This is a genomic window from Nocardioides luteus, from assembly GCF_000960475.2.
Lineage (GTDB): Bacteria > Actinomycetota > Actinomycetes > Propionibacteriales > Nocardioidaceae > Nocardioides > Nocardioides luteus_A.
In genome coordinates this window covers 1-41647 of record NZ_JZDQ02000049.1, presented here as the reverse complement: position 1 = coordinate 41647, position 41647 = coordinate 1, and the positions used below count along the sequence as shown (strand labels likewise).

41 protein-coding genes, 1 tRNA gene and 1 pseudogene are annotated in these 41647 nt (G+C 69.7%); 29 read left to right on the top strand and 14 right to left on the bottom strand.

What is annotated here, in order from left to right; genetic code table 11:
* Positions 1–30: 30 nt before the first annotated feature.
* Positions 31–279, bottom strand: coding sequence for a hypothetical protein (locus tag UG56_RS25265; RefSeq protein ID WP_071327326.1), 249 nt, complete (start codon positions 277–279; stop codon positions 31–33).
* Between the two features lie 89 nt (positions 280–368).
* A complete protein-coding gene (gene nucS / locus UG56_RS25260) occupies positions 369–1043 on the bottom strand; it encodes an endonuclease NucS (RefSeq protein ID WP_071327327.1) in 675 nt (224 codons plus the stop codon).
* Positions 1044–1131: 88 nt separating this feature from the next.
* Between nucS and UG56_RS25255 the strand changes: the two genes are divergently transcribed.
* Positions 1132–2298, top strand: a complete 1167-nt coding sequence (locus tag UG56_RS25255; RefSeq protein ID WP_045547390.1) for a 3-hydroxyacyl-CoA dehydrogenase family protein — start codon at positions 1132–1134, stop codon at positions 2296–2298.
* Positions 2299–2421: 123 nt separating this feature from the next.
* Here the strand turns inward: UG56_RS25255 and UG56_RS25250 are convergent, their stop codons facing one another.
* Positions 2422–2928, bottom strand: coding sequence for a polyketide cyclase (locus UG56_RS25250; protein ID WP_084101603.1), 507 nt, complete (start codon positions 2926–2928; stop codon positions 2422–2424).
* 60 nt (positions 2929–2988) lie between these two features.
* Between UG56_RS25250 and UG56_RS25245 the strand changes: the two genes are divergently transcribed.
* The 4 genes from UG56_RS25245 to UG56_RS25230 are packed head-to-tail and all read left to right on the top strand — an operon-like array spanning position 2989 to position 8138.
* Entirely contained in the window at positions 2989–4767 is a 1779-nt protein-coding gene (locus UG56_RS25245) for a 3-hydroxyacyl-CoA dehydrogenase family protein (protein ID WP_045547413.1), read from the top strand.
* A gap of 57 nt (positions 4768–4824) precedes the next feature.
* Positions 4825–5613, top strand: coding sequence for a hypothetical protein (locus tag UG56_RS25240; RefSeq protein WP_045547392.1), 789 nt, complete (start codon positions 4825–4827; stop codon positions 5611–5613).
* 17 nt (positions 5614–5630) lie between these two features.
* Complete coding sequence (locus UG56_RS25235) at positions 5631–6419, top strand: alpha/beta fold hydrolase (protein ID WP_045547393.1); 789 nt, start codon at positions 5631–5633, stop codon at positions 6417–6419.
* Positions 6420–6446: 27 nt separating this feature from the next.
* Positions 6447–8138, top strand: a complete 1692-nt coding sequence (locus tag UG56_RS25230; protein ID WP_045547394.1) for an FAD-dependent oxidoreductase — start codon at positions 6447–6449, stop codon at positions 8136–8138.
* Position 8139: 1 nt separating this feature from the next.
* Here the strand turns inward: UG56_RS25230 and UG56_RS25225 are convergent, their stop codons facing one another.
* The gene (locus UG56_RS25225) at positions 8140–8769 is read right to left on the bottom strand and encodes a TetR/AcrR family transcriptional regulator (RefSeq protein ID WP_045547414.1); all 630 of its coding nucleotides are present in this window, start codon (positions 8767–8769) and stop codon (positions 8140–8142) included.
* A gap of 43 nt (positions 8770–8812) precedes the next feature.
* Here UG56_RS25225 and UG56_RS25220 point away from each other — a divergent pair, with 43 nt between their 5' ends.
* Positions 8813–10198, top strand: a complete 1386-nt coding sequence (locus tag UG56_RS25220; RefSeq protein ID WP_084101601.1) for a serine hydrolase domain-containing protein — start codon at positions 8813–8815, stop codon at positions 10196–10198.
* On the opposite strand, the gene UG56_RS25215 is transcribed toward UG56_RS25220, so the two are convergent.
* The gene (locus UG56_RS25215; RefSeq protein WP_045547396.1) at positions 10185–10847 is read right to left on the bottom strand and encodes a response regulator; all 663 of its coding nucleotides are present in this window, start codon (positions 10845–10847) and stop codon (positions 10185–10187) included. The two genes, UG56_RS25220 and UG56_RS25215, sit on opposite strands and share 14 nt — an antisense overlap.
* Positions 10844–11791 carry a sensor histidine kinase gene (locus UG56_RS25210; RefSeq protein ID WP_052693225.1) on the bottom strand — a complete coding sequence of 316 codons (948 nt, stop codon included), beginning with the start codon at positions 11789–11791 and terminating at the stop codon, positions 10844–10846. The genes UG56_RS25215 and UG56_RS25210 overlap by 4 nt, the downstream gene beginning before the upstream one ends.
* Positions 11792–11972: 181 nt before the next feature.
* On the opposite strand from UG56_RS25210, the gene UG56_RS25205 reads away from it, so the two are divergent.
* Positions 11973–13262 (top strand): SLC13 family permease, encoded by a 1290-nt coding sequence (locus UG56_RS25205; RefSeq protein ID WP_045547397.1) that lies wholly within the window; start codon positions 11973–11975, stop codon positions 13260–13262.
* Here the strand turns inward: UG56_RS25205 and UG56_RS25200 are convergent.
* Positions 13241–13795 carry a CGNR zinc finger domain-containing protein gene (locus UG56_RS25200; protein WP_045547398.1) on the bottom strand — a complete coding sequence of 185 codons (555 nt, stop codon included), beginning with the start codon at positions 13793–13795 and terminating at the stop codon, positions 13241–13243. The two genes, UG56_RS25205 and UG56_RS25200, sit on opposite strands and share 22 nt — an antisense overlap.
* Before the next feature lie 38 nt (positions 13796–13833).
* Between UG56_RS25200 and UG56_RS25195 the strand changes: the two genes are divergently transcribed.
* On the top strand, positions 13834–14796 hold the full coding sequence (locus UG56_RS25195) for an EamA family transporter (RefSeq protein ID WP_045547399.1): 963 nt from the start codon (positions 13834–13836) through the stop codon (positions 14794–14796).
* A 53-nt stretch (positions 14797–14849) separates the two neighbouring features.
* Here UG56_RS25195 and UG56_RS25190 read toward each other — a convergent pair whose 3' ends face one another.
* The 4 genes from UG56_RS25190 to mce form a co-directional block, all read right to left on the bottom strand.
* Entirely contained in the window at positions 14850–16058 is a 1209-nt protein-coding gene (locus UG56_RS25190) for an AI-2E family transporter (RefSeq protein ID WP_045547400.1), read from the bottom strand.
* On the bottom strand, positions 16055–17179 hold the full coding sequence (locus UG56_RS28560) for a hypothetical protein (RefSeq protein ID WP_052693227.1): 1125 nt from the start codon (positions 17177–17179) through the stop codon (positions 16055–16057). Before UG56_RS28560 ends, UG56_RS25190 begins: the two co-directional genes overlap by 4 nt.
* 363 nt (positions 17180–17542) lie before the next feature.
* Positions 17543–18883 (bottom strand): crotonyl-CoA carboxylase/reductase, encoded by a 1341-nt coding sequence (ccrA, locus tag UG56_RS25180; RefSeq protein ID WP_045547401.1) that lies wholly within the window; start codon positions 18881–18883, stop codon positions 17543–17545.
* 130 nt (positions 18884–19013) lie between these two features.
* A complete protein-coding gene (gene mce / locus UG56_RS25175; RefSeq protein WP_045547402.1) occupies positions 19014–19463 on the bottom strand; it encodes a methylmalonyl-CoA epimerase in 450 nt (149 codons plus the stop codon).
* A gap of 144 nt (positions 19464–19607) precedes the next feature.
* Here mce and UG56_RS25170 point away from each other — a divergent pair, with 144 nt between their 5' ends.
* From UG56_RS25170 to UG56_RS25155, 4 genes are all read left to right on the top strand, one after another.
* Positions 19608–20795 carry an acetyl-CoA C-acetyltransferase gene (locus UG56_RS25170; protein ID WP_045547403.1) on the top strand — a complete coding sequence of 396 codons (1188 nt, stop codon included), beginning with the start codon at positions 19608–19610 and terminating at the stop codon, positions 20793–20795.
* Positions 20796–20807: 12 nt separating this feature from the next.
* Positions 20808–21752, top strand: a complete 945-nt coding sequence (gene meaB / locus UG56_RS25165; protein ID WP_218145288.1) for a methylmalonyl Co-A mutase-associated GTPase MeaB — start codon at positions 20808–20810, stop codon at positions 21750–21752.
* Positions 21753–21827: 75 nt separating this feature from the next.
* The gene (locus UG56_RS25160; RefSeq protein ID WP_045547405.1) at positions 21828–22334 is read left to right on the top strand and encodes a PH domain-containing protein; all 507 of its coding nucleotides are present in this window, start codon (positions 21828–21830) and stop codon (positions 22332–22334) included.
* Positions 22335–22517: 183 nt separating this feature from the next.
* Positions 22518–23477, top strand: coding sequence for a co-chaperone YbbN (locus tag UG56_RS25155; RefSeq protein ID WP_045547406.1), 960 nt, complete (start codon positions 22518–22520; stop codon positions 23475–23477).
* On the opposite strand, the gene UG56_RS25150 is transcribed toward UG56_RS25155, so the two are convergent.
* Entirely contained in the window at positions 23450–24361 is a 912-nt protein-coding gene (locus UG56_RS25150) for a LysR family transcriptional regulator (protein ID WP_045547407.1), read from the bottom strand. The two genes, UG56_RS25155 and UG56_RS25150, sit on opposite strands and share 28 nt — an antisense overlap.
* A gap of 46 nt (positions 24362–24407) precedes the next feature.
* On the opposite strand from UG56_RS25150, the pseudogene UG56_RS25145 reads away from it, so the two are divergent.
* A pseudogene (locus UG56_RS25145) lies at positions 24408–25271 on the top strand (EamA family transporter); the annotation flags it as partial.
* A gap of 24 nt (positions 25272–25295) precedes the next feature.
* On the opposite strand, the gene UG56_RS25140 reads toward UG56_RS25145, so the two are convergent.
* Entirely contained in the window at positions 25296–26039 is a 744-nt protein-coding gene (locus UG56_RS25140; RefSeq protein WP_071327325.1) for an NUDIX domain-containing protein, read from the bottom strand.
* Positions 26040–26143: 104 nt separating this feature from the next.
* Here UG56_RS25140 and UG56_RS25135 point away from each other — a divergent pair, with 104 nt between their 5' ends.
* The 3 genes from UG56_RS25135 to UG56_RS25125 are packed head-to-tail and all read left to right on the top strand — an operon-like array spanning position 26144 to position 28808.
* The gene (locus UG56_RS25135) at positions 26144–26728 is read left to right on the top strand and encodes a carboxymuconolactone decarboxylase family protein (RefSeq protein WP_045547409.1); all 585 of its coding nucleotides are present in this window, start codon (positions 26144–26146) and stop codon (positions 26726–26728) included.
* The gene (locus UG56_RS25130) at positions 26725–27621 is read left to right on the top strand and encodes an RNA polymerase sigma-70 factor (RefSeq protein WP_071327324.1); all 897 of its coding nucleotides are present in this window, start codon (positions 26725–26727) and stop codon (positions 27619–27621) included. The genes UG56_RS25135 and UG56_RS25130 overlap by 4 nt, the downstream gene beginning before the upstream one ends.
* Positions 27622–27626: 5 nt before the next feature.
* Positions 27627–28808 (top strand): MFS transporter, encoded by a 1182-nt coding sequence (locus tag UG56_RS25125; RefSeq protein ID WP_052693560.1) that lies wholly within the window; start codon positions 27627–27629, stop codon positions 28806–28808.
* Positions 28809–28940: 132 nt separating this feature from the next.
* Here the strand turns inward: UG56_RS25125 and UG56_RS25120 are convergent, their stop codons facing one another.
* A complete protein-coding gene (locus UG56_RS25120) occupies positions 28941–32360 on the bottom strand; it encodes a M36 family metallopeptidase (RefSeq protein WP_045548929.1) in 3420 nt (1139 codons plus the stop codon).
* A 111-nt stretch (positions 32361–32471) separates the two neighbouring features.
* Here UG56_RS25120 and UG56_RS25115 point away from each other — a divergent pair, with 111 nt between their 5' ends.
* The 13 genes from UG56_RS25115 to UG56_RS25060 all read left to right on the top strand — a co-directional run bounded on the left by UG56_RS25115 (position 32472) and on the right by UG56_RS25060 (position 41645).
* On the top strand, positions 32472–33263 hold the full coding sequence (locus tag UG56_RS25115) for an enoyl-CoA hydratase/isomerase family protein (protein ID WP_045548928.1): 792 nt from the start codon (positions 32472–32474) through the stop codon (positions 33261–33263).
* Between the two features lie 5 nt (positions 33264–33268).
* Positions 33269–33604 (top strand): hypothetical protein, encoded by a 336-nt coding sequence (locus UG56_RS25110; protein WP_045548927.1) that lies wholly within the window; start codon positions 33269–33271, stop codon positions 33602–33604.
* 111 nt (positions 33605–33715) lie between these two features.
* Positions 33716–34507, top strand: a complete 792-nt coding sequence (locus tag UG56_RS25105; RefSeq protein ID WP_045548926.1) for an electron transfer flavoprotein subunit beta/FixA family protein — start codon at positions 33716–33718, stop codon at positions 34505–34507.
* A gap of 23 nt (positions 34508–34530) precedes the next feature.
* On the top strand, positions 34531–35484 hold the full coding sequence (locus tag UG56_RS25100; protein ID WP_045548925.1) for an electron transfer flavoprotein subunit alpha/FixB family protein: 954 nt from the start codon (positions 34531–34533) through the stop codon (positions 35482–35484).
* Positions 35485–35690: 206 nt separating this feature from the next.
* Complete coding sequence (locus UG56_RS25095) at positions 35691–36908, top strand: phospholipase D-like domain-containing protein (protein WP_045548924.1); 1218 nt, start codon at positions 35691–35693, stop codon at positions 36906–36908.
* A 17-nt stretch (positions 36909–36925) separates the two neighbouring features.
* A complete protein-coding gene (locus tag UG56_RS25090; RefSeq protein WP_045548923.1) occupies positions 36926–37831 on the top strand; it encodes a phosphotransferase family protein in 906 nt (301 codons plus the stop codon).
* A gap of 52 nt (positions 37832–37883) precedes the next feature.
* Positions 37884–38288 carry a hypothetical protein gene (locus UG56_RS25085; RefSeq protein WP_143055193.1) on the top strand — a complete coding sequence of 135 codons (405 nt, stop codon included), beginning with the start codon at positions 37884–37886 and terminating at the stop codon, positions 38286–38288.
* Positions 38289–38357: 69 nt separating this feature from the next.
* Complete coding sequence (locus tag UG56_RS25080; RefSeq protein ID WP_045548921.1) at positions 38358–39608, top strand: glutamate-5-semialdehyde dehydrogenase; 1251 nt, start codon at positions 38358–38360, stop codon at positions 39606–39608.
* A 30-nt stretch (positions 39609–39638) separates the two neighbouring features.
* Positions 39639–39800 carry a hypothetical protein gene (locus UG56_RS28555; protein ID WP_177191551.1) on the top strand — a complete coding sequence of 54 codons (162 nt, stop codon included), beginning with the start codon at positions 39639–39641 and terminating at the stop codon, positions 39798–39800.
* A gap of 11 nt (positions 39801–39811) precedes the next feature.
* Positions 39812–40492, top strand: coding sequence for a nicotinate-nucleotide adenylyltransferase (gene nadD, locus UG56_RS25075; RefSeq protein WP_084101589.1), 681 nt, complete (start codon positions 39812–39814; stop codon positions 40490–40492).
* On the top strand, positions 40489–40863 hold the full coding sequence (rsfS, locus tag UG56_RS25070) for a ribosome silencing factor (RefSeq protein WP_045548920.1): 375 nt from the start codon (positions 40489–40491) through the stop codon (positions 40861–40863). The genes nadD and rsfS overlap by 4 nt, the downstream gene beginning before the upstream one ends.
* Positions 40864–40870: 7 nt before the next feature.
* On the top strand, positions 40871–41509 hold the full coding sequence (locus UG56_RS25065; RefSeq protein WP_052693558.1) for a histidine phosphatase family protein: 639 nt from the start codon (positions 40871–40873) through the stop codon (positions 41507–41509).
* Between the two features lie 63 nt (positions 41510–41572).
* Positions 41573–41645 (top strand) — tRNA-Ala (locus UG56_RS25060).
* The last annotated feature ends 2 nt before the right edge of the window (positions 41646–41647 follow it).

Here is a 41647-nt window from a genome sequence, read left to right as displayed (position 1 = left end):
TTCTACGTCAGGATGAGCCGACTCGGCAGGTCAGCGGGGGTTGATCCAGTTGAGCAGCTGACTCATCGAGATCAGCAGGTCGTCCAACCGTCGCTCCACGCTGTCCAGGCGCGCGTTGACGCTGTCGAGCGCGGCGTCGGTGCGCTCGATCCGGCCCTTGATCGCATGGAACTCCGCCGTGTGCATCTGCTGCATCGTGAGGAGATCGATCATGATCGCCTCGACGTCGCTGACGGACAGGCGGCCCCCAACGCCATGCCCCGAGTAGTTCATGGACATGGCGTGAATAGTGTCACGCGATCGCATATGAAAGGTATGGAACGCTGTTTCGCTTGCGTGAACTTGCCTGACCGTGCACCAACTGTTGCTCAGAAGAGTCTCTCGGTCGGATCATCGAGGCCGCGGAGCGCGTCGTAGTCGACGATCGCGCAGGTGATCCCGCGGTCCTCGGCCAGCACGCGCGCCTGCGGTTTGATGGCCTGAGCGGCGAAGATGCCGCGTACGGGGGCCAGCAGCGGGTCGCGGTTGAGCAGCTCGAGATAGCGGGTCAGCTGCTCGACGCCGTCGATCTCGCCGCGCCGCTTGATCTCGACGGCGACCGACCTCCCGTCGGCGTCGCGGCACATCAGGTCGACCGGGCCGATCGCGGTCGGGTATTCGCGGCGTACGAGGGTCAGCCCCTCGCCGAGCGTGGCCGGGTGGTCGGCGAGGAGCTCCTGGAGGTGCTTCTCGACGCCGTCCTTCTGCAGGCCGGGGTCGATGCCGAGCTCGTGGGAGGACTCGTGGTGGATCTCGTCGATCAGGATGCGCAGGGTGTCGTCGGTCTTGGAGGTGACGGTCCACTCGACGCGGCCGTCGTCGGACTTGCCCTCCGAGAGGGTGCAGGGCGGCGACATCCAGTTGAGGGGCTTGTAGGAGCCCCCGTCGGAGTGGACCAGCACCGATCCGTCGGCCTTGAGCATCAACACCCTGGTGGCCATCGGGAGGTGGGCGGTGAGCCGCCCCGCGTAGTCGACCTGGCAGGTGGCAACGACGAGTCTCACCGGGAGAACGTACCGCATGGCCCGATGTGAGCAGCGTCACGCCACCAGGGGTTACTCATGGGTAATAAATTTGGCAGTCTTCCGTCGCATGACGGTTTCGACCCAGGGTTCCATCCACGACGTGCTCGTACTGCCCTACCTCAACCACGCGATTCGCATGCTCGAGTCGGGCTACGCCACCGCCACCGACATCGACAACGCCATGTGCTTCGGCTGCGGCTACCCGCAGGGTCCGCTGGCCACGGTCGACGAGATCGGCGCCGCCGCCGTACGCGACGCGCTGCTCGCCCGCTACGAGGAGACCGGCGACAACCTGCACAAGCCCGCCGACCTGCTCACCAAGGTCTCCGACGAGGCCGGAACCTTCGCTGCGGTGGCCGGCGACCACGTACAGGCCCCGCAGCTGCGCCGCACGATCGAGAAGATCGGCGTCGTCGGCACCGGCACCATGGCCTCGGGCATCGTCCAGGTCTTCGCCCAGGCGGGCTACGACGTCGTCTTCGTCGGCCGTTCGCAGGAGAAGCTCGACGGGGTCGTCGCGGGCATCACCAAGTCGCTCGACAAGGCCATCGCGAAGGGCCGCTCGGACGAGGAGACCAAGGCCGCGGTGCTCGGCCGCCTCACCGGCAGCACCTCGCGCGAGGACCTCGCCGAGGCAGACCTGATCGTCGAGGGCATCGCCGAGGACCTCGAGGTGAAGAGCGAGCTCTTCAAGGACCTCGACCGGATCGCCAAGGCCGGCGCCATCCTGGCCACCACCACCAGCTCGATGCCGATCACCGAGCTCGCCAAGGTCACCGAGCGCCCCGGCGACGTCATCGGCATGCACTTCTTCAACCCCGCGCCGGTCATGAAGCTCGTCGAGGTGGTCACCACCGACCTCACCTCCGCCGAGGTCGACGAGACCGTGCTCGCGCTGTCCACCGCGGTCAAGAAGGTCCCGGTCTCCTGCGGCGACCGCTCCGGCTTCATCGTCAACGCGCTGCTGTTCCCCTACCTCAACGACGCCGTCAAGCTGCACGAGTCCGGTGTCGCGATGGAGGAGATCGACGCCGCGATCAAGGAGAGCGCCGGCTTCCCGATGGGCCCGTTCGAGCTCCTCGACGTCGTCGGCAACGACGTCTCGCTGGCCATCCAGTCCGAGCTCCGCAACGAGTTCGGCGAGCCCGGCTTCGACCCCGCGCCTCTCCTGGTCCAGAAGGTCCAGGAGGGCAAGCTCGGTCGCAAGACCGGCGAGGGCTTCCACACCTACTGATCCCACCCCCGGCCGAGGCGTCACCCACGTCGGCCGAGGCGTCACCTACGCGAATCGAGTCGGCACGTCGGTGCCGGCTCGATTCGCGCGTGTGACGCCTCGGCCTGCGGGAGTGACGCCTCGTCAGGGGCGGGGGTAGCCGCGGCGTACGGCTCGCTCCAGGATCCCCAGCGTGGCCCGGATCGACTTCTGGTCGATGACGGGGAAGATCGGCTTCCACTCGGGCAGGGCGGTGGACCAGTCGCAGTAGGAGGTGACGCGGGTGTCGCCGGAGTCGAGCTGTTCGAGCTCGTAGCCGAAGCGGTGACCGATCGGCGGCTTGATGGTGCCGTCGATGGTCCACTCGATCGCCCGGTCGGGCTCGAAGCCCGTGATGATCACGGTGACGTCGTACCTGCCCATCGGGTAGTCGCCGAGAGCCTCGCGGTCCATGTGGACGACGAACCGGTCGCCGACCGCGCTGACCGCCGACCCCTCTGCGGACTGGAGCATGCCGGCGGCGTCGATGGCGACGTGGCCGTCGGGGTCGACGAGGACGGCGAAGATGTCGGCGGGGGAGGCGGGGATGATCCGCTCGGCGTCGATGCGTTCGGTCTCGATGGACTGGTCGGCCTGGGTCTGGTCGGTCACGGGGAGCGAATCTAGCGGCATGCCGAGATGCCCGCCATGAGCCGTGGCAGGATGCTCGGCATGAGCGAGCGCACGATCGAGACAGTCGGAATCGTCGGCCTGGGCACCATGGGTGCGGGGATCGCGGAGGTGTTCGCCCGCAACGGGTTCACCGTCGTTGGGGTGGAGCGCGACGAGGAGGGCCTCGAGCGCGGCAAGGAGCACCTGGCGCACTCGACGGGTCGCGCGGTCAAGCGCGGCAAGCTCAGCGAGGAGGAGCAGAAGGCCCTGCTCGGCCGCATCTCCTTCGCCACCGATGCGACGGCGCTCAAGGACGTCGACATGGTCGTCGAGGCGGTCGTGGAGTCGCTGGAGCTGAAGAAGTCGATCCTCGCCACCCTCGACGAGATCGTCGCGCCCGAGACGATCCTGGCGACCAACACCTCGTCGCTGTCGGTGACCGAGATCTCGACCGCCTCCAAGCACCCCGGGCGGGTCGTCGGCGTGCACTTCTTCAACCCCGCACCGGTGCAGAAGTTCGTCGAGATCGTACGCACCGTGGTGACCGAGCCCGAGGTGCTCGAGGACGCCCGCGAGGTCGTCGGCAAGCTCGGCAAGTCGCCGGTGGTCTGCGGCGACCGGGCCGGGTTCATCGCCAACGCGCTCCTCTTCGGCTACCTCAACCACGCGGTCTCGATGTTCGAGGGCCACTACGCCACCCGCGAGGACATCGACACCGCGATGCGGCTGGGCTGCGGCTACCCGATGGGGCCGCTGGCGCTGCTGGACCTGATCGGGCTGGACACCTCCTACGAGATCCTCGACACGATGTACCGCCAGGGTCGCGACCGGCTGCACGCCCCCGCGCCGATCCTCAAGCAGATGGTCACCGCCGGGATGCTCGGGCGGAAGTCGGGCCGCGGCTTCTACACCTACGAGGGTGCCGACTCCCCGATCGTGGTCCCGGACGCCCTCACGCCCAGCGCCGACGCCACCCACGAGCTGCGCCGTCCGATCGCCAAGGTCGGCGTCGTCGGGACCGGGACGATGGCCTCGGGGATCGTCGAGGTCTTCGCCAAGGGCGGCTACGACGTGACGTACGTCGGGCGCAGTCAGGACAAGGTCGACGGTGTCGCCACGCGGATCACCAAGAGCCTCGACAAGGCGATCGGCCGGGGCAAGCTGGAGGAGTCGGCGAAGCCGGAGATCCTCGGCAGGCTGACCGGCACCACCTCGCTGGACGACCTGGCCGACGTCGACATCGTCGTGGAGGCGATCGCCGAGGACCTGGCCATCAAGACCACGCTCTTCGAGAACCTCGACGACATCTGCAAGCCGGGCGCGATCCTGGCGACGACGACCTCGAGCCTGCCGGTCATCGAGCTGGCCAGGGTGACGAAGCGTCCCGCCGACGTCGTCGGGATGCACTTCTTCAACCCCGCGCCGGTGATGAAGCTGGTCGAGGTCGTCTCCACGGTCACCACCTCCGAGGAGGTCTCCGAGACCGTCCGCGCGCTGTGCGCGAAGGTCGGCAAGTCGCCGGTCTCGTGCGGCGACCGTGCCGGCTTCATCGTCAACGCGCTGCTCTTCCCCTACCTCAACGACGCGGTCAAGATGCTCGAGGGGCACTACGCCACCGCCGACGACATCGACACCGCGATGAAGCTCGGCTGTGCGCTGCCGATGGGTCCGTTCGAGCTGCTCGACGTGGTCGGCAACGACGTCTCGCTCGCGATCGAGCGCGAGCTCTACCTGGAGTTCCGCGAGCCCGGCTTCGCACCCGCCCCGCTGCTGGAGCACCTGGTCACCGCCGGCTACCTGGGCCGCAAGACGGGCAAGGGGTTCCGCGACTACAGCTGAAGCGGAGCCCGAAGCGACAGGGACAGCCGCGACCACCGTGCCAGTACGCTGAATGACGTGGGACTTCTGATCGCACTTCTCATCGTCGTCGCGGTGGTCGGGACCGTGGTAGTGACCAGCAGGCGCTCGCAGGCGCGGGCGCTGGAAAAGCAGCGCGCCGACCTCGAGCCGGTCAAGCAGCTCGCCTTCGAGGACGTCACCGCGTTCGGTGAGGAGCTGCAGAAGCTCGACCTCGACATGACCGGCAAGGAGCTCGACGAGGGCGCCAACGCCGACTACCAGCGGGCGCTGGACGAATACGAGACGGCCAAGCGCACCGTCGACAAGATGACCTCGCCCGACGACGTCAAGCAGATCACCACGATCGTCGAGGACGGTCGCTACGCGGTCGCCTGCGTCAAGGCGCGGGTCGCCGGCGAACCGCTTCCGAAGCGCCGCCCGCCGTGCTTCTTCGACCCCCGCCACGGCCTCTCGGTCGAGGACGTGGCCTGGGCGCCGCCGGGCGGCACCACCCGTGACGTACCTGCCTGTGCGCTCGACGCCGAGCGCGTCAAGGCCGGCGCGGAGCCCGACACCCGCAAGGTGATGGTCGGCAACGAGCGCGTCCCCTACTGGCAGGGTGGCCCGGCCTACCGGCCCTACGCCGCCGGCTACTTCGGCGCCTTCTCCCCGATGGACTGGATGTTCGCCGGGCTGATGTTCAGCGCGTTCGGCGGCTTCGACGCCTTCGGCGAGATCGGCGAGGGCATGGGTGACGCGATCGGTGGCATCGGCGAGGGCATCGGCGACGCCTTCGGCAGCATCGGCGACGGCATCGGGGACATGTTCGACGGCTTCGATTTCTGAGCCCGTACGATCCTCCGGTGACACTTCATACGCTCGAGCTCGGTGAGAGCGGCAGCCGCGTCGTCTTCCTGCACGGCCTCTTCGGCCAGGGACGCAACTGGAACACGCTCGGCAAGCAGCTCGCCGACAAGCATCGGGTGACGCTCGTCGACCTGCCCCACCACGGCCGCTCGCCGCAGCCCGACACCTTCGACTACCTCGAGGTGACCGCGGCCGTCGCCGAGCTGCTCTCTGCTGATGGCGGGGCCGACGACCCCGCGACCGTGGTCGGCCACTCGATGGGCGGCAAGGTGGCGATGCTGCTCGCGATCACCCGCCCTGAGCTGGTTGCGAAGCTGGTCGTGGCCGACATGTCGCCGGTCGTCTACGAGCGCGTCGGCGGCTTCCGAACCTACGTCGACGCGATGCAGGGGCTCGACCTGGACCGCATCACCCGTCGCGAGGAGGCGGACGCCGGGATGCGGGAGGCGGTCCCGGACCCGATCATCCGCGGCTTCCTGCTCCAGAATCTCCGCCGCGACGGCGACGGCTGGCGCTGGGCGATGAACCTGGACGTCCTCGGCCGCGACCTCGACCGCATCGGCGACTGGCCGGCCGAGGAGCTGAAGGCGTACGAACCCTACGAGGGGCCCGTGCTGTGGCTGGCGGGCGAGCTGTCGAACTACGTCACCGACGAGTACGCGCCGGCGATGAAGGAGTGGTTCCCGCGCTACCGCAAGGTGACCATCAAGGGCGCCGGTCACTGGGTCCACTCCGAGAAGCCGGACATCTTCCTGGCGACCCTGCGTCAGTTCCTCGGCGACTGAGGCATCGCGGCATCTACGCTGTGCGGCATGGAGCGCGACAGACCCGTCATCGTGCTGGTCGGCGGCGAGCATGCCGAGATCATCGAGCACGAGTTCCGGGCACGCTACGACCGTGACTACCGGATCGAGCCCGTGGTGGGCTTCGCCGCGGGCCTCGACAGGATCCGCGAGCTCGTGGCCGAGGGCGCGCAGATCGCGATGGTCGCCGCCGAGCACGTGCTCGACGAGGGCACCTCGATCGAGTTCCTGCACCGCGTACCGGGCATCGTGGCGACGGCACGCCGCGTGGCGCTGGTCTCCTGGGAGGACTTCTCCGCCTCTCTCGACGACCTCCGCGCCGCGGCGCTCGAGCGCGAGATGGACACCTTCGTGCTCATCCCGCGCGGCCCGCGGGACGAGGAGTTCCACACCGCGCTGATCGAGCTGCTCTCCGAGTGGGGGTGGTCGGTGGGCCGGCCTATGGTGACCGTGACCGACATCGTGGCCGAGCCGGGCGACCGCGACGCGGCGGCGATCCGGGATCTGCTCGAACGCATGGGCTTTCCCAATCGGCTGCTCGGGCCGGGCGACGACGAGGCGCAGGAGCTCATCGAGGCCGTCGGCCAGGGGGCGCAGCTGCCTCTGGTCCGTACGTTCACGGGTCGCGTGGTCTCCGGGGCGACGGCGTCGACGGCCGCCGAGGCCCTCTACGGCGGGTTCGACGAGATCCCCGAGGGCGTGATCGCCGATGTCGCCATCGTGGGCGGTGGGCCAGCGGGCCTGGCGGCGGCGGTCTACGCGGCGTCGGAGGGTCTGAAGACGGTCGTCGTGGAGCGTGACGCGATCGGTGGCCAGGCGGGGTCGAGCTCCATGATCCGCAACTACCTCGGCTTCCCGCGTGGCATCTCGGGTATGCGCCTCGCCCAGCGGTCCCGCATCCAGGCCAGCCGGTTCGGGGCACGCTTCTTCTCGGGGCGCCCGGTGTCCGCGATCGAGCCCGGGCCGGTGGACGAGCCCGAGCACCAGCACGTGCACGTGCGTGGCGCGCAGTTCTGCGCACGTACGGTCGTGCTCGCGATGGGCGTGACCTACCGGCGGCTCGGGATCGCCGGCGTGGACGACCTGGTGGGCGCGGGCGTCTACTACGGTGCCGCGACGTCGATGGCGCGCGAGATGCAGGGCCGTGAGGTCTTCGTGGTGGGCGGCGGCAACTCCGCGGGGCAGGCGGCCATCCACCTCGCCAAGTTCGCGAGGACGGTGACGATCCTGGTCCGGCGTCACGACCTCGCGGAGACCATGTCGGCCTATCTGCTGCGTGAGATCGAGGCGACCGCGAACATCCGCGTCCGGACCCGCACCGTCGTCGCCGACGGCGGGGGCGAGGGCCAGCTGGAGTGGCTCCGGCTGGAGAACCTCGACACCGGCGAGGAGACCAAGACGTCCGCCGACGGCCTCTTCTGCCTGCTCGGAGCCGAACCCGACTGTGCCTGGCTGGCGGAGGGGGTGGCCCTCGACGAGCATGGGTTCGTGCTGACCGGCCGCGACGTGCCCCGCGAGGCGTGGGTCGAAGGGAGCCCGCCCGCGAGCCTGGAGACGACGGTGCCGGGCGTCTTCGCCGTGGGTGACGTACGCGCCGGATCGATGAAGCGGGTCGCCTCCGCGAGCGGCGAGGGCGCGTCCGTGCTCCCCCTGGTGCACGCCCACCTCGCGCGGATGCGCGCCCGGGAATTCGGCGCCTGAGCTACCGGGACTCTCTCGCGCACGGGCCGACGAACACGCTCGCCATCCGGGTGGCGATGGCGGCCCTCGCGCGGCTCCGGGCACTGTCGTCCCGGTCGAAGAGCAGGCGCATGGCGAGCCCCTGGGTCAGGGCGAGTGCTGCTTCTCCCTCGAGAAGGCTGTCGGTCTCGGGGGTGACCTCCCCGCACTCCATCCCGTTCCTCACCGCCTGGGTGATTCGGTCGCGGAGACGCCGGTCGAAGGCCAGCTGGTGCTCGGCGAGGGTCGGATTGTCGAGCGCGAGCCCCGCGAAGGCGTGCCGGAGATAGGTCTCGTCCCGGTGGGCGGGGCTCAGCGGGAGCAGCTCCAGCAATCCTGCTCCGAGCATGTGCTCGATGCGGGCATGGTCGCGTTCGGCGAGGGCGATCGCTCTGTCGACGCGGGCCTCGATGCCGCTGAGCAGTCGTCCCAGGGTGTCTGCGAGCAGGGACTCCTTGGAGTCGTAGTAGTGCTGTACCAGCCCGACGGAGATGCCGGCGGCTCTGGCGGTCCCGGCGATGGTCACGGCGCCGAGTCCGGAGGAGAGCGCAAGGTCGCGTACGCCCGCGGTGATCTGAGCTCTCCGGCTGTCGTGGTCTGCGGTCCTGGGCACGACTCCGATCATAACAATATGACCATATGGTTATTCTGTCGGCATGAGAACTTCTCGACTTCGGGCAAGCGCGTACGCCGCCGTGGCGGCCGCGATGGTGGTCATCGCCTCTCCCGCGTCGGCGGATGTGCAGGCGAGGGCGGACGACGCCGTCGAGGCGTACGTCGAGACCTGGCGTGAGGCCAACGGCGTGCCAGGTGCGGCGGTCGCCGTCGTCGACGGCGACGAGGTGCGCACCTTCGTCTCGGGCGAGGACGGTGACGGTGATCCGGTCTCCGCCGAGACTCCGTTCCTGGTGGGGTCGGTCGCCAAGACCTTCACCAGCGCGCTGGTCCTCGGGCTGGTCGAGGACGGCCGGATCCGGCTCGACGATCCGGTGAACCGTCATCTGACGTGGCTGGACGCACCGACGATGACGGTACGTCAGCTGCTGACCCACACGGCGGGCTACACCGTCGGTGACGGGCTCGCCGTCTCGGAGCGGTTCGACAACGAGCCCGGTGCGCTGCGCCGGGCGGCCGGTGACCTCGAGCACCACGGCACGCCGGGGGAGTACGCCTACAACAGTGCCGACTACCTCGTCCTGGGGGCTCTGGTCGAGGAGATCACGGACAAGCCGTTCGCGGCCGTCGCGCAGGAGGACCTCTTCGGACCGCTCGGGATGAAGGACACGACCGCCGACGATGACGGCGCCTCGACCCTCGCCGCGGGCCACCGCCACTGGTGGTCGTGGACACGGGCCTATGATCCCGGCTTCGACGAGTCCGGTGCGCCCTACGGATACGTCGTCTCGACGCTCGACGACCTGGTGACGTACGCCAGCGCACACCTTGCCGGGCAGGTGCTGCCGCGCGGTCTCGAGGACGACGCGTGGAGCATCCACGAAGTGACCGGGCCGGGCCGCGGTTACGGCTACGGCTGGAGTGTCGAGGGTGGTGATCGCCGCCGTGTCCACCACACCGGTGCCACCCCCGGCTACTTCGCCCACGTCTCGCTGGTCCCTGGCGAGGACAGGGCGGTCGTCGTCCTGGCGAACTCCTACGCGGAGAAGCGTGCGCCGAGCCTTGCCGCTGCCGCCGCGGATATCGACGAGCTCGCGCGTGGCGGTTCGGCGACGGTCAAGGGCGGCGACCCGTTGCTGTCCTCAGCGCCCTGGATCCTGGCTGCAGCGGTGCCGGCGGGTCTGGTGCTCGTGCTGGTCGCGCTCCGGCGCCCGAGCTCGTCGACGCTCAGGTGGGTGTTCGCCACAGCTGCGGCGACCGCCGCGGTCGCCCTGGCTCTGCTGCCGAGCCTGCTGGGAGTGTCCCTCGGCTTCGCGGTCACGTGGCTGCCCGACCTCGCCGTCGGTGTCGTGGCGGGGAGCGTCACGTTGCTGATGCTGGCCGCTGCCTTCGTCGGTGGGCGGGTGGGGAGACTCAGGGCTCGATGAGGCCGGCCCGGATCGCGTAGCGGGTCACCTGGGTGCGGTCGCGAAGGCCCAGCTTGGCGAGGATGTTCTCGCGGTGCCGCTCGACGGTCTTGTAGGAGATCGTCAGCTCGCGGGCGATCTCGCGGGTCGAATGACCCTCGGCGATCAGCTTGAGCACCTCGTCCTCGCGCTCGGTCAGGACCGTACGTGGCAGGCTCTCGCCGCGGTTGAGCCGGTCGAGGTAGTCGCGGACGAGTGCGCTCATCGCGCCGGGGTAGACGAACGCCTGACCGCTCATCGCGGTCCGGCAGGCCTTGACCAGGTCCTCGTCGGCGACCGACTTGAGGACGTAGCCGCTGGCGCCGACCTTGAGCGCCTCGAAGAAGTACTGCTCGTTGTCGTGCATCGAGAGCATCAGCATCTTCGGTGGCGTACGCATCCGGGCGATGATGCGCGCGGCCTGCAGCCCGGTCATCCGGGGCATGGCGACGTCCAGGATCACCAGGTCGACCTCGACGTCGCGCAGCGCGGCGACGGCCTCGGCGCCGTCGGCGGCCTCGGCGACCACCTCGAGGTCCGGCTCGGCATCGAGGATGAGGCGTACGCCGCGACGGACGAGGGTGTGGTCGTCGGCCAGCAGGATCCGGATCTTCGCAGGCGTGGGGGTCACAGCGGCACCTCCAGGAGGACGGTGGTGCCGCGGCCGGGGACGCTGGTCACGCGGAGCTCGGCACCGACGAGCAGGGCCCGCTCCCGCATCCCGCTGATCCCCGCGCCCGCCACGAGGTCGGCGCTGCCGCGGCCGTCGTCGGCGACGGTGAGCACGACCTTGTCGCCCACCTTGCACAGGGACAGCTCGGCCGTGGCGGCGTGGGCGTGGCGGACGACGTTGGTCAGCGCCTCCTGGGCGACCCGGTAGATCACCAGCTCGCGGTCCTGGGGCAGCTCGGGGAGCCCTCGGCCGATGGTGCGGCGTACGGTCGTGCGGCCCAGCGCTCCGACGTCGGTGGCCAGCGAGGCCAGGGCGGCGTGCAGGCCGAGGTCCTCGAGCACGCCCGGCCGCAGCTGCCGGGCGACGCGGCGTACATCGTCGATACCGGTGCGCGCGGACTCGCGCACGGCGGCCAGCTCGGGGCGCACGTCCTCCGGTATCTGTCGCTCCAGGCCCTTGAGCCCGAGCAGCACGACGGTCAGCGACTGCCCGACCTCGTCGTGGAGCTCCTGCGCGATCCGGTGCCGCTCGGCCTCCTGGGCCGCGAGCGCCTTGGCGTTGCTGGTGCTCCGCTCGGTCTCCAGCCGGTCGAGCATCGCGTTGTAGCTGGCCACCAGGCGGGCGCCGGCACCCTTGCCGTGCGTCGTCAGGCGCTGGTCGGGGGAGAGGTGGTCCACCGAGTCCATGGTGCGGATCACCCGGTCGATCGGGGCCAGGCTGCGCAGCAGCAGGAGCGCGTTGAGCGTCGCCATCACGACCAGCCCGACCGCGAGCACCACCGCCTCCGAGGCGAGGACACGCTCCGAGACCCGGGCCGGGGACAGCGCCAGGACCAGCGTGCCGACGCAGAAGACCGCCCAGTTCGTCAGGCAGACCCGCCAGTAGAGGGGCAAGTGGCTCATGCCGCCACCTCCGTAGCGCAAGCGCAATCGTACGGAGGTGGCGGCCTGAGGCCTATGGTCGCTCGCTGGCGCTCGCTCATGCCTCAACCCTGACACGTCCTCTGGCCTGGACTTATGGGTGGCAGCACCCATTCGGATCCGGCGGGCGGTCGCGGAGAGTCGAGAGCATGGAGCTCAACGCATGATCGTGTACGCAGCGGTGGCCGTCTTCATCGTCACCTACGGCCTCATCGCCACCGAGCGTGTCCACCGCGTCGCCGCCGCCCTGGGTGGCGTCGCCGCGATGGTCGCGCTCGGGCTCATCGATGCCGAGTCGGCCTTCTTCAGTCATGAGACCGGGGTCGACTGGGACGTCATCTTCCTGCTCTTCGGGATGATGGTGATCGTCGGCGTCCTCAAGCAGACGGGCCTGTTCGAGTTCCTCGCGCTGTGGGCGGTGAAACAGTCAGGTGGCCGCCCCGCTCGCCTGGCGACGCTGCTGATCCTGGTCACCGCGGCGCTCTCGCCGATCCTCGACAACGTGACCACCGTGCTGCTGGTCACGCCGGTGACGCTGTCGGTCTGCGAGCGGCTGGGGCTGCGCCCGATGCCCTACCTGATCTCGCTCATCCTGGCCGCCAACGTCGGCGGCACCTCGACCCTGATCGCCGACCCGCCCAACATCATCGTGGCCAGCCGGGCGAACCTGACCTTCGACGACTTCCTGATCCACTCGCTGCCGCTGTGCCTGATCCTGCTGGTCGTGCTGATCGGGCTCGTCCGGGTCCTCTTCCGGCACGACTTCCGTGGCCACGTCGACCTGGACGGCCTGATCGAGCCGCCCGCCTCGGCGATCCCGGACCGGGGCCTGCTCTACCGCTGCCTGGCCGTCCTGGCTCTGGTGATGCTCGCCTTCGGGCTGCACACCGAGCTCCACCTCGACCCCTCGCTCGTCGCCATGCTCGGCGCCGGCGCGATGGTGGTCGTCTCCCGGACCAGGACCGAGGCGTTCCTGGAGGAGGTCGAGTGGTCGACCCTGGCCTTCTTCATGGCCCTGTTCGTGCTGGTCGGCGGCCTGGTCGAGGTCGGCGTGATCGGCTCCCTGGGCACCTTCGCCGCCGACCTGATGGGCGACAACGAGCTCGCCGGGGTCACCGGGCTGATGATCGGCTCGGCCGTCGTCGGCGGGTTCGTCGACAACATCCCCTACACCGCGGCGATGGTGCCGATCGTGGAGGAGATGGTGGCCGCGACGCCGTCCTCGGGCGCCGACAGCCCGCTGTGGTGGGCGCTGGTCTTCGGGGCCGACCTCGGCGGCAACACGACCGCCGTCGCCGCCGGAGCCAACGTGGTGGTGCTCGGGCTGGCCGCCAAGGCCGGCCATCCGATCAGCTTCTGGAAGTTCACCAGGTACGGCATCGTGGTGACGATCGTGACGCTGGCCGTCGCCTGGGTCTACGTCGCGCTGCGCTACTTCGTGCTCGCGGCCTGACGTTCCCGGTAGGCGGCCACCGCGTTGCGGTTGGTGCAGGTCGGCGAGCAGTAGCGCTTGGAGCGGTTGCGGGAGAGGTCGACGACCACGCCCGCGCAGCCCTCGTCCTCGCAGATCGAGAGCCGGGACAGCTCGTCGGCGCGGATGACGTCGACCATGGCCATCGCGGTCTCGACCGCGATCCTCGTGGCCAGCGGGGCGTCGGGCTCGGTGGCGTGGATGTGCCAGTCGTAGCTCGTGTGGCGGACGAGCTGAGGGGTCGCCCGGTGCTCGGCGAGCATCTGGTTGGTCAGCCGCACCGCCTCGTCGCGCTCGGCGGTGAGCAGCTCGCGCAGCCGGGGACGGAGGGCACGCACCTCGTCGAGCTCGGCGCGGTCACGGTCGTGCCGCCCCGTGTAGTCGTACGTCACGAAGAACTCGTCGAGCGCCGCCACGGTCGTCAGCTCGTCGACCGAGCCGGGGGAGAGGGCAAGGGTGTTCGCCAGCGCCGCGGCTGCCTGGAGGCCGACGTCGGTGTCATGGGTGAAAACCATGTTGACACATTACCGCGCCACTGGGATCGTCATGTGTCATGACGACTTTGACCAATGACGAGGCGGTGCCGCAGAGCACGCAGAAGACGCCGCTGGTGGCTGCCGGACTGCTCATGGCGGTCGTCTCGGCGGTCACGTTCAGCCTCTCCGGACCGCTGGGCCGTGGCCTCTTCGACACCGGCTGGTCGACGGGCGGGGTCCTGGTCTTCCGCGTCGGCATCGGCGCCGTGGTGCTGGCCCCGTTCGCGGTGCGCGCGCTCGCCGGCCGGTGGCGCAGCGTGGCGGCGAGCTGGCGGGTCGTGGTGGCGTACGCATTGCTGGCGATCGTCGTGCCGCAGTTCGCGTTCTTCTCGGCGGTGCAGTGGATGGCGGTCGGTCCGGCGCTGCTGCTGGAGTACATGGGGGTCGTGCTCGTTGTGGCCTGGATGTGGCTGCGGCACGGTGAGCGGCCCTCGCGGCTGACGCTGGTCGGCGCGCTGGTCGCGATCGCCGGGCTCGTGCTGGTCCTCGACCTGGTCAGCGGAGCGAACGTGCACCCGTTCGGCGTCCTGTGGGGCTCCGCGGCCGCGGTCGGACTGGCCGGCTACTACGTGCTCAACGCCCACTCCAGCACCACGCTGCCGCCGCTGGCGCTGGCCTGGCTCGGCCTGACCGGGGCGACCGTCCTGCTGGCGCTGCTCTGCCTGATCGGGGCCATCCCGTTCGCGATGGAGACCTCGCCGGTGGTCCTGGCGGGCGTGCAGATGGCCTGGTGGGCGCCGCTGGTGGGTCTCGGTGTGCTCACCTGCTCGGTCGCGTACGCCGCCGGCATCGCGGCCACCCGCGCCCTCGGCTCGCGGCTCTCGTCCTTCGTCGGGCTTCTCGAGGTCGTCTCGGCCGTCGTCTTCGCCTGGCTCCTGCTCGGTGAGGCTCCTGGCCTCATCCAGCTCGTCGGCGGGCTGGTCGTGCTGGCCGGGATCATCGCGGTCCAGCAGGGAGAGCAGTCGACCACCTCGTCGTGAGATGCGCGAAGCGCCGCACGCATCGGCTGCGTGCGGCGCTTCACAGGTCGTGACTAGCGTTCGTCCTGAGCTCTGACGTAGACCTCGCGGACCAGCATCAGGATCGCGGCCGCGGTGGGGATCGCCAGCAGGGCGCCGACGACACCGAGGAGCGAGGCACCGACGAGGGCCGCGATCACCGTGATGACGCCGGGGATGTCGACCGAGCGGGACATGACCCGTGGATAGACGACGTAGTTCTCGAACTGCTGGTAGGCGATGTAGAAGACCACCGCGATGATGCCGGTCTTCAGATCGGTCGTCGCGAAGGTGATCGCGCAGACGATGACCGCGCCAATGGTGGCTCCGATCATCGGGATCACGTCGGTGATCATGACCACGAAGGCCAGCGCGACCGCGTATTCGCCCATGCCGATGACGAAGAGCAGCACCAGGGTGGACAGACCGGCGCAGAGCGCGACGATGAACGCGCCGGAGACGTAGCCCCCGATGCCGTCGAAGACCCGGTCACCGAGCTTGCCGACCCGCTCCCGGCGCGAGGCCGGGGCCAGGCGGTAGATGGCGTTCTTCGTCTGGTCGTAGGCGGCGATGAAGTAGAGCGTCAGGACGATGACGATGAAGCCCGTGACGAGCACGTTGATCACCGCCAGGCCGACGCCGAGCGCCCCGCCGAAGGCGCTGCTGACGAAGTCGCCGCTGGCGACGTACTCCTGCACCTTGTCGAGGATCTGGTATTCCTCGTTGAGCTGCTGGACGCGCTGGTTGCGCTGCAGCTCCTCGATCCAGTCGGGGACGTTCGCCGAGATCTTGGCGACCTGGTCGCTGATCACCGGCACCAGCGCCACGAAGAAGAGCGCGAGCGCGCCCAGGACCCCGAGGATGACGGTGAGGACCGCCCAGGGCCGCGCGAAGCCGCGCCGCTCCAGGAACACCACCATCGGGTTGATCCCCGCGGCGATGAAGAGCGAGACCACCACCTGGAGGATCACGCTCCCCATCGTGGTGAGGAGGTTGCCGGCCGCGTAGGCGGTCAGCAGGCCGAGGCCGAGGAGCAGCCCGAAGAGGTAGGGCGACTTCCGGTCGAACGGTGGTCCGGGCTTGCCGAACCGTTTGTCCCGCTCGCTCTCCTCCTCGGGCTCCGGCTCGTCGAGATCGATCGGTGCCTCGCTGTCGCTGTCGGCCGTCGAGTCGTCGATGAGGTCGGTCGCGGCAGACGTCGTCTCCGGACCGTCCGCAGGACGGCCGGCAGCGGCGGCGTTCACCGGCTCTCGGACTTAGCTGTCTCGGGCTCGCGGATCGCGGTCTTCTCGGAGGGCTCGTCGTAGTCGTCGTAGTCGTCGGAGAGGTCCTCGTCGGAGTCGACCAGGGTGACGCTCTCGTCGACGACGAGCTCACCGTCGACGATGTCCTCGTCCTCGGTGAACGGCTTCGGCGCCTCCAGTTCGGCCGGGTCCTCGGTCTTGCCGAAGCCGGAGACCAGGTCGGTGAGCGAGGAGAGCTGCGCGGCGATCGCGTCGCGGCGCTTGGTGAGCCGGTCGACCTCGGCCTTGATGATCGCGTGACCCTTCTCGGCCTCGACGGTCGCGGTGGAGGCGAGGTGGTCGGCCTCGGCGCGAGCCTTGGCCAGGATCGCCTCGGCGTCGCGGCGGGCGCGAGCGATGATGCCCTCGGACTCCTTGGCCAGCTCGGCGCGCTGGTCGGCGACGTGCTGGGCCGCGATCCGGGCCCGCTCCTCGGCGTCGGCCGCACGGGTCTCGCCCTCGGTCACGATGCGAGCGGTCTCGGCCATCGCCTGGTCGTGGTGGTCGGCGGCCTCGCGCGCGAGACGCTCGCGCTCGACGGCGAGCATCCGCCGGGCCTCCTGGACCTCGCGGTCGGCGCCGGCACGGGCCTTCTCGACCTCGCGCTGGGTCGACGTACGCAGCTGGGTGACCTCCTGCTGCACGGCGAGCCGGATCTGGTCGGCCTCACGCTTGGCGGCGGCGAGGAGCTCGTCGCTCTCGGCCTGCACCATCTTGCGGGCCTGCTGGACCTCCGAGGTCACCTTCTCGCGGTGATCGTCGATCTCCTTGTAGTGCGTCGTACGCAGCGCCTCGATGTCGCGCTGGGCGGACGCCTTGGTCGCGGCAGCCTCACGCTGAGCGGCCTCGCGGATGACCGCGGCCTCCTTCTCGGCCGCCTCCTTGACCGCGGCGGCCTCCTCCTCGGCCAGGCGGAGCATCGCGCTCGCGCGACCACCGAGGGAGGCGTAGGACGGGGCTTCGTTGCCCTGGGTGGCGGCGGCCTTGAGGTCGGCGACCTTGCGCTCGAGCTCGGCGATGCGTCGCTGGGCGTTGCGGAGCGCCGACTGACCCTGGCCGTTGGCCTGGAGAAGCTGCTGCACCCGAGCGTTCACCGTGCCGGGGTCGTATCCACCCCGTCGCACGACCGGGAAGGCCGGGAGTGAGCCTGGAGCCGGTGGAGCCGAGTTGTGGCCGGAGCTGGGCGATCCTGAAGCACCGGGGACCCGGGGGAGAACCTGTGTCTCCGTCGAGTCCTGATCGGGCTTCTTCCGAGGCTCTGAGGCCTCGTTGAAGATGGACAGTCCCTCATTCGTCATTTGTGGCGGATTCCTCACACTTTAGGGGGGTTTGTGTCTTGCCCTCTGCTCCCAAAGGGCAAGACTACGGCCGGTCACCCCTCGCGCAAGGGGAGACCGGCCGTGAATCCAGTCTCAAATGGGATCTATTTACCTGGACGCGACGTCTCAGATGCCGCGGAACAGGTTGATCTTGTCGATGTGCGCCGCGCGCTTCTCCTCGTCGAGGACGCCGAGGCCCTCCTCGGGGGCGAGGCAGAGCACGCCGACCTTGCCCTGGTGCTTGTTGTGGTGCACGTCGAGCGAGGCCTGGCCGACCTCCTCCAGGGTGTAGGTCCGCGACAGCGTCGGGTGGATCTTGCCCTGCGCGATGAGGCGGTTGGCCTCCCACGACTCGCGGTAGTTCGCGAAGTGGCTGGAGATGATCTTCTTGAGGTTCATCCACAGGTAGCGGTTGTCGTACTCGTGCATGTAGCCCGAGGTCGACGCGCAGGTGGTGATGGTGCCGCCCTTGCGGGTGACGAACACCGAGGCGCCGAAGGTCTCGCGGCCCGGGTGCTCGAAGACGATGTCGATGTCCTCGCCGCCGGTGAGCTCGCGGATGGCCTTGCCCAGGCGCAGCCACTCCTTCGGGTTCTGCTTGGTGCCGTCCTCGTTCCAGAACTTGAAGTCCATCTCGGAGCGGTTGATGACCATCTCGGCGCCCATGTTGCGCACGATCTTGGCCTTCTCCTCGTTGGAGACCACGCAGATCGGGTTGGCACCGCCGTTGAGGGCGTACTGCGTCGCGAAGCCGCCGAGACCACCCGAGGCACCCCAGATCAGGACGTTGTCGCCCTGCTTCATGTTGCCGCCGTTGGCGGAGACGAGCTGGCGGTAGGCGGTGCAGTTGACCAGGCCGGGGGAGGCGGCCTCCTCCCAGGTGAGGTGCTCCGGCTTCGGCATCAGCTGGTTGGCCTTGACCATCGCGACGTCGGCGAGGCCGCCGAAGTTGGTCTCGAAGCCCCAGATGCGCTGGGAGGGGTCCATCATCGTGTCGTTGTGGCCGTCGGGAGCCTCGAGCTCGACCGAGAGGCAGTGGGCGACGACCCGGTCGCCCGGCTTCCACTTGGTCACGCCCGCGCCGACCTTCAGCACGACGCCGGACAGGTCGGAGCCGACGATGTGGTAGTCGAGGTTGTGGCGGGCGCCGAGCTCGGACTCCTTGCCGTAGCGCTCCAGGAACCCGAAGGTGGAGACCGGCTCGAAGATCGAGGTCCACACGGTGTTGTAGTTGATCGCCGAGGCCATCACCGCGACGAAGGCCTCGCCCGGGCCGAGCTCGGGGAGGGCGACGTCCTCGACGTGGAGGGACTTCCGGGGGTCCTTCTCCTTGGTCGCGACGCCCTCGAACATGTCGACCTCGTCCTTGTGGACGGTGGCGGCACGGTAGTGGTCGGGGATCTCGAGGTTCGCGAAGTCCTCGCTGGGCGTGTCGCCCGCAAGGATCGCGTCGAGGATTTTCTGCATGGTCGGCTCCTGCGTCGTCGTAGGGGTCGCGGTTGGCTCTATTTCGCTGGACATTACTGGTGAGTAACCGTTAACGCCAGCCTGATGTGACACATGACTCTTGGATCGTTCACGTGCCGTGGCGGGTTCCTCAGTGGGCGGGGTTCGCGGCCGGCTCGACGAGCTCGACCAGCACGCCGCCGGCGTCCTTGGGATGGATGAAGTTGATCCGCGAGTCGGCGGTACCGCGTCGCGGTGCGTCGTAGAGAAGACGTACGCCGCGCTCCCGGAGGATCGCGGAGACCTGCTCCACGTCGGTGACGCGGTAGGCGAGCTGCTGCATGCCGGGACCGTTGCGGTCGAGGAACTTGGCGATGGTGCTGTTCTCGTTGAGCGGGGCCAGCAGCTGGAGCTTGTTGTCGGAGTCGCCGATGGCGATCATCGCCTCCTCGACGCCCTGCTCCTCGTTCGTCTCGCGGTGGGCGAGCTTCATGCCGAAGGTCTTCTCGTAGAAGTCGATCGCCGCGTCCAGGTCGGCGACGGCGAGACCGACGTGGTCGATCTGGGTGAACAGGTGCGGTGGGATGTCGACGGATGTCATGGGCCTACTCTCCTTGAGCCTGGGGCAAACGGGCACAATGTGTGATGACAGCCACATCAGGCTGCGCTCAACACTCTTCCCCCAGAGGTTACTAATTAGTAACCTCAAGGCAGATCAGCACCACCCAACATTCTTGGAGGACCCATGTCCAACGTCATCGTCGCCGGGGCACGTACGCCGATCGGCCGCCTGCTCGGCGGGCTCAAGAGCCTGTCCGCGGCCGATCTGGGCGGCATCGCCATCAAGGGCGCCCTGGAGAAGGCGGGCGTCTCGCCGGAGCAGGTCGACTACCTGATCATGGGCCAGGTCATCCAGGCCGGGGCCGGCCAGAACCCGGCGCGCGCCGCCGGCATCGCCGGTGGGCTGCCGATGAACATCCCCTCGATCACCATCAACAAGGTGTGTCTCTCCGGCCTCAACACCATCGCGATGGCCGACCAGCTGATCCGGGCCGGCGAGGCCGAGGTCATCGTCGCGGGTGGCATGGAGTCGATGACCAACGCGCCGCACCTGCTGCCGAAGTCGCGCGAGGGCTTCAAGTACGGCGACACCACGCTGGTCGACTCGATGGCCTACGACGCGCTCTACGACCAGCTCACCCAGCAGGCGATGGGCGGGCTCACCGAGCAGGTCAACGCCGAGGGCGTGAAGCTGACCCGTGAGGAGCAGGACGCCTTCGCCGCCACCTCCCACCAGCGCGCCGCCGCGGCCCAGAAGAACGGCGTCTTCGACGACGAGATCGTTCCGGTGTCGATCCCGCAGCGCAAGGGCGACCCGATCGTGATCAGCGCCGACGAGGGCGTCCGCGGCGACACCACCGTCGAGTCGCTCGGCAAGCTCCGCCCGGCGTTCTCCAAGGAGGGCACCATCACCGCCGGCTCCGCCTCGCAGATCTCCGACGGTGCCGCCGCCGTCGTGGTCATGTCGAAGGAGAAGGCCGAGTCGCTGGGTCTGGAGTGGCTGGCCGAGATCGGCGCCCACGGCATGGTCGCCGGCCCCGACTCCTCGCTGCAGCTGCAGCCTGCCAACGCCACCGCCAAGGCCCTCGAGAAGGAGGGCATCACCGCCGCCGACCTGGACCTCGTCGAGTTCAACGAGGCGTTCGCGGCCGTCGGCATCGAGTCCACCAAGAAGCTCGGCCTCGACCCGGAGATCGTCAACGTCAACGGCGGCGCGATCGCCCTCGGCCACCCGGTCGGCATGTCCGGTACGCGCGTCGTGCTCCACCTGGCGCACGAGCTCAAGCGCCGTGGCGGTGGCACCGGTGCCGCCGCGCTGTGTGGCGGTGGCGGTCAGGGCGACGCCCTGATCGTGCGTGTCCCCAAGGCCTGAGCCATCGCTGATGTGAGCGACCTGGTCGCGCGCGCCCGGGGCGGTGAGCCCCGGGCGGTCGCGCGGCTGGTGTCGTACGTCGAGAACGCTCCCGTCGGCGGAGGAGAGCGGCTCCGTGAGGTGATGGCCGCGCTCGCACCGCACGGCGGGCGTGCCCACATCGTGGGGCTCACCGGCGCGCCCGGGGTCGGGAAGTCGACCACCACCTCCGCGCTGGTCCGCGAGCTGCGGTCCGAGGGTCGCACCGTGGCGGTGCTGGCCGTCGACCCGTCCTCCCCGTTCTCCGGCGGTGCGCTGCTGGGGGACCGGATCCGGATGACCGACCATGCCACCGATCCGGGTGTCTTCATCCGCTCGATGGCCTCGCGCGGCCACCTCGGCGGGCTGGCCTGGTCGGCGCCCCAGGCCCTGCGGGTGCTGGACGCGGCCGGGTTCGACGTCGTGCTGGTGGAGACCGTCGGTGTCGGCCAGTCGGAGGTCGAGATCGCCGGGCTCGCCGACACCACCGTGGTGCTGCTCGCGCCCGGGATGGGGGACGGCATCCAGGCGGCCAAGGCAGGCATCCTGGAGATCGGCGATCTCTACGTCGTCAACAAGGCCGACCGGGACGGCGCGACCAAGGTCCAGCGGGACCTGCGCGGGATGCTCCGGCTGTCCGACCGCCCCGCCGAGGCCTGGACCCCGCCGGTCCTCACCGCCGTCGCGCAGTCGGGCACGGGTCTGGCCGAGGTCGTCGGCGCGCTCGACGAGCACCGCGCCTGGCTCGAGTCCAGCGGCACGCTGACGCTGCGGCGTACCCGGCGTGCGCGGGCGGAGGTCGAGGCCATCGCCGTCGAGACCCTCCGCGCGAAGTGGTCGACCGTCGGCACCTCGAGCGACCTGGACGCGCTCGCGGAGAAGGTCGTGACGGGCGAGAAGGACCCGTACGCCGCTGCCGACGCCCTGCTCGCGGAGTAGGCCGCGGCGAGAGTTGTCCCGGCGTACGGCCTGTTCTCTCGCCACGGGTTCGCCGAAGTCACTATCGTTGACGGCGTGAACCTCTTCGGTGTCGACATCTCCAAGCACCTTCTGCGAGACGAAGGTGAGGTCGTCGTGGACGAGGTCACCCATCACTGGGTCTCCTACATCCGGCCGGTGGCCGAGGCGATCCTCGGACTGGCTCTGATGATCGTGGCGGCGACGATCGACATGAACGTCGCCTGGATCATCGTGCTGCTCGCGTTCGGGCTGGTCGGGCACGCGTTCTGGCGGTCGCTGGTGGTCAGCCGGGACCGGTTCGTGGTCACCAACATGCGTATCTTCCGCATCCACGGCGTCCTCTCGAGCGAGCTGGCGACGATGCCGCTGGCGCGAGTCCTCGACATCACGGTCAAGCAGTCGTTCTGGGGCCAGATGTTCAACTACGGCCACTTCGTCTTCGAGTCGGCCGCTCAGGAGCAGGGGCTGAACAACATCTACTTCGTCGGCCGCCCGACCGAGCGAGACCTGACCATCCAGCGCGTCGTCCAGCGCGCGGGCCTCCGTGGCAGCGTTGGTTAGGAGCCTGCTGAACAATCCCGGCTGCTACGCGCCGCGATGCACGCGCGCTGGCGGCGTTGCCACCGCTCGACGTGCGCCCAGCATGCCTTCGCGGTGGCGCCTTGCCATCGCACGCGCCTCGCGACGCTCGCGACGCCGGCCTTGTTCAGCAGCCTCCTAGACCGTCCTCATAGGATTGGCGACATGACGCAGCAGCCGTTCTCTCGCCCCGGAGCCGTCGACCTCTCCGGGCTCGCCAGCACCACGCCCGCTCAGAACGCCCCCTTCGGCGGTCCGGCCGATGCGGCTCCCGCCCAGGGGCGGAGCGCCGGCTCCTACACCGTCGAGGTCGACGAGCAGATCTTCCAGTCGGTCCTCGAGGCGTCGATGACCGCTCCGGTCGTGCTGGTCTTCTACTCGGCCTCCCGCGCTCCCGAGAGCGTCACCTACGCCGGTGACGTCTCGACGGTCGTGGAGGAGTACGACGGCCGGTTCCTCCTGGGCCGCGTCGACATCGACAAGAACCCGCAGATCGCGCAGGCGCTGCAGGTGCCCCAGGTGCCGCTCCTCTACATCCTGCTCGACGGCCGGCCGGTCACCCAGCCGATCCCGGGCGCGCTCAACCTCGAGGAGCTGCGTACGGTCTTCCAGCAGCTCGGGCAGCAGCTCACCACCCAGGGCATCGGCGGGCGCCACAAGCCCAACGCCATCGGTGGTGCCGCGGCGGGCGAGGACGGCGCGGAGCCGGCGCTCGACCCGCGCTACGCCCCGGCCCAGGACGCGCTGGAGCGCGGTGACATCGACGCGGCCGTGGCCGAGTACGAGAAGCTGATCGCCTCCAACCCCGCCGACTCCGAGGCCGCCGCCGGGCTGGCGATGGCCAAGGTCCTGCAGCGTACGCAGGGGGTCGACCTCAACGCCGCCCGTGCCGCCGCCGCGGCCGCGCCCGACGACGTCGACGCGCAGACCCTCGTCGCCGACCTGGACCTGCTCGGCGGCCACGTGGAGGACTCCTTCATCCGGCTGGTCGAGCTGGTGCGGCGTACGTCGGGGGACGAGCGCAACAAGGCGCGCGAGCACCTGCTGGGGCTCTTCGCCGCGGTCGGCAACGACGACGAGCGGGTGCTCAAGGGTCGTCAGTCGCTGGCCTCGGCACTGTTCTGATCCACCAGCGCCGATAGCACCGCGGTGACCGCCGGCGAGGCGGCCATCGTGCGGCGGTGCACCGCGAGGATCTCGCGGGTGGGGACCGGGTCGACGACGCGTACGGCGACCAGGTCCTCGCCGAGCGCCGCTCTCCCCAGGCGCGGGATCAGTGCGATCCCGAGGCCCGCTCGCACCAGCGCCAGATGGCTGTCGAACTCCATCGAGACGTGGGCGATCCGGGGGAGATGTCCGGTGCCGGCGTACATCCGGTTCAGCCACTGCCGGCAGATCGTGCCCTCCGGCGTCGCGATCCAGTCCTCGGCGACCAGGTCGTGCGGGGTCACCTTGGCGAGCTGGGCCAGCGGGTGGTCGCGATGGGCGATCACGTCGGCGATGTCGCGGTGGAGCTCCGTCGTGACGAGGTGGTCGGGGATGGAGAGCGGCACGTCGCCCCAGGAATGGACCACGCCGATCTCGCTGTGACCGGTGGCGACCAGGTCGACGGTGTCCCACGGCTCCCGCTCGGAGAGGGTGAGGGTGAGCTCGGGATGGGCGGTGCGGAGCTCACCGGCGACCGGCGCGATGAGCCCGCGCATCGCGGTGGAGAAGGCGGTCAGCCGCAGCCGGCCCGCCACCGTGGTGGCCTGCTCGTGCAGCCTGGACTCCAGCGACTCCATGTCGGCGAGCAGCCGGGAACCCTCGTCGACCAGGTGCCGGCCGGCGTGGGTGAGCATGACGCCGCGCCCGACGCGCTCGAGCAGAGGTACGCCGACCTGCCGCTCGAGCCGCTTGACCTGCTGCGACACGGCACTGGGTGTGAAGCCCAGGGCGTCGGCGGCCGCCACCACCGAGCCGTGAGTGTCGACGGCGCGGAGAGCGACGAGCGCGGACAGATCGATCATGAAGCGATGCTACGTCATCGAATGAAGAATCAGTCGCTGGTGCTTCATGATCTTTGCCTTCATCCTGGATGGTGTGAATCGCCGTGACTCGCTGCTCGCCGTCCTCGTCGCCGTCCTGTGGGGCTTCAACTTCGTCGTCATCGACTGGGGTCTGGCACCGCGCGACGGGCAGACCGTGCCGCCGTTGCTCCTGGTCGCGGTGCGGTTCTTCCTGGTCGCGTTCCCGGCCGTCTTCCTGCTTCCTCGGCCGAAGGCTTCGTGGAAGGTCGTCGCGGCGGTCGGGGCCTTCATGAGCCTGGGCCAGTTCGGGCTGCTCTACACCAGCATGGCCGCCGGGATGCCGCCCGGACTCGCCGGGCTCGTGCTCCAGGCGCAGGTCGTGCTCACCATCGTCATCGCGGCGGGGGTGCTGCGCGAGCGGCCGACCCTGATGCAGGTGGTCGGTGTCGTCGCGGGTGCCCTCGGGCTGGTCGTGGTGGCGTTCGGGCGGGGTGGTCACATCCCTGTCGTCGCGCTGCTGCTGTGCCTGCTCGCCGCGCTGTCGTGGGCGATCGGCAACGTGATCTCCCGGGCGGCCAAGGTGCCCGGTGGACTGTCGCTGACGGTCTGGTCGGCGCTGGTCGTACCACTCCCGCTGCTCGGGCTCTCCTTCGTGATCGACGGACCCGAAGGGGTTCGTGAGGGCGTGGCGGCCTTCGGCTGGGAGGCGCTGGTCTCCACGGCCTACACGGTCGTGCTCGCCTCGTTCGTCGGCTACGGGATCTTCAACTCCCTGCTCGCCCGGCACCCGGCCTCGTCGGTGGTGCCGTGGATCCTGCTGGTGCCGCCGGTCGCGATCGGCTCCGCGTGGCTGCTGCTCGGCGAGGTGCCGAGCGCGGGCGAGCTCGCCGGTGGTGCGCTGCTGGTGCTCGGAGCCCTGGTCGCCCAGGGAGTGCTACGCGCGCCCCGACTCGGTGTAGGCCGGCCCGCCGCCCAGCGCGGCGAGGGCGGCCTCGACCCGGCGCGCGGTGAAGTCGGCGGCCCGCTCGCGGACCTCGTCGAGGGTGCAGAACGCCACTGAGCGGATCTCGCGCGGCTGGAGGGTGGTCTTCTCGAGGATCGAGGAGGGATGCACGCCGCCGTCGAAGACCAGGCAGACGGCGTCGTCCCAACCGCCCCACGGCGGCAGCCAGTCGGTGAGCAGCAGGTCGCCTGCGGGAAGGACGAGGGCGAGCTCCTCCTCGATCTCGCGGGTGGTCGCCAGCTTCGGCGACTCACCGACCTCCACGATGCCGCCGGGCAGGTCCCAGTCCTTCTTGTAGGTCAGCTGGCACATCAGCACGCGGTCCTCGGAGTCGCGGACCAGCATCTGGCCGATCGCGCGCTTGCGGGGAAGGAAGGAGTTGAGGAGCGCCCGGAAGCCCTCGGGGGCCTCGACCGGCGCATCGCTGGCCACCCGGGCGTACAGCATCCGGTCCTGGCCGCCGGCCACGCCCCGGAGCAGGCCCTCACGGTGGAGCCCCGACCAGGTCGCGGTGCGCTGCTCGGTGACATCGGCTGGATCGACCAGCGCCTCCACCCGGTGGTGGGTGAGGAGCGCTGCGGCCACCTCGCGGCGTACGACGTCGACGGCCTCGCCCGCGGCCCACTCGATCCGGGCAACGCCCTCGGCCACGGTCGTCGTCTCTGGCTCGCTCACGCTCCAACCCTAGCGAGCCGCGCTGTCACAACCCGGCGGCTGCCGGTGTCTGGATGGTGACGAGACGTTCGAGACCATATTCGAGACGACACAGGAGGGCGAGGATGCCCAGCACGTTCAGGATCCCGAAGGCGGAGCTGACCGGTCTCTACGGAGCGGTGGTGAGGCGGATCAGCAAGAAGATGTACGGCGAGGTCCCCGACGTCGGCTACGTCTACTTCCACCACAAGCCGCTCCTGCGGGCCGTGATGGGCTTCGAGACCAGGGTGGGCAGGTGGAAGGCGCTCGACCCGACGTACAAGTCGCTGGCCGAGATGGCCGCGGCCAGCACGATCGGGTGCAGCTGGTGCCTCGACTTCGGCTACTACCTGGCCCGCAACGAGGACCTCGACCTGGCGAAGATCAGCCAGGTGCAGGTGTGGCGGACCTCCGAGGTCTTCGACGAGACCGAGCGGAAGGTCATCGAGTACGCCGAGGCGATGTCGTCCACGCCGATGACCGTCACCGACGAGATGGTCGCGGCCCTGCTGGCCGAGCTGGGCACCGAGGCGATGGTCGAGCTGACCCAGATGATCGCGCTGGAGAACATGCGCTCCCGGTTCAACTCGGCCGCCGGGCTGCAGAGCCAGGGCTACTCCGACGTGTGCGAGATCCCGCTGGCGCCGGCGTCGGTAGGGTCGCGGGCATGAGCGAGCCCCAGCCGACGAGCGAGGCCGCGACGGAGATCTTCGTCGCCCACCGCAACCTGCTCTTCACGGTCGCCTACGAGATGCTCGGCTCGGCCGCCGACGCCGAGGACGTCCTCCAGGAGGCCTGGCTGCGGTGGGCCGACGTGCCGCTGGAGGAGGTGCGTGACCACCGCGCCTACCTGGTGCGGATCACGACCAGGCTCGCGCTGAACCGGATCCGGACGCTGTCGCGCCGCAAGGAGACGTACGTCGGTCCGTGGCTGCCCGAGCCGCTGCTGACCGCGCCGGACGTCGCCGAGGACGCCGAGCTCGCCGACTCGCTCTCGACCGCCGTGCTGCTGGTGCTGGAGACGCTCTCGCCGACCGAGCGGGCCGTCTTCGTGCTGCGCGAGGTCTTCGCGCTGGGCTACGACGAGATCGCGGCGGCGGTCGACAAGTCGCCGGCCGCGGTGCGACAGATCGCCCACCGCGCCCGCGATCACGTCGCCGAGCGGCGGCCGCGGGAGTCGGTCTCGGCGGCCGAGGCGCGGCACGCCCTGGAGCGGTTCCGCGACGCCGCCACCGGCGGCGACCTGCAGTCGCTGCTGGACGTGCTCGCCCCCGACGTCGTGCTCTTCTCCGACGGCGGAGGTGTGGTGCAGGCGGCCCGCAACCCGATCCACGGCGCCGACAAGGTGCTCCGCTTCTTCGCGGGCCTGGCGACGAAGTACGGCATCCCGAGGTTCGAGCTCACCAGCGTCAACAGCGCCCCCGGGATGCTCATCTACTTCGGCGAGGAGGTCGACGGCGTCGTCACGCTGCACGTCGAGGACGGCCTGGTCACCGGCCTCTACTACGTGCGCAACCCGTCCAAGCTCAGCGGTGTTCTCGAGCAGGTCCATCTGGAACGCTGACAAGGGTGGGGAGTCGGTCGCTTCGCGGGGTGCTGGTCACGCTCTGCGTGACCGTCACGGCGGCGTACGGCGTCCTCTACTACGCCTTCACCGTCCTCCAGCCGCGGATCGTCGACGACACCGGGTGGTCGGCGGCCGCGATCACGACCGCCTTCTCCGCGGGCACCCTCGTGGGGGCGGTGGCGGGCATCCCCGTCGGTCGGGTCATCCAGCGCTTCGGTCCGCGGTGGGTGATGGCCGGCGCCAGCCTGCTGGGGACGCTGGCGCTGCTGGTGGTCGCCGCCGCACCGTCGTACGCGGTCTTCGCGCTGGGCTGGCTGGTGGTCGGGCTCTCGACCTCGGGGACGTTCTACCCGCCCGCGTTCGCCGCGCTGACGCAGTGGTTCGGTGCACGACGCGTGCAGGCGATCACCACGCTCACCCTCGCCGGCGGGTTCGCCTCGACGATCTTCGCGCCGCTCACCGAGACGATGGCGGCGTGGGTCGAGTGGCGCTGGACGTACGTCATCCTGGCCGGCGCCTTCGTCGTGCTGACGTTCGTGCCGAGCATCGTGGTGCTCGATCGCGCCTGGCAGCCGACCGCTCCGCACGTGGACGGTCGGCCGGTGCGGGACCGGGAGGTGCTGCGGAGCCGCCGGTTCGTGCTGCTCTCGCTCGCGGGCACGCTGGTCTCGATGGTCGTCTTCGCCTCGATCGTGCACCTGGTGCCGTTCCTCGTCTCCCACGGGCTGAGCCCGGCCACCGCCGCCTGGGCGCTCGGGCTCGGCGGCGCCGGCCAGGTCGCGGGACGTGCGTTCTATCCGACGCTGGCGCAACGCTTCGGTGTCAGGGCCCGGATGATCGGGGGAGTGCTGTGGTTCGCTGCCTCCGTCGCACTGCTCCCGCTGCTGCCCCCGGTCGGCTGGGTGATGATCGTCGCCGCGGTGCTCACCGGGACCGCCCGCGGGCTCTACACGCTCATCTCGGCGACCGTCGTCAGCGACGTGTGGGGACCCGAGAGGTACGCCGCGCTCAACGGCGTCTACTCGGCTCCCGCCGGGGTCGCCGGTGCCCTCGCTCCCGCTGCCGGGGCTGCGGTCGCTGCGCTGCTGGGCGGGTACGACGCGCTCTACTGGGTTCTTGCCGGGACCGTGGCGGTCGCAGGGGTGCTTGCGGGGATTGCGTTGGCGTCGTTCGAGGGGCGATGAAAGTCAGGCAAATCAGCCGAGACGTCACGTACGTCGGACGAGGTGGCAGTCACGTGCCCACTCGGCCGACGCGGGTGACGTCTCGGCGGGCGTCTCGGTGCCCCGCTCCGCAGGACACCGAGACGCCAGGGGTCACTGACCGAAGACCTGCAGCTCGGCGGCGTGGACGATCGTGCCGCGGTCGGAGCCGGTCTTGCAGTCGGTGGTGGTGAGCGGGTCGCCGTCCTGCTCACCGGCGTAGCCGTCGTAGCCCGTGCACTGGTTCTCCAGCGCCACCAGACGTACCGCCGCGGCGGTCGTGTCGGGGACGTCGAAGGTGCGCATGTTGAGGTTGGGCGCGACCGGCCGGGGGCGCTTTCCGGGGAAGGCGTCGTCGGCCGAGGTGTAGAACCGCTTCCAGGTCGCTCCGGCCGTGTCGCAGGCGGAGACGCAGGCCTCCAGCGCGAACTTCCGCAGTGCGGTGAAGCGCGACCCGGAGTCGGCGTCGGTGTCGGTCGCCGGCGACAGGTAGGCGCTGACGTTGACGGTCTTCACCGTGCGGGTCCCGCCGGCCAGGTCGACGGCGATCGAGGGCGTGGTGGTGTCCACGTTGCCCGTGGTCACCCCGCCCCAGTTGGTGCTCTCGGTGCCGTCGATCAGCGCGGACGGGTTGCGGGAGCCCTCGGTCGAGGTGATCACCTCGGCCCCGTTCGCCGCCGCCGCGAGGTTCGTGGCGGAGGCGAAGGAGATCGTCTTGGTGATCTCCGTCGGCGAGATCGTGACGGTCCTGCGCTGGGCGCCACCGGTCTTGGAGACGAAGATCAGGTCGTACGTCCCCGGGACGAAGTGCGCGACGGACCCGAGCGCGGTGGCGGTGTCCGTGTCGGCGATCGGGGTCGCCCGCGCCTCGAAGCGACCGACGTAGACCTTCCCGGACGCGGGTGCGCTGAAGGTGACCTTGACGTTGCGCGAGGCCGCCGAGGCGAAGCTCGGGGTCGGCTCGTCCCCGTCGGCGGTCGTGGTGGCGTACTGACCCATGCCACGCCGTGCGAACGCGTCCGCGATCACCTGGCGGTCGGCACCGCCGAAGCGCATCTGGTCGGCGGCCAGGAACGCGTCGCGGGCGTCCAGCATCGAGGTCGCACCCTGCTGGAGCAGGAACGAGTCGAAGACCAGCTGGATCCAGCGGCGGTTGCCGGGGCACTTGTCGGCGGGCAACGGCGACGCCGTCGTGGTCCCGTCCGAGCAGCGCAGCTGCAGGGCCTTGTCGGCGTAGGGGTAGGTCGCGTCGTACTTGTCGACCAGCGCCTTCCGGACCGACCACATCGTGCCGTTCCAGATCTCACCGTCGGCGTGGACCTCCGGACCGGTGCTGTCGAACCCGTAGTCGGAGAAGTTGAGCGGGTTCCTGTCGATCGCGAAGTCGCGGATCGCGACGTCGGTGTTGCCGGTGGCGTAGGAGCCGACGGCCCACGGGCTGCCGCCGTTGTAGAGGTCGTGGGCGAACATGTGCTCGGCCGCGGCCAGGTCGCTCCAGGACTCGCCCATCGCGCCGCCCTGCTCCGAGGTCAGCCCGTCGTCGGGGCCACCGACCATGCGGTTGGAGATGGCGTGGGTGTACTCGTGGCCGACGATCCCGAAGTCCAGCGACCCGTCGGTGCAGGGCGCGTAGAAGGCACCGGGGACCGGCTGGAACAGGTACTGGTTCGTGATGCCCGGTACGCCGTCCATCAGGGTCAGCTGGTTGGCGTTGTTGCGGCCGGTCAGCAGCCCGGTCTGCTCGATGACCTGCGAGTCGAGCGCCGCGGCCTGCGCGTTGCCGACCTCGGCGTCGAGCCCACGACCGCCACGACCGAGGTTGTCGGTCTGCAGGTTGTAGTTCTCCTCGGTGAACCCGAGGAAGTAGGACCAGTCGTGCATCCGGTTGTGGCTGGCGAACAGGTTGCCGACCACGTAGTTGACGTCGTTACCGCCAGGCACCAGCGTCGTCGGGTCGCACTTGGAGTTGTTCCAGGTGTCGGTGAACTTCCCCGAGTAGTCACGCAGCGGCGAGACCGGCGCCTGCTCGAGCCCGCCGCCGGCCAGCGGCGAGAGCCAGCCCTCGTGGGTGTTGGCGTTGTTGCCGATCGTGGTCAGGCTGGGTACCCCGACGGTCGTGCTCAGCAGCGTGTCCCAGGGACCGGCGTTGGCCAGGCTCTTCAGCTGCGGCCCGGTGCAGTCGGCGACCTTGGTCCAGCAGGCGATCACGTCGTTGGCGGGGACCGCCTCGCCGCCGGTCGAGGCGGCGTCGGGCGTGCCCGGGAAGTAGGACCAGCGCGGGTTGCTGCCCGGCAGGTCACCGGTCTCCGTGCCCGCGGCGGTGTCCGAGGACGCGACGGTCACCGAGTAGCTGCCGACGAGGAGCGAGTCGTCGAAGGGACAGACCTGGACCGCGTACGTCCCCGGGTCGATCTTGTCCGCGGTGTAGGTCGCCGTCTCGGGGCTGGTGAGCAGGTCACCCTCCACGAGCAGGCTTCCGTCGGGGGCGAAGAGCTTCACGGTGAAGTCGTCGGTCGGCAGCCCGACCGCGACGGCGGCCAGGGTGCGGGTCTTGTCGTCGGAGATCTCGAAGGTGTGCTTCGGGCCGCAGGCACCGAGCGCGGTGCCGGTGAACGGCCCCTCGACGTCGTTCTCGTGGTCGACGTTGTCGTGGCGCCACAGCACCTTGCCGGTGACCGCGTCGACCAGCACCGTCTGCCCCAGCAGGGTGGCGGCCGCGGAGTCGACGACGGTGGCCTGGAAGACGGGGCGTACGCCCTCTCCGGGCACCGGGAACGCCCGCAGCCGCACCAGCTGGTCGGTCGCCAGGCCGGGCACGGTCAGCTTCGTCCAGTCGGTCAGCTTCGCCGCGGTGTCGGCGACGATCTCGCCGGACTTCGAGGCCGAGATCGGTCGTCCGGCCGAGGCGGCGGCCTTCAGCCACGCCTCGGTCGGGCTCAGCGTCGGCTCGGCGACGTCGCCGGTCACCTTGGACAGCGAGGAGGAGACGTAGGCGATGTCGCCGTGAGCCACGCCCACGGTCACCAGGCCCTCGGTGGCGGCGGACAGACCGTCGTAGGTCTGCCGGAAGAGCACCGCGTGGCCGCCCCCGTCGGCCAGCTTCTGGTCGCTGACCAGCTCGAGGTCGTCCAGCTGGGCCGCGGTGAGCCCGAAGACCGCGGCGTTGTCGTCGAGGAAGCTCCGGGCGGCGGCGACCGGGTCCGAGGAGCTGGCCGCGGCCAGCACTCCGTCGGCGGTGATCAGCGAGGTCGGCGTCCCGTGGGCGTTCCAGCGGATGTCGACGGCCCCCAAAGCCGTCGCCGCGGACTCCTGGGCGGAGGTGGGCAGCACGCGGTCGCGTACGTCCAGGCCGGCATCGGCCTCGTGACCGAGAAGCCCGCCGGAGCGGGCCGCATCGGACGTGGTGGTGGCAGTGTCATCAGTGGTGGAGAGCGCGGCACCCGAGACCGGCGTCGCCAGCACGAAAGCGCCGAGGGCGAGGCTCAGCGCGGCACCGAGGCTCACCCTGGCGCGACTGGAACGAATATCGGTCATGTTATTGAAACGCCCCTTTACCCACTGGGGTTACGCGCCACTAACCTCGTCGCGTAACGATCCGCAGGCCTTTCGGCGAGATGGCGTGCCGACCCACTAAGGTGCCGTGACATGAGTAACAAATCCCGCGAGTTCGTCAAGCTGACCGTCGAGGACGGCATCGGCACGATCCGGCTGGACCGGCCGAAGATGAACGCGATCAGCTTCCAGGTGCAGGCCGAGCTGCTCGAGGTCGCGACCGAGGCGGCAGCCGACGATGGCGTACGCGCGGTCGTCGTCTACGGCGGCGAGAGGCTGTTCGCCGCCGGGAACGACGTCAAGGAGATGGCCGGCCTCTCCTACTCCGAGATGGCCAAGCGGGTCGCGGGCGTGCAGGCCGCGGTCACCGCGGTCGCGGAGATCCCGAAGCCGGTGGTGGCCGCGGTGACCGGCTACGCGCTGGGTGGCGGGTGCGAGCTCGCGCTCGCGGCCGACTTCCGGATCGCCGCCGATGACGCCACCTTCGGTCAGCCGGAGGTGCTGCTCGGCATCATCCCCGGTGCCGGTGGGACCCAGCGGCTGGCACGACTGGTCGGGCCGTCCACGGCCAAGGACCTGATCTTCTCGGGCCGCTTCGTCAAGGCAGACGAGGCGCTTGCAATCGGCTTGGCCGACCGGCTCGTGCCGGCGGCCTCGGTCTATGAGGAGGCGCTCGCGTGGGCGAGCCAGTTCAAGAAGGCGGCCCCGTACGCGCTGGCGGCGGCGAAGACGGCGATCGACAAGGGCCTGGGAGTGGACCTCGCCACCGGGCTCGCCATCGAGCAGCAGCAGTTCGCCGGCGTGTTCGCGACGCAGGATTCCCAGACCGGGATGACGTCGTTCCTGGAGAACGGCCCCGGCAAAGCCAACTTCGAAGGGAAGTGAGTCACGTGTCGGACACCAAGACGGCGGATGGCCCGGGCGTGGTCAAGACCGTCCGGTCCTACGCCTCCCGGGTGGTCTGGGTGATCGCCCTGATCGCCGCGCTGGCGCTGGCGATCGGAGCTCTGCTGATCGCGCTCAAGGCCAACCAGGGCAACTCCCTGGTCGACTTCGTGCTCAACGCCGCGGACACCGCCGACCTCGGTCTGTTCTCGCGTGAGAACGGCATCAAGCAGTTCGGCGGCGAGGACGCGGAGATCAAGAACGCGCTCTTCAACTGGGGCCTCGGCGCCCTTGCGTGGCTGATCGTCGGCCGGATCGTGGCTGGTTTCATCAGACCCTGAGGCCATGTGACATTCTCAACGCGTAGGCACCTGTCATCCGTATGTGACTGGCGGGTAACATCGCTGGCGAACTACGACCATTCCAGGAGGGGCCGGCAAGGCCGCACCACCATGAACATTGTTGTGCTTGTGAAGTACGTGCCGGACGCGACCGCGGACCGGCAGTTCGAGGACGACTTCACCGTCGACCGCGTGAACGTCGACGGTCTGCTCTCCGAGCTCGATGAGTACGCGGTTGAGCAGTCGTTGCAGATCAAGGAGAAGCGTGAGGGCGAGGAGATCACCGTCACCGCGCTGACCGTTGGTCCCGAGGCGGCCGAGGCCGCGGTGCGCAAGGCGCTGCAGATGGGCGCCGACAAGGGCGTCCACGTCGTCGACGACGCGATCGCCGGCTCCGACGCCATCGCCACCTCGCTGGTGCTCGCCAAGGCGATCGAGAAGCTCGGTCCGGTCGACCTCGTGGTCGGCGGTCTGGCCTCGACCGACGCCGGCATGAGCGTCGTCCCGGCGATGCTGGCCGAGCGTCTCGGCCTGCCGCAGGTCACCCTCGCCTCCGTCGTGGAGACCCAGGGCGACCAGGTCCGCATCAAGCGTGACGGCGACGTCGCCACCGAGGTCATCGGCGGCACGCTGCCGCTGGTCCTCTCGGTCACCGACCAGTCGGGCGAGGCCCGCTACCCGTCCTTCAAGGGCATCATGGCGGCCAAGAAGAAGCCGCTGGAGACGTGGTCGCTGGCCGACCTCGGTGTCGACGCCTCCCAGGTCGGTCTCGGCGCTGCGTACACCGCTGTCGAGGAGACGGCGGCCCGCCCGCCGCGCACCGCCGGTGAGATCGTCACCGACGAGGACGGCTCGGGCGCCAAGGCGCTGGCCGACTTCCTCGCGTCCAAGAAGTTCATCTGAGGCCGAGAAGGGATATCTGAATCATGGCTGAAGTTCTCGTTCTCATCGACCACGTGGCTGGTCAGGTCAAGAAGCCGACCTACGAGCTGCTCACCCTGGCCGCCAAGCTCGGCGAGCCGTCCGCGGTCTTCATCGGTGGCGCCGACGGCGCTGCTGGTGCCGCGGAGGCCGTGAAGGGCTACGGCGCCGAGAAGGTCTACGTCATCGACGACGCCCAGATCAAGGGCTACCTGGTGGCGCCGAAGGCCGAGGCGCTCGCGCAGCTGGCTGCGTCCGCCTCGCCCGCCGCGATCCTGCTGCCGTCCTCCGCGGAGAACAAGGAGGTCGCCGCCCGCCTGGCGATCAAGCTCGACTCCGGTCTGATCACCGACGCCGTCGACCTCGACGAGTCCGGTGTGGCGACCCAGTCCGTCTTCGCCGGCAACTACACGGTCAAGGGCAAGGTCACCAAGGGCACCCCGATCATCACGGTCAAGCCCAACTCGGCCGCTCCGGTCGAGAAGGCCGGCGCCGCCGCGGTCACCCCGTTCGAGGTGACCATCTCGGACGCCGCCAAGACCGCGCAGATCGTGGCCTCCCAGCCGCGTAAGGCCTCGGGCCGCCCCGAGCTCACCGAGGCCGCGATCGTGGTATCCGGTGGTCGTGGCACCGGCGGTGACTTCTCCGCCGTCGAGGGTCTCGCCGACGCGCTCGGTGCCGCTGTCGGTGCCTCGCGTGCCGCGGTCGACTCCGGCTGGATGCCGCACACCTTCCAGGTCGGCCAGACCGGTAAGACCGTCTCCCCGCAGCTCTACGTGGCCAACGGGATCTCCGGTGCGATCCAGCACCGCGCCGGTATGCAGACCTCGAAGACCATCGTCGCGGTCAACAAGGACGAGGAGGCGCCGATCTTCGAGCTCGTCGACTTCGGCGTCGTGGGCGACCTGCACACCGTCCTCCCGGCCGTCACCGAGGCCGTGAAGGCGGCCAAGGGCTGACGAGCGAGTGATGCCTGGGGCGTACGTCCCGAAAACCCGCCCCCGAGCACAGCTCGGGGGCGGGTTTCTTTCTGTTTGGCATCGGGTTCTCGGAATTGTCGTTGCGGTGCATACGTCGCTGGGTATAGTCCGGCCGCATGTGGGGGAATGTGCTGAGGTCGAGGACGGCCCAGAAGATCTCGATTGCGTCGGCTGTGGCGGGCTGCGTGGCGGCACTGGTCGTGGCGACGATGTCCGTGGTTTCGAACCCGGCGAGCGCGGCGACGTGGTCGCCGCCGGCAGGTCCGTTCTTCAACAACCCCACCGGTGACGCGGCGGCGCGCAACTTCATCGTGCACCGGATCAACAACAGCATCGACAACGCGCCCAGGGGCTCCTACATCCGGTTCGTCACCTACAACCTGGACCGCGCCGACACCGTCAAGCATCTGATCGCGGCGCACCGGCGTGGTGTGCACGTGCAGATCCTGGTCAACCGGAAGATGTGGAGCAGCGGCGAGCGCAACCTGGCCACCGAGCTGGGCACGAGGCGCTCCCGGGCGAGCTTCATCTACGGGTGCGCCGGCGCCTGCCGTGGCTACGACACCGGCAACCTGCACATCAAGATCCACTCGTTCACCCAGATCGGCTCCAAGCGCAACGTCATCATCAACAGCTCCGGCAACCTCGGTGGCGGTGCGGCCGGTTCGCAGTGGAACGACGCCCAGACGATCTACGCCAACGACAGCCTGTGGAAGACCTGGCTGCGGATGTTCAACGAGCTCAAGGCCGACCAGAAGGCCTCGCCGCGCTACGTGTCCTGGAGCGGTGGCGGCACCTCCGTCGGCTTCCAGCGTCAGCGCACGGGCACGACCAGCGACGAGATCTACGCCCGCAGCAGCGGCGACAAGGTGATCGACCGGCTGCGTCTGATCGGCTGCAGCGCGCCCAGCGGCTACGGCACCAGGGGCAAGACGATCCTGCGGATCCACATGTACGCGTGGTACGGCCGCCGTGGCGAGCGCATCGCCGACGAGGTCGTCCGGCTGAAGAAGCGCGGCTGCGTGGTCCGGGTGATCGGCTCGGTCACCGACGACGCGGTCTACCGCAAGCTGCGGGCGGTCGGCATCCCGGCGCGTGACGCCGCCTGGGACTGGGGCCAGAAGAAGTCGACCAGCGGCGACAACATCGTCTACGGCTCGCGCTGCTACTCCCACTACAAGTGGATGAGCGTCAACGGCCGCTTCAACGACCGGGGCACCCTCAGCGTCTGGACGGGTTCGGAGAACTGGTCGCCGCCGTCGTTCAGCAACGACGAGGTCACCTTCCGGTTCACCTCGAAGACCTACTACCAGGCCTACACCGCCCGGTTCAACAAGATGTGGGACAGCTCGAGGGCGACCCACCGGATCTACCTCCAGCCGAAGACCCGTCCCTGCGCCTGAGGAGCTAGCCTCTCCGAGTGACCTTCGGTGACCTCGGTGGGGGCCTCCAGCCGCTCGACGGCGGCTGGTCGGGCGAGACGTTCCTGGCGGAGGCCGGTGGGGAGAGGTCGGTCGTGCGGGTCTTCGCCGACCCTCGCCACCATCCCCGTGCCGCGGAGATCCAGGAGGCCCTGCACCGCCTGGTGCGGGGCCTCGTCCCCGTTCCCGACGTCCTGGAGGTACGCCGCGCCGACCCGGCCACCGGCATGCCCGCTCTGCTGGTGACCGAGTTCGTCGAGGGCGTCCGCGGCGATCTGCTGCTCCCGGACCTGGACGAGGCACAACGGCGCCGCCTCGGGCACGGCCTCGGGGAGATCGCGGCCACCCTGGCCGGGATGCCGTTCCTGACCGCCGGGACCTTCGCCGACAAGGACCTGCGCGTCGAGGCGTTCGCGGTGGACCTGACCGAGTGGGTCGAGTCGCACGCGGAGCGTCTCGCCTGGTCACCGGAGGACCTGGAAGGACTGCGGGAGGTCGCCGCCGACGCCCAATACGTGCTCGACCCGGTCGTCCGGGTGAGCCTGGCGCACAGCGACCTCAACCCGAAGAACCTCGTCATCGACCCGGAGACGCTGCGCGTGCGTGCGGTGCTCGACTGGGAGTTCGCCCACGCCGGCTCGCCGTTCACCGATCTCGGCAACCTGCTGCGGTTCGACCGGGACGCGGCCTACGTCGAGGGAGTGCTGGAGGGCTACGTCGCGGTGCGGGGTGGCAGCGCCACGGATGCGCTCGATCTGGCCCGCTCCGCGGACCTGGTCGCGCTGGTCGAGCTGGGGGCGCGGCGTACGGACAATCCGGTGGCGGCCAGGGCGCACGACCTCCTGCTCGAGATCGCCCGATCCGGGGATGTCCACTCCGCCCCGGAGGGCTCCGTTCGCCGCTAGGATTCGGAGCGCGCCGGAGGGGTCCGGCGCGACATGGGGGATGGGTGTGGGAGTGAGCGATCTCGACGGGGCTCGAGGCCCTGCCGGAGCCTGGTGGCGTGGCTGGACGCCCTGGATCACGGCGCTGGTGCTGTCAGCGCTCTTCGCCGGGGCGACCTCGGGGATCACGTTCGTGCGAAGGTCCTATGAGCCGCCGATGGACTATCCGGCGATGAACGAGTCGGAGCTGGAGGAGAGCGCCGTGGGCTCCTCGCCCGCGAAGCCGGCTCGCACGAAGGACCGGCTCGAGACGCCCTCGACGCGGGCGACGGGGGAGCCGGCGCCGACGAAGGCACCACGGAAGGTGAAGCCCTCGGGCTCGAAGAGTGCGGAGCCGCGGGAGTCGGAGGAGCCGTCCGAGAGCGTCGGCCCGTTCGGCGGCCTGGGCGCGCTGCTCGGCCTGGGTGACGGGCGCTGACCCGCGCCGAGCGGTCCGCACGGCGAAAGGGTGGTCGCTGCGTACGTCGCACGGCATAGGCTTTCCTGCATGAGCGCAGAGGCAGTGATCCGTGAGGTGGCGGCGAAGGCACGGGAGGCGAGCTACGAGCTCGCGGTCGCGCCGCGCAGCGTGAAGGACGCGGCGCTTCATGCGATGGCTGACGCGCTCCTCGCCCGCGCCGACGAGGTGCTGGAGGCCAACGCGGCCGACGTCGCCCGCGCCGAGAAGTCGGGCAGCCCGGCCAACATCATCGACCGCCTCACCCTGACCCCGGAGCGCCTCGACGGCATCGCCGCCGCGCTCCGCGAGCTGGCCGCCCTCCCGGACCCCGTCGGGGACGTCGTACGCGGCACCACCCTGGCCAACGGCCTCGAGCTGCGCCAGGTGCGGGTGCCTTTCGGCGTCGTCGGGATGATCTACGAGGCGCGCCCGAACGTGACGGTGGACGCGGCCGGGATCTGCCTGAAGTCCGGCAACGCGGCCCTGCTGCGCGGCTCCTCCAACATCGCCTCCAGCAACGTGGCGATCGCCGCGGTGCTCCGCGACGCCGTCGCCTCCGTCGGCCTCCCGGCCGACGTGATCCAGGTCGTCCCCGGCGAGGGCCACGACTCGGTCAAGGCGCTGATGCGTGCCCGTGGGCTGGTCGACGTGCTCATCCCGCGCGGCGGCGCCGGCCTGATCCGCAGTGTCGTCGAGGAGTCGACGGTGCCGGTCATCGAGACGGGGGTGGGCAACGTACACGTCTACGTCGACAAGGCCGCCGACCTCGACAAGGCGGTCTCGATCGTCATCAACTCCAAGACCCAGCGCACCAGCGTGTGCAACTCCGCCGAGTCGCTGCTCGTCCACGCCGACATCGCCAAGGAGTTCCTGCCCAAGATCGTGCCCGCGCTGCAGGAGCGTGGTGTGCAGATCCTCGGCGACGAGGCCTTCCAGGGCTTCGACCGGGTCGAGCCGGTCACCGACGAGGACTACGCGGCCGAGTTCCTGGCGCTGAAGATCAGCGCGGCGGTCGTCCCTTCCCTCGATGCTGCCGTCCAGCACATCCGGCGCTGGTCGAGCGGTCACACCGAGGCGATCGTGACCGAGGACCTGAGCGCCACCCGGCGGTTCGCCGCCGCCGTCGACTCCGCGGCCGTCATGGTCAACGCCTCGACGCGGTTCACCGACGGTGGCGAGTTCGGCTTCGGTGCGGAGATCGGGATCTCGACCCAGAAGCTGCACGCCCGGGGTCCGATGGGCCTGCCCGAGATGACCTCGACGAAGTACGTGGTCACCGGGGACGGGCACGTGCGCTGACCTGGCAGCGGGCAAGGTAATCTGTGCGCCATGTCGAACTCTGTTGTGTCGAGCATCATCACCTCCGCTGAGCACGGGGCCGAGCACGGCACCTCTGGCATCGAGTGGGTCATCGGCGGCAGCGCCCTGGCGATCCTCGTCTTCGCCCTCCTGGTCCTGGTCTGGTTCGCCGGCGGCCGTGAGCACTCCTGAGCGCTGATCAGATGGGCATCGGGGGAGCGCCCGAGCCAGGTCTGCAGGGCCTGACCGGCAAGCGCCGTGTCGGGGTGATGGGTGGCACCTTCGATCCCATCCACCACGGCCACCTGGTGGCGGCCTCCGAGGTGCAGTCGTTCTTCGACCTCGACGAGGTGGTCTTCGTGCCCACCGGTGACCCGTGGCAGAAGGCCGACCGGGACGTGTCGCCGGCCGAGCATCGCTACCTGATGACGGTCATCGCGACCGCCGCCAACCCGCGCTTCACGGTGAGCAGGGTCGACATCGACCGGGCCGGCCGGACCTACACGCGCGACACGCTGCGCGATCTCGCCAAGGCGCTGCCGGACTCCGATCTCTACTTCATCACCGGGGCCGACGCGCTCGCCGAGATCTTCACCTGGCGCGACACCGACGAGCTCTTCGAGCTCGCCCAGTTCGTCGGGTGCACGCGTCCGGGATACTCCATGGATCCCGAGGTCATCGCGAAGATCCCGTCCGACCGCATCACCATGCTCGAGATCCCCGCCCTGGCGATCTCCTCCTCCGACTGCCGCGAGCGGCGGCGCCGTGGCGAGCCGGTCTGGTATCTCGTCCCCGACGGCGTGGTGCAGTACATCGGCAAGCACGACCTCTACCAGCCCAAGACTCCGCACCACACGACTCCCCAGAACGAAGAAGGCCTATGACCGCGACCGAGCACGCCATCGAGCTCACCATCACCGCCGCCCGGGCGGCCTCGGAGAAGAAGGCCGGGCACATCATGGCCTTCGACGTCAGCGACCAGCTGGCGATCACCGACGCCTTCGTGCTGGCCTCGGCCCCCAACGAGCGGCAGGTGCAGTCGATCGTCGACGAGGTCGAGCTGAAGCTGCGCGACCTCGGCTCCAAGCCGCTGCGCCGCGAGGGCCACAAGGAGGGGCGCTGGGTGCTCCTCGACTACGGCGAGATCGTCGTGCACGTCCAGCACGAGGAGGAGCGCCAGTTCTACGCCCTCGAGCGGCTCTGGCGCGACTGCCCCTCGATCGCGCTGCCCGCCGACGTCGTCTCCGAGAGCTGAGGTTTCGGTGGTCGAGCCTGTCGAGACCACTCGTCGCATCGTCCTGCTCCGCCATGGCGTCACGCCGTGGAACGCGGAGGGCCGCTACCAGGGCCAGACCGACATCGAGCTGGCCGAGACCGGCCACCAGCAGGCCAAGGCCGCCGCTCGTGCGCTCGGGACGACCTACGCCGTCACCCGCCTCGTCTCCTCGGACCTGATGCGGGCACGGCAGACCGCTGCGTACGTCGCCGAGGAGACCGGCCTGGAGGCTGCCTACGACCCTCGGCTGCGGGAGGTCTGCGCCGGGGAGGCCGAGGGGATGGACCGCGCGCAGATCCTCGAGCGCTTCGGTGAGATGCCGGCCAGCTGGGAGCCCTACGGTGGCGAGTCCTGGCCCACCGTCGCGGCGCGCTTCGCGGGCGCGCTGAACGACGTGGCCGAGACCGTGGCGTCCGGCGAGACCGTCGTGGTCGTCGCTCACGGCGGTGCCATCCGCCAGGGTCTGGCCGCCTTCCTCGGCTGGGATCCGTCCGTCGTCACCACCCTCGCGCCGCTGACGAACTGCGCCTGGATCGAGCTCGTCGCCCGGGAGCCCGCCTTCGGCATGGTTCCGGCCGCATCCTGGCGGCTCGCGACGTACGGAATGGGGGCCCCGATTTCGTGATCGGGAGAGGGTTCCGCTACTGTTCTTCTCGTTGCCCGGGGTGATCGACCGGGACAACGCCACGGGGGTGTGGCGCAGCTGGTAGCGCATCTGCATGGCATGCAGAGGGTCAGGGGTTCGAGTCCCCTCACCTCCACC

Excerpts from the sequence above, each read along its gene's own strand:
- UG56_RS25265 (WP_071327326.1), bottom strand. The coding sequence starts at position 279 with ATGTCCATGAACTACTCGGGGCATGGCGTTGGGGGCCGCCTGTCCGTC.
- UG56_RS25255 (WP_045547390.1), top strand. The coding sequence starts at position 1,132 with ATGACGGTTTCGACCCAGGGTTCCATCCACGACGTGCTCGTACTGCCC.
- UG56_RS25245 (WP_045547413.1), top strand. The coding sequence starts at position 2,989 with ATGAGCGAGCGCACGATCGAGACAGTCGGAATCGTCGGCCTGGGCACC.
- UG56_RS25230 (WP_045547394.1), top strand. The coding sequence starts at position 6,447 with ATGGAGCGCGACAGACCCGTCATCGTGCTGGTCGGCGGCGAGCATGCC.
- UG56_RS25220 (WP_084101601.1), top strand. The coding sequence starts at position 8,813 with ATGAGAACTTCTCGACTTCGGGCAAGCGCGTACGCCGCCGTGGCGGCC.
- UG56_RS25210 (WP_052693225.1), bottom strand. The coding sequence starts at position 11,791 with ATGAGCCACTTGCCCCTCTACTGGCGGGTCTGCCTGACGAACTGGGCG.
- UG56_RS25205 (WP_045547397.1), top strand. The coding sequence starts at position 11,973 with ATGATCGTGTACGCAGCGGTGGCCGTCTTCATCGTCACCTACGGCCTC.
- UG56_RS25200 (WP_045547398.1), bottom strand. The coding sequence starts at position 13,795 with ATGGTTTTCACCCATGACACCGACGTCGGCCTCCAGGCAGCCGCGGCG.
- UG56_RS25195 (WP_045547399.1), top strand. The coding sequence starts at position 13,834 with ATGACGACTTTGACCAATGACGAGGCGGTGCCGCAGAGCACGCAGAAG.
- ccrA (WP_045547401.1), bottom strand. The coding sequence starts at position 18,883 with ATGCAGAAAATCCTCGACGCGATCCTTGCGGGCGACACGCCCAGCGAG.
- mce (WP_045547402.1), bottom strand. The coding sequence starts at position 19,463 with ATGACATCCGTCGACATCCCACCGCACCTGTTCACCCAGATCGACCAC.
- UG56_RS25170 (WP_045547403.1), top strand. The coding sequence starts at position 19,608 with ATGTCCAACGTCATCGTCGCCGGGGCACGTACGCCGATCGGCCGCCTG.
- UG56_RS25155 (WP_045547406.1), top strand. The coding sequence starts at position 22,518 with ATGACGCAGCAGCCGTTCTCTCGCCCCGGAGCCGTCGACCTCTCCGGG.
- UG56_RS25150 (WP_045547407.1), bottom strand. The coding sequence starts at position 24,361 with ATGATCGATCTGTCCGCGCTCGTCGCTCTCCGCGCCGTCGACACTCAC.
- UG56_RS25135 (WP_045547409.1), top strand. The coding sequence starts at position 26,144 with ATGCCCAGCACGTTCAGGATCCCGAAGGCGGAGCTGACCGGTCTCTAC.
- UG56_RS25130 (WP_071327324.1), top strand. The coding sequence starts at position 26,725 with ATGAGCGAGCCCCAGCCGACGAGCGAGGCCGCGACGGAGATCTTCGTC.
- UG56_RS25120 (WP_045548929.1), bottom strand. The coding sequence starts at position 32,360 with ATGACCGATATTCGTTCCAGTCGCGCCAGGGTGAGCCTCGGTGCCGCG.
- UG56_RS25115 (WP_045548928.1), top strand. The coding sequence starts at position 32,472 with ATGAGTAACAAATCCCGCGAGTTCGTCAAGCTGACCGTCGAGGACGGC.
- UG56_RS25105 (WP_045548926.1), top strand. The coding sequence starts at position 33,716 with ATGAACATTGTTGTGCTTGTGAAGTACGTGCCGGACGCGACCGCGGAC.
- UG56_RS25100 (WP_045548925.1), top strand. The coding sequence starts at position 34,531 with ATGGCTGAAGTTCTCGTTCTCATCGACCACGTGGCTGGTCAGGTCAAG.
- UG56_RS25080 (WP_045548921.1), top strand. The coding sequence starts at position 38,358 with ATGAGCGCAGAGGCAGTGATCCGTGAGGTGGCGGCGAAGGCACGGGAG.
- UG56_RS28555 (WP_177191551.1), top strand. The coding sequence starts at position 39,639 with ATGTCGAACTCTGTTGTGTCGAGCATCATCACCTCCGCTGAGCACGGG.
- nadD (WP_084101589.1), top strand. The coding sequence starts at position 39,812 with ATGGGCATCGGGGGAGCGCCCGAGCCAGGTCTGCAGGGCCTGACCGGC.
- rsfS (WP_045548920.1), top strand. The coding sequence starts at position 40,489 with ATGACCGCGACCGAGCACGCCATCGAGCTCACCATCACCGCCGCCCGG.